This is a genomic window from Paracoccus sp. SCN 68-21, assembly GCF_001724535.1.
GTDB lineage: Bacteria > Pseudomonadota > Alphaproteobacteria > Rhodobacterales > Rhodobacteraceae > Paracoccus > Paracoccus hibiscisoli.
Map to the genome: position 1 here is coordinate 1 of NZ_MEES01000025.1, position 55747 is coordinate 55747.

General features: G+C 68.8%; 54 protein-coding genes, 1 tRNA gene and 1 pseudogene (1 of these 56 cut by a window edge). 26 read left to right on the forward strand and 30 right to left on the reverse strand.

Annotated features, from left to right (window positions below; genetic code table 11):
- Window positions 1–320: 320 nt before the first annotated feature.
- Window positions 321–1496, reverse strand: coding sequence for a GT-B fold glycosyltransferase domain-containing protein (locus ABS73_RS09380; protein WP_277024648.1), 1176 nt, complete (start codon window positions 1494–1496; stop codon window positions 321–323).
- A gap of 414 nt (window positions 1497–1910) precedes the next feature.
- Window positions 1911–1986, reverse strand: a tRNA-Ile gene (locus ABS73_RS09385).
- A 106-nt stretch (window positions 1987–2092) separates the two neighbouring features.
- Here ABS73_RS09385 and purM point away from each other — a divergent pair.
- The gene (gene purM / locus ABS73_RS09390; protein WP_277024650.1) at window positions 2093–3133 is read left to right on the forward strand and encodes a phosphoribosylformylglycinamidine cyclo-ligase; all 1041 of its coding nucleotides are present in this window, start codon (window positions 2093–2095) and stop codon (window positions 3131–3133) included.
- Window positions 3130–3717: a phosphoribosylglycinamide formyltransferase gene (gene purN, locus ABS73_RS09395; RefSeq protein WP_277024653.1), complete on the forward strand. Its 588-nt coding sequence runs from the start codon at window positions 3130–3132 to the stop codon at window positions 3715–3717. The genes purM and purN overlap by 4 nt, the downstream gene beginning before the upstream one ends.
- Here purN and ABS73_RS09400 read toward each other — a convergent pair.
- Window positions 3714–4316, reverse strand: coding sequence for a thiamine phosphate synthase (locus ABS73_RS09400; RefSeq protein ID WP_277024655.1), 603 nt, complete (start codon window positions 4314–4316; stop codon window positions 3714–3716). The genes purN and ABS73_RS09400 overlap by 4 nt on opposite strands.
- Window positions 4317–4383: 67 nt before the next feature.
- Here ABS73_RS09400 and ABS73_RS09405 point away from each other — a divergent pair, with 67 nt between their 5' ends.
- Genes ABS73_RS09405 through ABS73_RS09415 form a run of 3 tightly spaced genes read left to right on the forward strand, consistent with a single transcriptional unit; the run spans window position 4384 to window position 7749 of the window.
- A complete protein-coding gene (locus ABS73_RS09405) occupies window positions 4384–5112 on the forward strand; it encodes an RNA methyltransferase (protein WP_277024657.1) in 729 nt (242 codons plus the stop codon).
- Between the two features lie 25 nt (window positions 5113–5137).
- On the forward strand, window positions 5138–6283 hold the full coding sequence (gene ctaA, locus ABS73_RS09410; protein ID WP_277024660.1) for a heme A synthase: 1146 nt from the start codon (window positions 5138–5140) through the stop codon (window positions 6281–6283).
- Window positions 6280–7749 (forward strand): carboxypeptidase M32, encoded by a 1470-nt coding sequence (locus tag ABS73_RS09415; protein ID WP_277024661.1) that lies wholly within the window; start codon window positions 6280–6282, stop codon window positions 7747–7749. Before ctaA ends, ABS73_RS09415 begins: the two co-directional genes overlap by 4 nt.
- A 121-nt stretch (window positions 7750–7870) precedes the next feature.
- Here ABS73_RS09415 and preA read toward each other — a convergent pair whose 3' ends face one another.
- The 5 genes from preA to ABS73_RS09440 all read right to left on the reverse strand — a co-directional run bounded on the left by preA (window position 7871) and on the right by ABS73_RS09440 (window position 12969).
- Window positions 7871–9169: an NAD-dependent dihydropyrimidine dehydrogenase subunit PreA gene (gene preA, locus ABS73_RS09420; RefSeq protein ID WP_277024663.1), complete on the reverse strand. Its 1299-nt coding sequence runs from the start codon at window positions 9167–9169 to the stop codon at window positions 7871–7873.
- Window positions 9170–9179: 10 nt separating this feature from the next.
- A complete protein-coding gene (locus ABS73_RS09425) occupies window positions 9180–10535 on the reverse strand; it encodes an NAD(P)-dependent oxidoreductase (RefSeq protein ID WP_277024664.1) in 1356 nt (451 codons plus the stop codon).
- Between the two features lie 97 nt (window positions 10536–10632).
- Window positions 10633–11937, reverse strand: coding sequence for a sensor histidine kinase (locus tag ABS73_RS09430; protein ID WP_136855050.1), 1305 nt, complete (start codon window positions 11935–11937; stop codon window positions 10633–10635).
- Window positions 11934–12593, reverse strand: a complete 660-nt coding sequence (locus tag ABS73_RS09435; protein ID WP_277024666.1) for a response regulator transcription factor — start codon at window positions 12591–12593, stop codon at window positions 11934–11936. Before ABS73_RS09435 ends, ABS73_RS09430 begins: the two co-directional genes overlap by 4 nt.
- Before the next feature lie 4 nt (window positions 12594–12597).
- Window positions 12598–12969 (reverse strand): PepSY domain-containing protein, encoded by a 372-nt coding sequence (locus ABS73_RS09440; RefSeq protein ID WP_277024669.1) that lies wholly within the window; start codon window positions 12967–12969, stop codon window positions 12598–12600.
- Window positions 12970–13092: 123 nt separating this feature from the next.
- Here ABS73_RS09440 and ABS73_RS09445 point away from each other — a divergent pair, with 123 nt between their 5' ends.
- The 5 genes from ABS73_RS09445 (at window position 13093) to ABS73_RS09465 (ending at window position 18160) form a co-directional block, all read left to right on the forward strand.
- A complete protein-coding gene (locus tag ABS73_RS09445; RefSeq protein WP_277024671.1) occupies window positions 13093–14061 on the forward strand; it encodes a PepSY-like domain-containing protein in 969 nt (322 codons plus the stop codon).
- A gap of 205 nt (window positions 14062–14266) precedes the next feature.
- Entirely contained in the window at window positions 14267–15385 is a 1119-nt protein-coding gene (locus ABS73_RS09450; protein WP_277024674.1) for an extracellular solute-binding protein, read from the forward strand.
- Window positions 15386–15436: 51 nt separating this feature from the next.
- On the forward strand, window positions 15437–16501 hold the full coding sequence (locus ABS73_RS09455; protein WP_277024676.1) for an ABC transporter ATP-binding protein: 1065 nt from the start codon (window positions 15437–15439) through the stop codon (window positions 16499–16501).
- 70 nt (window positions 16502–16571) lie between these two features.
- Window positions 16572–17375 (forward strand): ABC transporter permease, encoded by an 804-nt coding sequence (locus ABS73_RS09460; protein ID WP_277024678.1) that lies wholly within the window; start codon window positions 16572–16574, stop codon window positions 17373–17375.
- The gene (locus tag ABS73_RS09465) at window positions 17372–18160 is read left to right on the forward strand and encodes an ABC transporter permease (protein ID WP_277024679.1); all 789 of its coding nucleotides are present in this window, start codon (window positions 17372–17374) and stop codon (window positions 18158–18160) included. The genes ABS73_RS09460 and ABS73_RS09465 overlap by 4 nt, the downstream gene beginning before the upstream one ends.
- On the opposite strand, the gene ABS73_RS09470 is transcribed toward ABS73_RS09465, so the two are convergent.
- Window positions 18157–18774, reverse strand: coding sequence for a nucleoside/nucleotide kinase family protein (locus tag ABS73_RS09470; protein WP_277024681.1), 618 nt, complete (start codon window positions 18772–18774; stop codon window positions 18157–18159). The genes ABS73_RS09465 and ABS73_RS09470 overlap by 4 nt on opposite strands.
- A gap of 179 nt (window positions 18775–18953) precedes the next feature.
- On the opposite strand from ABS73_RS09470, the gene ABS73_RS09475 reads away from it, so the two are divergent.
- The 7 genes from ABS73_RS09475 to ABS73_RS09505 all read left to right on the forward strand — a co-directional run bounded on the left by ABS73_RS09475 (window position 18954) and on the right by ABS73_RS09505 (window position 27846).
- A complete protein-coding gene (locus ABS73_RS09475) occupies window positions 18954–20435 on the forward strand; it encodes a sugar ABC transporter ATP-binding protein (protein ID WP_277024683.1) in 1482 nt (493 codons plus the stop codon).
- A 31-nt stretch (window positions 20436–20466) separates the two neighbouring features.
- Window positions 20467–21474, forward strand: a complete 1008-nt coding sequence (locus tag ABS73_RS09480; protein ID WP_286693440.1) for an ABC transporter permease — start codon at window positions 20467–20469, stop codon at window positions 21472–21474.
- A 45-nt stretch (window positions 21475–21519) separates the two neighbouring features.
- Window positions 21520–22512, forward strand: a complete 993-nt coding sequence (locus ABS73_RS09485) for a substrate-binding domain-containing protein (RefSeq protein WP_136855059.1) — start codon at window positions 21520–21522, stop codon at window positions 22510–22512.
- A 67-nt stretch (window positions 22513–22579) separates the two neighbouring features.
- On the forward strand, window positions 22580–23335 hold the full coding sequence (locus ABS73_RS09490; protein ID WP_277024685.1) for a GolD/DthD family dehydrogenase: 756 nt from the start codon (window positions 22580–22582) through the stop codon (window positions 23333–23335).
- An 11-nt stretch (window positions 23336–23346) separates the two neighbouring features.
- Window positions 23347–25098: a dihydroxyacetone kinase subunit DhaL gene (gene dhaL, locus ABS73_RS09495; protein WP_277024687.1), complete on the forward strand. Its 1752-nt coding sequence runs from the start codon at window positions 23347–23349 to the stop codon at window positions 25096–25098.
- A 49-nt stretch (window positions 25099–25147) separates the two neighbouring features.
- Window positions 25148–25816 carry a dihydroxyacetone kinase subunit DhaL gene (gene dhaL, locus ABS73_RS09500; RefSeq protein WP_277024690.1) on the forward strand — a complete coding sequence of 223 codons (669 nt, stop codon included), beginning with the start codon at window positions 25148–25150 and terminating at the stop codon, window positions 25814–25816.
- Window positions 25816–27846, forward strand: a complete 2031-nt coding sequence (locus ABS73_RS09505; protein WP_277024693.1) for a bifunctional sugar-binding transcriptional regulator/dihydroxyacetone kinase subunit DhaK — start codon at window positions 25816–25818, stop codon at window positions 27844–27846. Before dhaL (ABS73_RS09500) ends, ABS73_RS09505 begins: the two co-directional genes overlap by 1 nt.
- Here ABS73_RS09505 and ABS73_RS09510 read toward each other — a convergent pair.
- From ABS73_RS09510 to ABS73_RS09550, 9 genes and pseudogenes are all read right to left on the reverse strand, one after another.
- Window positions 27843–28571, reverse strand: coding sequence for an SDR family oxidoreductase (locus ABS73_RS09510; protein ID WP_277024696.1), 729 nt, complete (start codon window positions 28569–28571; stop codon window positions 27843–27845). The genes ABS73_RS09505 and ABS73_RS09510 overlap by 4 nt on opposite strands.
- Before the next feature lie 26 nt (window positions 28572–28597).
- Window positions 28598–29311 carry an SDR family oxidoreductase gene (locus tag ABS73_RS09515; protein ID WP_277024698.1) on the reverse strand — a complete coding sequence of 238 codons (714 nt, stop codon included), beginning with the start codon at window positions 29309–29311 and terminating at the stop codon, window positions 28598–28600.
- Entirely contained in the window at window positions 29295–30914 is a 1620-nt protein-coding gene (locus ABS73_RS09520) for an FGGY-family carbohydrate kinase (protein ID WP_277024701.1), read from the reverse strand. The genes ABS73_RS09515 and ABS73_RS09520 overlap by 17 nt, the downstream gene beginning before the upstream one ends.
- Window positions 30914–31261: ABC transporter permease (locus ABS73_RS09525; RefSeq protein ID WP_502686050.1), on the reverse strand; the 348-nt coding region annotated here is incomplete at its 5' end. The genes ABS73_RS09525 and ABS73_RS09520, both read right to left, overlap by 1 nt.
- A 1-nt stretch (window position 31262) precedes the next feature.
- A pseudogene (locus ABS73_RS09530) lies at window positions 31263–31853 on the reverse strand (ABC transporter permease); the annotation flags it as partial.
- A complete protein-coding gene (locus tag ABS73_RS09535) occupies window positions 31843–33345 on the reverse strand; it encodes a sugar ABC transporter ATP-binding protein (protein ID WP_277024704.1) in 1503 nt (500 codons plus the stop codon). The gene ABS73_RS09535 and the pseudogene ABS73_RS09530, both read right to left, overlap by 11 nt.
- Window positions 33346–33397: 52 nt before the next feature.
- The gene (locus tag ABS73_RS09540) at window positions 33398–34315 is read right to left on the reverse strand and encodes an ABC transporter substrate-binding protein (RefSeq protein ID WP_277024705.1); all 918 of its coding nucleotides are present in this window, start codon (window positions 34313–34315) and stop codon (window positions 33398–33400) included.
- Between the two features lie 94 nt (window positions 34316–34409).
- Window positions 34410–35291: an AraC family transcriptional regulator gene (locus ABS73_RS09545; protein ID WP_277024706.1), complete on the reverse strand. Its 882-nt coding sequence runs from the start codon at window positions 35289–35291 to the stop codon at window positions 34410–34412.
- A gap of 313 nt (window positions 35292–35604) precedes the next feature.
- The gene (locus ABS73_RS09550; protein WP_277024707.1) at window positions 35605–36648 is read right to left on the reverse strand and encodes an NAD(P)-dependent alcohol dehydrogenase; all 1044 of its coding nucleotides are present in this window, start codon (window positions 36646–36648) and stop codon (window positions 35605–35607) included.
- Window positions 36649–36858: 210 nt separating this feature from the next.
- Between ABS73_RS09550 and ABS73_RS09555 the strand changes: the two genes are divergently transcribed.
- The 5 genes from ABS73_RS09555 to ABS73_RS09575 all read left to right on the forward strand — a co-directional run bounded on the left by ABS73_RS09555 (window position 36859) and on the right by ABS73_RS09575 (window position 42178).
- Entirely contained in the window at window positions 36859–37545 is a 687-nt protein-coding gene (locus ABS73_RS09555; RefSeq protein ID WP_277024709.1) for a Crp/Fnr family transcriptional regulator, read from the forward strand.
- Window positions 37546–37606: 61 nt separating this feature from the next.
- Complete coding sequence (locus ABS73_RS09560) at window positions 37607–37807, forward strand: YgaP family membrane protein (RefSeq protein ID WP_136855072.1); 201 nt, start codon at window positions 37607–37609, stop codon at window positions 37805–37807.
- 9 nt (window positions 37808–37816) lie between these two features.
- Window positions 37817–38701 carry an MBL fold metallo-hydrolase gene (locus ABS73_RS09565; RefSeq protein WP_277024712.1) on the forward strand — a complete coding sequence of 295 codons (885 nt, stop codon included), beginning with the start codon at window positions 37817–37819 and terminating at the stop codon, window positions 38699–38701.
- 21 nt (window positions 38702–38722) lie between these two features.
- Window positions 38723–40396 (forward strand): bifunctional protein tyrosine phosphatase family protein/NAD(P)/FAD-dependent oxidoreductase, encoded by a 1674-nt coding sequence (locus ABS73_RS09570; RefSeq protein WP_277024714.1) that lies wholly within the window; start codon window positions 38723–38725, stop codon window positions 40394–40396.
- 27 nt (window positions 40397–40423) lie between these two features.
- Window positions 40424–42178 carry a SulP family inorganic anion transporter gene (locus tag ABS73_RS09575; RefSeq protein ID WP_277024717.1) on the forward strand — a complete coding sequence of 585 codons (1755 nt, stop codon included), beginning with the start codon at window positions 40424–40426 and terminating at the stop codon, window positions 42176–42178.
- Here the strand turns inward: ABS73_RS09575 and ABS73_RS09580 are convergent.
- Genes ABS73_RS09580 through dsbD form a run of 5 tightly spaced genes read right to left on the reverse strand, consistent with a single transcriptional unit; the run spans window position 42171 to window position 46767 of the window.
- On the reverse strand, window positions 42171–42719 hold the full coding sequence (locus tag ABS73_RS09580; protein ID WP_277024719.1) for a L,D-transpeptidase: 549 nt from the start codon (window positions 42717–42719) through the stop codon (window positions 42171–42173). The two genes, ABS73_RS09575 and ABS73_RS09580, sit on opposite strands and share 8 nt — an antisense overlap.
- Before the next feature lie 58 nt (window positions 42720–42777).
- A complete protein-coding gene (locus tag ABS73_RS09585) occupies window positions 42778–43401 on the reverse strand; it encodes a DsbA family protein (protein ID WP_277024720.1) in 624 nt (207 codons plus the stop codon).
- Window positions 43398–44162 (reverse strand): L,D-transpeptidase, encoded by a 765-nt coding sequence (locus tag ABS73_RS09590; protein ID WP_277024722.1) that lies wholly within the window; start codon window positions 44160–44162, stop codon window positions 43398–43400. The genes ABS73_RS09585 and ABS73_RS09590 overlap by 4 nt, the downstream gene beginning before the upstream one ends.
- A complete protein-coding gene (locus ABS73_RS09595; RefSeq protein WP_277024724.1) occupies window positions 44162–44962 on the reverse strand; it encodes a TlpA family protein disulfide reductase in 801 nt (266 codons plus the stop codon). Before ABS73_RS09595 ends, ABS73_RS09590 begins: the two co-directional genes overlap by 1 nt.
- Window positions 44959–46767: a protein-disulfide reductase DsbD gene (dsbD, locus tag ABS73_RS09600; protein WP_277024726.1), complete on the reverse strand. Its 1809-nt coding sequence runs from the start codon at window positions 46765–46767 to the stop codon at window positions 44959–44961. The genes ABS73_RS09595 and dsbD overlap by 4 nt, the downstream gene beginning before the upstream one ends.
- Window positions 46768–46854: 87 nt before the next feature.
- Here dsbD and ABS73_RS09605 point away from each other — a divergent pair, with 87 nt between their 5' ends.
- Window positions 46855–47517: a winged helix-turn-helix domain-containing protein gene (locus ABS73_RS09605; protein ID WP_277024728.1), complete on the forward strand. Its 663-nt coding sequence runs from the start codon at window positions 46855–46857 to the stop codon at window positions 47515–47517.
- A complete protein-coding gene (locus ABS73_RS09610) occupies window positions 47517–48854 on the forward strand; it encodes an ATP-binding protein (protein ID WP_277024730.1) in 1338 nt (445 codons plus the stop codon). The genes ABS73_RS09605 and ABS73_RS09610 overlap by 1 nt, the downstream gene beginning before the upstream one ends.
- A 5-nt stretch (window positions 48855–48859) precedes the next feature.
- Here ABS73_RS09610 and ABS73_RS09615 read toward each other — a convergent pair whose 3' ends face one another.
- The 7 genes from ABS73_RS09615 to ABS73_RS09645 form a co-directional block, all read right to left on the reverse strand.
- On the reverse strand, window positions 48860–49501 hold the full coding sequence (locus ABS73_RS09615; protein WP_277024732.1) for an NrsF family protein: 642 nt from the start codon (window positions 49499–49501) through the stop codon (window positions 48860–48862).
- On the reverse strand, window positions 49498–50061 hold the full coding sequence (locus tag ABS73_RS09620; protein WP_277024735.1) for a sigma-70 family RNA polymerase sigma factor: 564 nt from the start codon (window positions 50059–50061) through the stop codon (window positions 49498–49500). The genes ABS73_RS09615 and ABS73_RS09620 overlap by 4 nt, the downstream gene beginning before the upstream one ends.
- 59 nt (window positions 50062–50120) lie before the next feature.
- Window positions 50121–50549 (reverse strand): DoxX family protein, encoded by a 429-nt coding sequence (locus ABS73_RS09625; protein ID WP_277024738.1) that lies wholly within the window; start codon window positions 50547–50549, stop codon window positions 50121–50123.
- Entirely contained in the window at window positions 50546–51271 is a 726-nt protein-coding gene (locus tag ABS73_RS09630) for an HvfC/BufC N-terminal domain-containing protein (protein ID WP_277024740.1), read from the reverse strand. Before ABS73_RS09630 ends, ABS73_RS09625 begins: the two co-directional genes overlap by 4 nt.
- Window positions 51264–52103 (reverse strand): MNIO family bufferin maturase, encoded by an 840-nt coding sequence (bufB, locus tag ABS73_RS09635; RefSeq protein ID WP_277024742.1) that lies wholly within the window; start codon window positions 52101–52103, stop codon window positions 51264–51266. The genes ABS73_RS09630 and bufB overlap by 8 nt, the downstream gene beginning before the upstream one ends.
- Before the next feature lie 66 nt (window positions 52104–52169).
- The gene (locus ABS73_RS09640; protein ID WP_277024744.1) at window positions 52170–52475 is read right to left on the reverse strand and encodes a BufA1 family periplasmic bufferin-type metallophore; all 306 of its coding nucleotides are present in this window, start codon (window positions 52473–52475) and stop codon (window positions 52170–52172) included.
- Between the two features lie 132 nt (window positions 52476–52607).
- Window positions 52608–53192 carry a sulfotransferase family protein gene (locus tag ABS73_RS09645; protein ID WP_277024746.1) on the reverse strand — a complete coding sequence of 195 codons (585 nt, stop codon included), beginning with the start codon at window positions 53190–53192 and terminating at the stop codon, window positions 52608–52610.
- 238 nt (window positions 53193–53430) lie between these two features.
- On the opposite strand from ABS73_RS09645, the gene recA reads away from it, so the two are divergent.
- Both recA and alaS read left to right on the forward strand, forming a co-directional pair.
- Window positions 53431–54510 (forward strand): recombinase RecA, encoded by a 1080-nt coding sequence (gene recA, locus ABS73_RS09650; RefSeq protein WP_277024748.1) that lies wholly within the window; start codon window positions 53431–53433, stop codon window positions 54508–54510.
- Window positions 54511–54678: 168 nt separating this feature from the next.
- Window positions 54679–55747 carry the beginning of an alanine--tRNA ligase gene (gene alaS, locus ABS73_RS09655; protein WP_277024750.1) on the forward strand. Its footprint extends 1583 nt past the window's final position, so only the first 1069 of its 2652 coding nucleotides appear in the window; its start codon is at window positions 54679–54681; the stop codon falls past the right edge of the window.

Genomic DNA, 55747 nt, shown 5'->3' on the forward strand with positions numbered 1-55747 from the left:
AGCCGTCGGGCAGGTCTGTGACCTCTTTACCGATGAGGAATGCTACAATTTCTTCAAAGCTGCCGGATATGAAACCGATTAGACGCAACGCGCTCTAATAGGGCATGAACACCGGCGAGGCGACCAAACGAAGGCTGGCGGCTGCGATTGCCATCGCTGCCGACAACCCGCGGGTCATCGGGGTGGCGCTTGCGCCGGCACCCGCGCCCCGATCAAGCGCGCCACGCGCTGGAGTAGGCTGCCGGCACGCCGCTGACATCCCCGGTCCACGTAATGCTGCCCCATGTCGATGAAGGCGGCTCGCCTAAGCGCTTCGGGGATTACTCCGCTGCCTGACCTGCGGCCTCACGGTTTTCGTCGCATTTCACCAGCCAGCTCTCGTCATAGAACTGGTGCTCAAGAATGGCGCTGATTTTTTCGCGCAATTCCTTGTCCTCGACTTTCCGCTTCTGGATCTCCTGCTTGAACGGGCGGTGTTCGGCGCGGTCCTCTGCCTGCTTGATCTTCCCGGCGAAATCGCGGCGTTCGTCCGCGATCACGGCGATCCGCTTCCAGAAGACCGCCTGTTCCCGGCGTCGTTGCAGCATCGGATAAAGATGGTGTTCCAGCGACCGGAAATAGCCACTGCTGACCACGATCTCTTCCATTTCGGCAAGGTGGTTGGTGGCCTCCAGGCGCTCGATCCCATGGTAGTGATAGAGCTTGACCCCGTCATGCGGAAACCAGTCCGGCACGTCGATCGGATAGTTGAATTCGCTTTCCATCTGCACAAATTCGCAGCCGCCCCGAAAGATCGCGACGGGCAGGGACGCCTGGTCAAGCCAGGGCCGCTTTCGCGCATGATCCAGCGTCTCATCATAGTCGATGATCATCGCGGTATCCAACCATAGCTCTCCAAACCGCTCACCGCGCGCGGTGATCTCAGGAAAGGCGATGAACCCCGCGTTGAAATACGGCGGCTGCATGTTCGTCGTTCGAACCATCTTCATCCGCTCTTTGGGGGTTTCAAGCCCGAAGACGGCGTAGGTCTTGTCCCAGACCTCGATGAACCGGCCTGAATAACCGGCGATGGATTCGGGCGCTGCCGCGACCTTGTTCTCCTGGAACAGCCGGGCGTCGTCGAGGGGTTGGGCAAGATAGGTGTCGGTGTCCAGCCAGATGCAAAAGCGCGTTTCACGCTTTTCTGCGGCCGCGAGGATCTTGTGCCCGTGATAGTAGGGTTTGGAATTGTTGCGTCGGGCAAATTCCAGTTCCCGGGTCAGCTCCTGGATCGGTGCGTCGTGATCGATATGAAACTGCCGGATCCGCTCTGGCACTTCGTCGATCTTGCCCTTGGGGCAGTAGGGAATCACTTTTGCATTGGGATGGTGACGCCTGATCGACAAAAGCAGGGGAATAGACGGCGTCAGGAGATTTGGGGGATCAATCATATAGATCAGAGAAACCTCGCCATTGTCGATAAGGTCGGACCTGGGGTGTGTCGTGATCTCTGTCATCTTTACCTCAAATAAACGGAACGAAAATGGTTCTTCAAACCTGCGCGGGCATCTTGTCCCATAGCGCGAAAGCGGATGTCCAGAATTTTCATGGCCCGGCTGGACCCTGCCTCACCCTTGCCCAATTGTTCACGACAAGGCCGAAACACTGTGCCCGTTCACTGCGCGCGCGTCGACTGAGCCTGCGGCCATCATGCGCTCATCAGCCCCTCCCCAGGACCGCATTGAGACCAGCCGCCGCGCGGTGTTCGGTCTGGGAGAGGCCAGGGGCTGTCTGACATGTCACCCCATGTGATCGCGACCGGGGCGGGCAAGATCATCCGGCAGAACTGTCAGAGGTGCGGGGTATTGAGAGCTGATAGGTTGGGACAGGTTTTGGATGCAGGCCGTCAGATCAACGCTGAACAATGCCTTTGGTAGGCCCGGAGGGACTCGAACCCCCAACCAAGGCGTTATGAGCGCCCTGCTCTGACCATTGAGCTACAGGCCCCCGCAGCAGCCTGTGCGTAATCCGCGGGCGCGCGCAGGTCAAGCTTGGGCGTTGCCCCGGGGCCGGGGTTCGGCTATCGGGGGGCCGACATCAGCCGGGGGCCGCCATGACACAGAACGGGATCAGCTATCGCGATGCGGGCGTCGATATCGACGCCGGAAACGCGCTGGTCGAACGGATCAAACCTGCCGCCGCCGCCACGCAGCGGCCCGGCGTCATGGACGCGCTTGGGGGGTTCGGCGCGCTGTTCGACCTCAAGGCCGCGGGCTATGACGACCCGATCCTGGTCGCGGCCACCGATGGCGTGGGCACCAAGCTGCGCATCGGCATTGATACCGGCCATCTGGACGGCCTGGGCCAGGATCTGGTCGCGATGTGCGTGAACGATCTGGTCTGCCAGGGGGCGGAGCCGCTGTTCTTCCTGGACTATTTCGCGACCGGCAAGCTGTCGGTCGATGAGGGCGCCCGCGTGGTCGAGGGGATCGCGCGCGGCTGCAAGGCCGCCGGTTGCGCCCTGATCGGCGGAGAGACCGCCGAGATGCCGGGCATGTATCACGACGGCGATTTCGACCTGGCGGGCTTTGCCGTCGGCGCGATGAACCGCGGTGCCGCGCTGCCTGCGGGCGTGGGGCAGGGCGATGTTCTTCTGGGGCTGGCATCCGACGGGGTGCATTCCAACGGCTATTCGCTGGTCCGCAAGGTCGCGGAACGCGCAGGACTGGCCTGGTCCGACGCCGCCCCCTTTGCCGACACCACCCTGGGCGAGGCGCTGCTGACCCCCACGCGGCTTTACGTCAAGCCCGCGCTGGCCGCGATCCGCGCGGGCGGGGTGCATGCGCTGGCCCACATCACCGGCGGCGGTCTGACCGAGAACCTGCCCCGCGTCCTGTCCAAGGATATGGGCGCCGACATCGACCTGGGCAGCTGGCCGCTGCCCCCCGTCTTCGGCTGGCTGGCCGAGGCCGGTTGCATCGAGCAGGCGGAGATGCTCAAGACCTTCAACAGCGGCATCGGCATGATCCTGGTGGTCAGCGCCGACCGCGCCGATGCGCTGACCGACCTGCTGGCCCAGCAGGGAGAGACCGTGCACCGCCTTGGCACCGTCACGGCAGGTGCTGGCGTGCGCTATTCCGGCACGCTTGCGTGAAACGGGTTGCGATCCTGATCTCGGGGGGCGGGTCGAACATGATCCGCCTGCTGCAGGACATGACGGGCGATCACCCGGCGCGGCCCGTGCTGGTCGCGTCGAACGATCCGCAGGCGGGCGGGCTGGCCCGCGCAGCCCAGATGGGCGTGCCCACCGCCGCCGTCGATCACCGCGCCTTTCCGCGCGACCGCGCCGGGTTCGAAGCGGCGCTGCTGGAGCCGATTTTGGCGGCGGAACCGGACATCATCTGCTTGGCGGGCTTCATGCGCATCCTGACGCCCGGTTTCGTGCAGCGGTTTCAGGGGCGGATGCTGAACATCCACCCGTCGCTTTTGCCGAAATATCCGGGGCTGGACACGCATGCCCGCGCCATTGCCGCCGGTGACGCCGAGGCCGGCTGCACCGTGCATCTGGTCACGCCCGAGCTGGATGCCGGCCCGGCCCTGGGGCAGGCGCGCGTGCCGGTCCTGCCGGGGGACGATGCGGCAACGCTCGCCGCGCGGGTGCTGGTGCAGGAGCACCGCCTGTATCCGGCGGTGCTGCGGCGGTTCGCGTCAGGCGACCGGACGCCGCTGGTCCTTTAGCCCCACAGCAGGGCCAGCGTGGCCACCGGGTCGTCCTGGGTCCAGATCTCGGGGCCGAGGGCGATGAAATCGGTGATGGGCGACAGCTGGGTGATCAGTTCGCGCGTGATGGCGCCTTCGGCCACGACCGGAACCTCGATCATCTCGGACCACCACTGGAACAGCTCCAGCTCGACCGGCTCTCCGCGATAGAGGGCGCTGTCGGCGACCGGGCCAAAGGCCACGTAATCGGCGCCCGCCTCGGCCGCGTTCATGCCCTCGTGGCGTGAGGTGCCGCAGAACGCGCCGACGATCGCGTCGTCGCCCAGCTCCTTGCGGGCATAGCGGACGGCCTTGGCGCCGTCGGTCAGATGCACCCCGTCCAGCCCGTGGCGCAACGCCAGCTTGACGTGATCGTCGATCACCACGGCCACGTCGCGGGCATGGGCGATTTCGCGGGCCATGTCGGCCAAGCGGCCCAGCTCGTCCTCCTCGGCGCCGCCGCGGATGCGCAGGCAGGCGGGGGCCACGCGGTCCATCACCTCGGCCAGCATGGGGCCAAGGGCCGATGCCTGTGCACCGGCGGGCGTCATCAGATACAATTGCGGGGCGTCGGTCATGGCGGTCTCCTTTGTGTCGCAGATAGCGCAGCTTGCCCGCCGCCGCCAGACAGACTAGATCGCCCCCATGCAACTCGAACGCCAACCCGTCATCATCCTCGTGCGCCCGCAGATGGGCGAGAACATCGGCGCCGCCGCCCGCGCGATGCTGAATTTCGGCCTGACCGAGATGCGCATCGTGGACCCGCGCGACGGCTGGCCCAACCCCAAGGCCGTCGCCATGGCCTCGGGGGCGGCCGGTCGCGTGCTGGACACGGCCCGCATCTATCCGACCCTGGCCCTTGCCATGGAGGGCATCGACTATGCCTATGCCACCACCGCCCGCGGGCGCGAGCTGACGAAACCGGTCTTCACCCCCGCCACTGCCATGGCCCAAGCCCGCGCCCATGAGGGGCGGTCCGCAATCATCTTCGGCCCCGAACGCACGGGGCTGGAGAATGACGACATCGCGCGGGCCAATGCCATCGTGACGGTGCCGGTGAACCCCGATTTCCCGTCGCTGAACCTGGCCCAGGCCGTGCTGCTGATAGGATATGAATTCGGCCGCGACATCCTGCCGCCCGAACCCGCGCCCCATCTGCGCCGGGCGCCCGCCGAATCCCCCGCCGACCGCATCGAGATCGAGCGGTTGGGCGACCATTACGACGAACAGCTGACCCAGGCGGGGTTCTTCTTTCCCGAAACCAAGGCGGCGTCGATGCGGTTGACCATGCGCAACATGTGGTCGCGCCTGACACTGACCAAGGGCGACGTGCGCATCCTGCATGGCGTGCTGCGCCAGTTGACCCGCCGCTGACCCGCCCCAACCCAAGGAGAATGCGATGGCCAAGCGCCCCGTCTTTCAGGAGGTCTCGGACCCGCAGGCTGTCCGGCCGGCCCAGACCCCCGGCATGATCGATGCCCGCCCCCGCGGTGCGCGCCGGGCGATCCGCGCCTGGCTGGCGGTGCTGTTCCTGCTGGTCCTGGCGATGATCGTCGTGGGCGGCGCCACGCGCCTGACCGGCTCGGGCCTGTCCATCACCGAATGGAAGCCCGTGACCGGCGCCATCCCGCCCATGAACGCCGCCGACTGGCAGAGCGAATTCGACCTCTATCGCCAGATCCCCCAGTATCAGGAGCTGAACGCCGGCATGTCGCTGTCCGAGTTCCAGTTCATCTACTGGTGGGAATGGGGGCACCGCCTGCTGGGGCGGGTCGTGGGCCTGGTCTGGGCCTTGGGCTTCGTCTTTTTCTGGGCCACGTCGCGCATCCCCACCGGCTGGACGCCGCGCCTGCTGGGCCTGGGCGCGCTTGGCGGTCTGCAGGGTGCGATCGGCTGGTGGATGGTCAGCTCCGGCCTGAACGAGGGAATGCTGCGCGTCGCCTCGTACCGCCTGGCCACGCATCTGGGCATCGCCTTCCTGATCCTGGGCCTGATCACCTGGTACGTCCTGCAGCTGTCACGGACCGAGGCCGAGCTGCTGCGGTCCCGCCGCGCCGGAGAGGCCAAGCTGTTCCGAATGTCCACCGGCCTGATGCACCTGACCTTCGTGCAGATCCTGCTGGGCGCGCTGGTCGCGGGGATCGATGCGGGCCGCACCTATACCGGCTGGCCCACCATGGGCGGCGAATGGATTCCGGCCGCCATCTGGGACGGCACCCTGGGCTGGCGCAACTTTTTCGAGAACCCGGCGCTGGTGCAGTTCATCCACCGCATGACCGGCTATCTGCTGGCGATCTTTGCGGTGGTGGTCTGGCTGCGTGCGCGCCGCTCGCCCCATCCGGTGACGCGCCGGGCCTACGGTCTGATGATCGTGGCGATGGCTGCCCAGATCGCGCTTGGCATCGCCAACGTGATCTATGCCTCGCCGCTGCATCTGGCGCTGACGCATCAGTTCGGCGCGGTGGTGCTGTTCGCGGTGCTGCTGCGGGCCCGCCACCACGCCCGCTATCCCATTGAAACCTCGATCCGAGGAGTGACACGATGAGCGCCCTGACCGACCTGCTGGCCTTTCAGCGCCAGACCGAAGCCCTGTCCTCGATAGGTGAGCGCCTTGGCTGGGACCAGGAGACGGTGATGCCCCGCGGCGCCACCGACCAGCGCGCAGAGGAGATGGGCGCCATGGAGGAGGTCCTGCACGAGCGTCGCACCGATCCGCGCATCGGCGAATGGCTGGACCGCGCCGATCCGCAAAGCCCCGCCGACATCCGCGCCGTGGCCCTGATCGCGCGCGATTACGCCCGCACCAGCCGCATCCCCGCGCGTCTGGCCTCCGAGCTGGCGCGCCTGACCTCGCTGGCCCAGGGCATCTGGGCCGAGGCCCGCGCCAAGGACGCGCCCGAGGATTTCCTGCCGACCCTCGATCAGGTCCTGATGCTGAAACGCGAAGAGGCCGCCTGCCTGGCCGATGGCGGCGACCTCTATGACGCGCTGTTGGAGGACTACGAGCCCGGCATGACCGGCGCGCGCCTGGCGACGCTCTTCGATGCGATGCGCCCGCGCCTGGTCGCGCTGCGCGACGACGTGCTGGGCGCGGATCAGCCGCAGGCGCTGAAAGGTCATTTCCCGCAGGAGACCCAGCTGCGTCTGGCCCGCGCCTGCGCGACGGCCTTCGGCTATGACTGGACGCGCGGCCGGATGGACCTGGCAGTGCATCCGTTCAGCTCCGGCCGCTGGCAGGACAGCCGCATCACCACGCGGGTGGTCGAGACCGACCCCTTCAACTGCCTCTATTCGACCATCCACGAGGTCGGCCATTCCAGCTATGAGCAGGGCATCGACCCCGATTATGCCTTCACCCCCCTGGGGCGCGGCGTGTCGATGGGCGTCCACGAAAGCCAAAGCCGCATCTACGAGAACCAGATGGGCCGCGGCCGCGCCTTCACCGGCTGGCTGTTCGAGCGCATGTCCGAGGCCTTCGACGGTCTGAACATCACCGATCCCGATGCCTTCTACGCCACCGTGAACCGCGTCACGCCGGGCTATATCCGCACCGAATCCGACGAGGTCCAGTACAACCTGCATGTCATGCTGCGCTTCGACCTGGAGCGCGACCTGATCTCGGGCCGTCTCGACACCAGCGACCTGGTCGAGGCCTGGAACGCCCGCTTCCTCAAGGATTTCGGCGTGCGGGTGGATCGTCCGGCGAATGGCGTTCTGCAGGACGTCCACTGGTCCGTGGGCCTCTTCGGCTATTTCCCGACCTATGCCCTGGGCAACGTCTATGCCGGGTGCCTGAACCAGGCCCTGCGCACCGCCGTCCCCGATCTGGACACGTCCCTGGCAAGGGGCGACGCAACGCCCGGCACCGAATGGCTGCGAGAGACCGTCCAGCGCCACGGCGGCCTGATGCTCCCGACCGAGGTGATCGAGGCCGCGTCGGGCCGCACCATCAGCCCCGACCCGCTGCTGGGCTATCTGGAGCGAAAATTCGGCCAGATCTACGGCCTCTGAGGCGGGAATTGGATATTTAGATGAAGAAGAAGCCCAGGCCCCGCGTGCCCTTCTTCTTCATGAAAATATCCTGCGGGGGGTCCGGGGGGCGCAAAGCCCCCCGGCGGTCGCGGGACGCAAGTCACTCGGCGGCGCGGGCCATCGGGTTGTTCGGGTGGCTGGTCCAGTTCGCGTATTCGCCACGCGGAATGCCGGTGCGCTTGTCGATCTCGCCGATCTCCAGTTCGCGCATGGTGATGCAGTCCTCGACGGGGCAAACATCGACACACAGGTTGCAGGCGACGCATTCCTCCTCGATCACCTCGAACACGCGGCCCGGCTTCATGGCAATGGCCTGGTGGCTGGTATCCTCGCAGGCGGCATAGCAGCGGCCGCAGCTGATGCAGGCGTCCTGGTCGATCACCGCCTTGGTGACATAGTTCAGGTTCAGGTGCTGCCAGTCGGTGACGTTCGGCGTCGCGCGACCGACCAGGTCGGGCAGGGTCATCTCGTGGCTGTCCAGGTAATCGTGCAGGCCGGTGATCATCTCCTGCACGACCTTGAAGCCATAGGTCATCGCCGCTGTGCAGACCTGCACATTGCCCGCACCCAACGCCATGAACTCGGCCGCGTCCCGCCAGGTGGTGACGCCGCCGATGCCGCTGATGGGCAGGCCGGCGGTCGCAGGGTTCCGGGCGATCTCGGCCACCATGTTCAGGGCGATGGGCTTGACCGCCGGGCCGCAATAGCCGCCATGGCTGCCCTTGCCGTCGATGGTGGGCTGGGGCGCGAACAGGTCCAGATCGACCGAGGTGATCGAGTTGATCGTGTTGATCAGGCTGACCGCATCGGCCCCGCCACGCTTGGCGGCCTCGGCGGGCTTGGTCACGTCGCTGATATTGGGCGTCAGCTTGACGATGCAGGGCATGCGGCTGTGCTTTTTCACCCACCGCGTGACCATCTCGATATATTCCGGCACCTGGCCCACGGCCGATCCCATGCCGCGTTCGGCCATGCCGTGCGGGCAGCCAAAGTTCAGCTCGACCCCGTCGGCCTCGGTGTCCTCGATCCGGTGCAGGATGTCGCGCCAGCTGTCCTCGTCACAGGGCACCATCAGCGAAATGATCAGCGCGCGGTCGGGATAGTCGCGCTTGACCGACTTGATCTCGCGCAGGTTCACCTCAAGCGGTCGGTCGGTGATCAGCTCGATGTTGTTGATGCCCAGAACCCGCCTGTCGGCGCCATAGACCACGCCATAGCGGGGACCGTTCACGTTGACGACGGGCGGACCTTCGGACCCGAGGGTCTTCCACACGACGCCGCCCCAACCGGCCTGAAAGGCGCGGCGGACGTTGTATTCCTTGTCGGTCGGCGGGGCCGAGGCCAGCCAGAAGGGGTTCGGGGACTTGATCCCGATGAAGTTGCTGCGCAGGTCTGCCATGATCTCGTCCTCAGCCGGGGATTTCGACGGGACGTCCGGTCAGCCGGGCGTCGATGTCTTCTGCCGCATCGCGGCCCTGGGCCACGGCGGTCACGGTCAGGTCGTCTCCGCCCGCGGCGCAATCGCCGCCGGCCCAGACCCCGTCCAGCGAGGTTCGGCCCAGCCCGGTGACGGCGATCTTGCCGCCCGCCAGTTCCAGCCCGTCCGGCGCGCCGTCCAGACGCTGGCCAATGGCGCGGAACACCTGATCGGCCTTTAACCGGAACCGGTCCTCCGTCACGTGCAGCCCGTCAGGGCCGTCGATGGTATAGGCGAACTCGACCTCGGTCACCGCGCCGTTGCCATGGACCGCAACGGGGGCGGCGTTGCAGATGATCCGCACGCCGCTGGCCGTCGCGTGGTCCTGTTCGTGGCGGCTGGCGCCCATGCGATCCTGACCGCGGCGATAGACGATGCTGACGTTTTCCGCACCCAGCAGGCGGGCCTGCACGGCGGCGTCCACCGCGGTCATGCCGCCGCCGATCACCACCACGTCGCGACCCACGGGCAGGGTGCCCAGATCGCTGGCCTGGCGCAGATCGCGAATGAAGCTGACTGCGTCCAGCACATGCTGGCGGTCCTCGCCCGTCGCGCGCAGGGCGTTCACGCCGCCCAGGCCCATGCCCAGGAACACCGCGTCGTATTCGGCCTGCAACGCGGCCAGCGTGATGTCGCGGCCGATCACCTGATCGTGGCGCAGCTCGATCCCGCCGATGCCCATCAGCCAATCGACCTCGGCCTGGGCGAAGCCGTCCACGGCCTTGTAGCTGGCGATGCCGTATTCGTTCAGCCCGCCGGGCTTCGGACGCGCCTCAAGGATCACCACGTCATGGCCCTTGGCCGCCAGACGATGCGCGGCGGCCAGACCGGCAGGACCCGCGCCGACCACGGCCACGCGCTTGCCCGTGGGCGCGGCTCGCTTGAACGGGTGCACCGCCTGAGCCATCAGCCCGTCGGTCGCATAGCGTTGCAGGGCGCCGATCTCGACCGGCTTGCCTTCGGCGGCCTCGCGGACGCAGGCGCCCTCGCACAGCTGCTCGGTCGGGCAGACGCGGGCGCACATGCCGCCCAGAATGTTGGCGTGAAAGATCGTCATCGCCGCCGCATCCGGTGTGTCCGTCGCGATCTGACGGATGAACAGCGGGATGTCGATGCCGGTCGGACAGGCCGTGATGCAGGGCGCGTCATGGCAGAAATAACAGCGGTCCGCGGCCACGCGCGCCTCGTGGCGGTCCAGCGGCGGGGCGACGTCGACGAAATTCGCCGCCAGCTGGTCGGGGGTCAGTCGCCCGGGCACGACGCCGGGGCTTAATCTCGCTTGGGACATTTTTGTCTCCTGGCTCACCTGTTGGTGAAATCAGGCTGACACAGGTCCATTTTTTTATCAAATGGTAAAATATGCGCGGCGAAGCTTTGCGGAAATTTCAGGCAGGCAGGTCCAGAACCGCCGCCAGACCGCCCAGATCGGACCGCTCCAGCCGCAATTCGCCGCCATGCAGCGCCGCCAGATCGGCCACGATGGCCAGGCCCAGGCCGGCGCCGGGCGGGCCCAGCTCGTCCAGGCGGCTGCCGCGGATCAGGGCGCGGGGGGCCTGGGTCGCGTCCAGGCCGGGGCCGTCATCCTCGATCCGCAGGACCAGCCGGGCCGGGGCAGTCCGCACAGTGATGCGCAGGCGGGTGCGGCCCCATTTGGCGGCGTTCTCCGACAGGTTGCCGATCATCTCCTCCAGATCCTGACGTTCGCCGGAAAAGGCCGCGTCGGGGGGGCAATCGACATCGGCGGTCATGCCCCGGTCGGCCAGGGGCCAGCGCAGCACCAGCAGGATGTCGTCGATGACCGGCGCTACGGGGGTGCGGCTGCCCATCAGGCGCGGGCCCGCCTGTCGCGCGCGGCGCAGGTGCCAGCCGATCAGCCGGTCCATGCGCGTGATCAGCGCCTGGCCCTGATGGTCGGGCGGCAGTTCGTTCGACAGCGCCGACAGCGGCGTCTTCAGCGAATGGGCCAGATTGCCCAGATGCTGGCGCGAGCGGGCCAGCAGGCTGGCATTCTGGTCCAGCGCCGCGTTGATTTCGGCCGCAAGTGGGCGCAGGTCGGTGACATCGGGGCGCGCCAGCCGGTCGCGGTCACCCGCCCGCACACGGGCCAGATCGGCGCGCAGCCGGTCCAGGCTGCGCAGGCCAAGCGTCACCTGGATCACGCTGGCCGCCGCCAGCCCCAGCCCCAGCACGGCCAGCGCCACGGCCAGCGGGCGCACGACCTGCGCCAGGCTGGCGTCGATCTGGGCCTGCGGCGCGGTCACGGTCACGGCGATCAGCGCGTCGCTGTCGGGGATGCTCAGCTCGCGGCGCAGGACGCGCAGGCCCGCGCCGTCGGTGTCGCGCCCCGGGGCCCCGGTCAGCTCTCCGACCGGCCCCGACAGCCGCCCGTCCAGCAGCGAGGGAGAGCGCGCCAGCGGCACGTCATCGGCCCCCACCTGCCAGTACCATCCCGACAGCGGCAGCGAGAATCGCGCGTCCAGCGGGGTGTCGTCCAGCTCGATCCGGCCATCGTCGTCATCGACCTCCAGTTGGCCGATCAGGCTGTCGGCGATGGCCAGCGTCTCGGCGTCGAAACGGTCGGTGACGAAATTCTCCAGCAGATGCGCGATCAGCACGAACGCCGCCAGCAGCGCCGCCGTCAGCCAGACCGCCGCCAGCAGCAGAAGCCGTCCCCGGATCGAGGCGGTCACGCCGACCTCAGGACATAGCCCTCGCCGCGCCGGGTCTCGATGATGCCCTGGCCGACCTTCTTGCGCAGGCGGCCGATGACGACCTCGATCGACTTGAAGTCGCGGTCGGTCTCGGCCTCGTAGAGATGTTCGGACAGCTCGGTCCGGGTGATGACGCGGTCCTGATGCGTGATCAGATAGGTCAGGATGCGCGCCTCGAAGGCGGTCAGGCGCAGCGCCATCCCGTCCAGGGTGATGACGCCCAGCTGGCCGTCCAGCTGCAGCCGTCCGGCGGCGATCTGCGGCCGCGCATGGCCTGCGGCGCGCCGGATCAGGGTCTGCGCGCGCAGCACCACCTCGTCCAGGCGGAACGGCTTGACGGCGTAATCATCGGCCCCGGCCCGGAAGCCCGCGACCTTGTCGGTCCAGTCCCCGCGCGCGGTCAGGATCAGGACCGGCATGGCGATGCCCTGGTCGCGCCAGCGGGTCAGCACCTCGATGCCGGGCAGGCCGGGAAGGCCCAGATCCAGCACGGCGACGTCATAGCTTTCGGTGGCGCCCAGGAATTCGCCCTGGGTGCCATCGGCGGCCAGGTCGGTCACGAAGCCGGCCTGGGTCATGGCCTGGGACAGCTGCTGGGCCAGCAGGGGGTCGTCCTCGACGATCAGGGCACGCATGGGGTCATCTTTCGGCAAGGCGCCTGCGCGCCTCCAGCTGGCCGCGACCGGCCACCTCGAGGAAGCGGCCCGTCCGGGCGTCCAGACGGATGTTCAGGATCGAGCGGGTGGTCGTCAGCAGGCGGAACTCATAGACCAATTCGACACCCAGGGCACGCTCGGCGGGGTGGGGTGGGCGCGTCTCTGCCGCGACCAGTCGCCCGGCATAGCGGTCGGTGACGGCTTCGGCCATCAGGTGAAAGGGCTGCGGCTGAAAGCTGGTGGCCCAGGGGTCGGCCTCCAGATCCCGGGTCGCCTGATCCGGGGCTGGCTGCGGCACCGCCGCCAGCGGCGCCATCAGGGCCAAGGCCAGGATCAGGGGATTCGGGGCGCGCATCATGGGGACAGTATGACGGGGCCCGGGGAAATGGAAACCAAACGGCATATTGGCGATTCGTTCGGCATGACCCGATTAGAGATGATTCGCACAAGGCCGTATGGCCGACTTAAGGAGAGACCCATGACCCGCACCCATTTCGCCTCGACCGCCGCGCTGATCGCCTTCATGGCGGGCGCCACGCCCGGCCTGGCCCAGACCGCGCCGACCGAGCTGCCCACCCTGCTGCAGGGGCTGGCGCTGGACCGCGTCACCACCGAGACCAAGCGCGACGGCAAGCGCGAATACGAGGGCTATCTGTCCGACGGCACCCAGATCGAGGCCGAGTTCGACATGGCCGGCAACCTGCTCAAGATCGAGGCCGATGACGGTGCGCTGCCTGGCCCGGTGCTGCAATCGGCACTGCCTGCGGCGGTCCGCGACCATCCCGCGCTGGCGCTGTTCGCGCGGGTCGAGGAGATCAAGCTGCATCCCCGCCACCTGGAGGTGAAGGGCTGGCAGGAGAACGGCGACGAGATCGAGGTCAAGTTCGCGCCCGACAACACCCTGATCGAGGTCGAGACCGACGACACCCCCCTTCCGCAAGCGCTGATCGACGCGATCCTGCCGCAGGCGGTGCGCGGCTCCGAGGTGCTGACCCAGTTCGGCATGATCGAGGAGATCAAGGCCGAATACGGCCGCTTCGAGGTCAAGGGAGAGGATGCCGATGGCCAGGACATGCGCGCCCAGTTCGACGAGGCGGGCGCGGTCCTGCGCTTTGCCCGCGACGGAGAACGCCGGGGTGGACGCGACCGGGCCGAGCGTGGCCCCCGGGGCGATGGCCCTCGCGCAGAAGGCCCGCGTGGCGACAGGCCGCACCGTGAAGGCCCCCGTGGCGTTGGCCCCCGCGGCGATCGGGGCGGCATGGCCCCCGCGGCGCAGATCGACACGGTCGCGGCCAATCAGCGCCTGACCGAGGCGGGCTATACCCAGTTCGGCCTGATGCGCCAGCAGGGCCCCCGCCTGATGCTGGACGCGACCAATCCCGATGGCGAGGCGGTGACGCTGGAGCTGGACCTGCAGGGGCAGCTGGTGCGCGAAACCGCCCGCTGATCGCGCAGTCCGACGTCAGGTGACAGGGCCGTCCCCGCAGGGGGGCGGCCCTTTCGCATGGGGCTGTCGAACAAGACACTTTGCCTCCGCACGGCATCGGTCTAGTCTGCCCGCAAGCCAAAGCCTTTGGCGGCATGTCATTTTATCGACATGCGGGCCGGATAACGGGATACGGCTGAATGACATCGACAAGGAGGATCTACCAATGACACGGATCGACCGACGCGGCCTTCTGCGCGGGGCTGCGGCCACGGCTGGCGTGACGCTGGCCTCTCCCTTCCTCGCGCGGCGCGCGATGGCGCAGGGCGCGGGCACGGTGAACATCTTTGCCTGGGCCGGCTATCTGAACGACGAGATCCTGGGCGCCTTTCAGGAGGCCACAGGCATCACCCCGAACTTCACCCCCTATGGCACCAATGACGAGCTGCTGAACCAGCTGCGCGCCAACAACGGGGCTGGGTTCGACCTGATCTGGCCGACCGTGGACCGCGTCCCGAACTATGTCGAGTTCGGCCTGGTCCAGCCGCTGGACGAATCCCGCATCGAGGTCGACAAGGTTCTGCCCAGTGCCTGGGAGAACTCGGTAAACCTGGGCGCGGTCGTGGACGGTGCGCGCTATCAGGTGCCGACAGACTGGGGCACCGAGGCTATCGCGTTCGACCGCGATCAGAACCCCCTGGAATACGGCACCGCGTCCTATGGCGATCTGTGGGCCGAGGGCGCGCAGGCGACCGTGCGCGGGCACTCCTCGCTGATCGGTCTGGGCCTGTGGCTGGAGGCCGAGGGGCGTCTGCCGCGCCCGCTCTTGGACGCGTTCACCTCGCCCGAGGCGCAGATCGAGATCTTTGACGTGATCCTGGCCGAGGCCGTGGCCCGCAAGGCCGGCATCGTGCAGTTCTGGACCAATGAGAACGAAGCCCAGGGCGCCTTCCGCGTCAACGGCGCGACCGTCGGCCAGACCTGGGATTCGACCGCCGCGGCGCTTGCCGAGGAAGGTCTGCCCATCGGCTTCATCGCGCCCAAGGAAGGCGCGCTGGCCTGGATGGAGGGGCTGTCGATCCCGTCGGGTGCCGCGAACCTGGACAGTGCCTATGCCTTCATCAACTGGTTCCTGACCCCCGAGGCGGGCGCGATGTACACCAACGCGACCAAGATCAACTCGACCGCGGTGGGCTCGGACCAGCTGACCTCGGACGAGGCCAAGGCCTTCTTCGCCGCCGCCTATCCGGGCGACGCGCTGGAGAAGCTGTGGTGGTGGCCCATCCAGGAAAGCTGGTATATCACCAAGCGCAACGAGTATCAGGACCGCTTCCTGTCGGCCTGATCCCAACCGGGGGCGGCCCGCGCCGCCCCCCTTTTTTACGCAGGAGAGACGATGTCCCATTCGGTCGAACTCGCCGAGATCGGCATGACCTTCGGCACAACCCGCGCCGTCAGCGATGTCAGCTTCAAGGTCGAGGCCGGAGAGTTCTTTTCGATCCTGGGCCCCTCCGGCTGCGGTAAGACGACGATCCTGCGCATGATCGCGGGCTTCATCGATCCGACCGAGGGGCGCGTGCTGATCGGCGACCGCGACATGAAGGGGCTGGGCCCCAACCAGCGCCCGACCGCGATGATCTTTCAGTCGCTGGCGCTGTTCCCTCTGATGTCGGTGCGCGACAACATCGCCTTTGGCCTTGAGGCGCGCGGCGTGGGCCGTGCGGAACGCCGCGCCAAGGCCGATGACCTGCTGCGCCTGATCGCGCTGGAGGGTTACGGCGACCGGATGCCCGGCGAATTGTCCGGCGGCCAGCGCCAGCGCGTGGCCATCGCCCGCGCCCTGGCCGTGGAGCCCGGCGTCCTGCTGCTGGATGAGCCGCTGTCCGCGCTGGACCTGAAACTGCGCCAGCATATGCGGGCCGAGCTGCGCGCGCTGCAAAAGCGGACGGGGGTGACCTTCATCTACATCACCCACGACCAGTCCGAGGCGCTGGCCATGTCCGACCGCGTCGCCGTGATGTCGGCGGGCCTGCTGCAGCAGGTGGCCACCCCGCGCGCGCTGTACGACAACCCCGCCACCCCCTTCGTCGCCCGCTTCGTGGGCGAGACGAATGCCATTCCCGGCCGCATCACCGATGTTCAGGCCGGCACCGCCCGGATCGAGACCGAGCTTGGCCCGCTGCTGGGCCGCGCGGGGCAGGGTGCGGCACCGGGCGTGCAGGGCACGATCTATGTCCGCCCCGAGGCGCTGATGCCCGGCGGCGTGGAAAACCCCCTGCAGGCGCAGATTGAGCGGGTGGATTTCGAGGGCTCGTTCGCCTTGGTCCACGGGCTGTTCGACAGCGGCGCGGCGCTGACGGCCTCGGTGCCTTCCACGCGACTGGCGGATGCGCCGGTGCCGGGGCATCGCGCGGCGTTCGGGTTCCAATCGGCTCATGCAGTGGTGCTGGGCGATGGGTGATCTGAAAAACCGTTTTGGGCCAGGGCTTTCGACGATCTTCCTCATCCTGGTTCTATTCTGGCTGGCGGTCATGGTTTTGGCCCCGAACCTGATGATGATCGACTATGCCCTGCGGCCCAACCTGCCCCCCGCGGCACTTGGCGGGCCGGACGACACCTATTCGCTGTCCAACATCCTCTATCTGGCGGGCGAGCCTACGCATCGCGCGATCTTCTTCAAGACGATCTGGGCCAGCGGGCTGGTGGCGGCGGTGACCTTTCTGGTCTGCTATCCCATCGCCTTCTGGATGGCGCAGCGGGCCACGACGGGCCAGCTGGCCATCGCGCTGATGCTGATCATCATCCCCTTCTTCATCAACGAGGTCCTGCGCACGCTGGCCTGGTTCATCATCCTGGCCTATCGCGGACCGCTGAACGCGGTGCTGATGAATATTGGCCTGATCGACGCGCCGATCCGCTGGCAGGGCAATGGCGGCGTGCTGGCAGCAATGGTCTATGCCTATATCCTGTTCATGCTGCTGCCGATCTACAACGCCATCGAATCGCTGGAGAAAGCCCAGATCGAGGCCGCCCGCGACCTGGGCGCATCGCCCTGGCGCATCCATACCCGCGTGGTGATCCCGCATGCCAAGGCCGGGATCGCGACGGGGTTCGTCTTTACCTTCATGTTGGCGGCGGGCAGCTATGTCGCGCCCGCGCTGCTGGGCAGTCCCGGCAGCCGATGGTTCACCGAGATCATCTACAACTGGTTCTTTGAGGGCGGCGACTGGAACCGCGGCGCGGCCTATGCGCTGGTGCTGCTGGTGCTGTGCCTGGCGGTCGTGCTGATCACCCTGCGGCTGTTCCGCGTCAACCTGACGGATGTCGCGAAATGAGGGCGGATCGTATCTTCAACGTGATGTTTGTGCTGTATCTGGTTGTTTTCGCGGCCTATCTGTTCGCGCCGCTGATCATCATGGGTGCGGCCAGCTTCAACGAAAGCCGCTTTCCCACGGTCATCCCGTGGCAGGGCACGACGACCGACTGGTTCCGCGCGATGTGGGCCGATGCGGCCATGTGGCAGTCGCTGTGGACATCGGTGCTGGTCGCGGTCTGCGTGGTGCTGATCGTGGTGCCGGTGGGGACGGCGGCGGCGCTGGTCTTGACCTCGCTGCATGCGCGGGCGCGCAGCTTCGCCTATGCGGTGATGGTCTCTCCGCTGCTGACGCCGGGGGTGGTGATCGGGATCTCGACCCTGATCCTGTGGCGGCAGATGGGGGTGGGCGGGGGCGTGTTCCTGATCGTGCTGGCGCAATCGACCTTCATCATCTGCTATGTGATGCTGATGGTGATGGCCCGCCTGCAACGGTTCGACCGCACGCAGGAGGAGGCCGCCCTGGGCCTGGGCGCATCCCGCGTGATGGTGTTCCGGCGCGTGACCCTGCCGTTTTTGCGGCCCGCGCTGATCGCCTCTGCGGGCCTTGCGGTGCTGCAATCGATCGAGAACTACAACACGACCCTGTTCGTGCGCGGGTTCGAGACGCCGCTGACCGTGTTCATCGCCACCAAGGTCCGCACCGGCCTGACCCCGGCCGTGAACGCGCTGGCGCTGGTCATCATCGTGGCCACGGTCATCGGCGCCATCGCCTATGAGATCGCGCGCAGGCGCCGCGCGGCCTAGCCGTTAGGCAGGATCAGGTCGGGCGCCCGGCTGGCCGAGCGCACCAGGTCCATGTTGGGCAGGTCGTTGGCCTCCAGCTTCGCGCGGGCCTGATCGGGGGGCAGGTCGCGCCAACGGGCGGTCAGGCGCGCGCGCAGCACCGGCTCGGGCACGTCCAGCATCACGGTCAGCGCGAAATGGCGGGCCAGGTCGCGCCAGCCGGGCTGGTCCAGCAGCAGATAGTTCCCCTCGACCAGGATCAGCCGGGCCGAGGCCGGGATCTCGCGCGCGGCGGCACGGCTGATCTCCAGATCGCGGTCGAAGACGGGGACCAGCACCGCGCGCCCGTCATCCGCCGCCAGCCGGTCCAGCATCGCCGTGAACCCGTCCAGATCAAAGGTCCAGGGCGCGCCCTTGCGCGCCAGATCGCCCCGTGCGGACAGCAGCCGGTCGTCCAGGTGATAGCCGTCCATCGGCAACAGCGCCGCCCCCGGCAGGTCGCGCAGCAGGGCGTCGGTCACATGGCTTTTCCCCGCGCCGGGCGGTCCGGCCAGCGCGACCAGCGACCGTGCGGGCGCCTGCGCCAGCCGGCTCAGCGTCGCGCGCAGGGCGCTCAGGGTGGTCGGTTCGGACATCGGATCTCATCAGGGTATGAGGGCGGCGGGTGGGTGCCGGGCCGCCCGACTAAGCCCCGCCCGGCGGGCACCGTCAAGGGCGGCGCGGTTTGGCCTCGGCTTTTGGTATCAAATGTCAGATCATGTTTGACATCTGTATTTCGCCGCGCATATGCTGAGCCACCAAGGGGGAGGAAACCATGGCACAGCCGCTGCTGGAGGCGTCGGGCTTTCGCAAGTCGTTCAACGGCGTGGCCGCGCTGAGGCTGGGTCAGTTCACGCTGATGCCGGGGTCGGTGCATGCGCTGTGCGGCGGCAACGGGGCGGGCAAATCGACGTTCCTGAAGATCCTGATGGGCATCCATCACCGCGATGCGGGCCGGTTGCTGCGAAACGGGGCCGAGGTGACGTTCGACAACCCGTCGCAGGCGCTGGACAACGGCATCTCGATCATCGAGCAGGAGCTGAGCCCGGTCCCCGCCATGACCGTGGCCGAGAACATCTATCTGGGCCGCGAACCGGTGGGCCTGTTCGGCCGCATCGCCTTCCGCGAGATGAACAGCCGCGCCCAGGACCTGCTGGACGGATTCCATTTCGGCATCCGCGCCGACACGCTGATGATGGACCTGACCGTGGCCCAGACCCAGCTGGTCGAGATCGCCAAGGCGCTGAGCTATGACGCCGAGGTCATCATCATGGACGAGCCGACCTCGGCCCTGGGCGAGGCCGAGGCGGATCAGCTGTTCGCGGCCATCGCCATGCTGAAGGCGCGCGGCAAGGGGGTGATCTATGTCAGCCACCGCCTGTCCGAGATCTTTGGCATCTGCGACAGCTATACCGTGTTCCGCGACGGCGCCTTTGTCGAGACGGGCGCGCTGGCCGATATCGACAAGGACCGCCTGATCCAGCTGGTCGTGGGCCGCCCCCTGACCGAGGAATTCGTCAAGGACAACACCCCGGGCGACGACACGCTGCTGGCGGTGCAGGGGCTGGCCGCCGACCGGGGCGTGCGCGATGTCAGCTTTTCGGTGCGCCGCGGAGAGATCCTGGCGCTGTACGGGCTGATGGGGTCGGGCCGGACCGAGATCTTTGACCGGCTGTTCGGGCTGTCCGGCCAGACGGCGGGGCAGATCATGATCGACGGCGCGCCGGTCACCATCACGACGCCGCGCCACGCCATCGACGCGGGCCTGGCCTATGTGACCGAGGACCGCAAGCGGTCGGGCCTGGTGCTGACGGGCGACGTGCGCGACAACCTGTGCCTGGCCACGCTGGACCGCATGGGCGTCGGGCCGGTGATGAACACCCGCGCCGAAGGCCGCGCCGCCGCCCGGATGATCGACGTGCTGAACATCCGCACCGCATCCGACCGGCTGTCCGTGGCCCATCTGTCCGGCGGCAACCAGCAAAAGGTCGTGCTGGGCAAGTGGTTCCTGACCGAACCGCGCATCCTGCTGCTGGACGAGCCGACGCGCGGCGTCGACGTGGGCGCCAAGCGCGAGATCTATCGCGTCATGTCGGATTTCGCCCGGGCCGGGGGCGCGGTGGTGATGGTCTCGTCCGAGACGGACGAGGTGCTGGGCATGGCCGACCGCGCGGTCGTCATGCGCGACGGGCGCGTGGCGGGTGAACTGGACCGGGCGGCGATGTCGGCCGAACAATTGCTGCATCTGGCCGTCTGACGCGCCGGCTGCAAGGACCAAGGGGACGAGGGTGGAACAGCAGACCGACACGACCGGCACCGACCGGCGCATGGGGACCGCATCGCGGATGGCACCGGCACTGCAGCGCTATGGCATCCTGATCGCGCTGGCGGTGCTGTGCATCGTGCTGTCGGTGGTCAGCGAGAATTTCCTGACCTCGCGCAACATCATCAACGTGCTGCGCCAGACCTCGATCAACGGAATTCTGGCGGTAGGGATGACATTCGTCATCCTGACGCGCGGCATCGACCTGTCGGTGGGGTCCGTGGTGGCGCTGGTCGGGGTCGTCTCGGCCAGCTTTGCCACGACCAGCGCGGCGGGGGTCGCGGGCGCGCCCTACATGCCGCTGATCCCGGTGGCGGTCGGGCTGCTGACCGGCATGGCGGTGGGGTCGGTGTCGGGCATCGCCGTGGCGCGGTTCTCGGTGCCGGCGTTCGTGGCGACCCTGGGCATGCTGTCGGCGGCGCGCGGGCTGACGCTGATCTATGCGGGCGGGCGGCCCATTCCGGCGCTGACCGACGGATATCGCTGGATCGGGACGGGCGATATCGGCGGCATTCCGGTGCCGATCATCCTGTTCGGCCTGGTCTTTGCAATCGCGCATTTCGTGCTGACCCGGACGCGGTTCGGCCGCCACGTCTATGCCGTGGGCGGCAACCCGCATGCGGCCAAGGTGTCCGGTCTGCCGGTGCGGCGCATCCGGTTCGCGGTCTATGCGATCTCGGGGGCGCTGGCGGGGGTCGCGGGGATGATCCTGGCCGCGCGCACCGGATCGGCGCTGCCGCAGGCGGGCGTCGCCTATGAGCTGGACGCCATTGCGGCGGTTGTGATCGGCGGCACCAGCCTGGCGGGCGGCATTGGCCGCGTCAGCGGCACCGTCATCGGCGCGCTGCTGATCGGGGTGATGAACAACGGCCTCGATCTGCTTGGGGTCGAATCCTATTACCAGCAGGTGATCAAGGGCGCGCTGATCGTGGCCGCCGTCATGCTGGACCGGTCCCGCAAGACCGAAGACTGAGATCCGGCACCCGCCGGCGGACGTGTCACTGAGGGAGGAAACCAGATGACGAAGACGATGATGATGACGGCCAGCGCGCTGGCGCTTGGGTTGGGGATCGGTGCGGCGCAGGCGCAGGATGCACCGCTGAAGATCGGCATGGCGGCCTATGGCCTGAACGCCGAATTCATGCAGCTGTGGTCGGCGGCGGGGGCAAAGCACCCGGCGGTCCAGTCCGGCATGGTCGAGCTGACCGTGTTCGACGGCCGCTATGACGCGCTGGTCCAGCAGGACCAGTTCGAGACGATGATCACGCAAGGCTTTGACGCGATCGTCTTTGCGCCGATGGATGTCGAGGCGGGTGCGACTGCCGTGCAGCTGGCCGTCGATGCGGGCATCCCCGTGGTCGGGTCGAACGCGCGGGTGAACAGCGACCAGCTGACCGCCTATGTCGGTTCGAACGACGTCGAGGCCGGGTATCTGGAGGCCAAGGCGGTTCTGGACAAGATGGGCTGCCAGGGCGCGGTGGTCATCATCGAGGGCCCCATCGGCCAGTCGGGCGAAATCCAGCGCGGCGAGGGCAACGAGCAGGCCTTGGCCGAATGCCCCGACGTCCAGATCCTGGAGCGTCAGACCGGCAACTGGTCGCGCGCCGAGGCGCAGGCGCTGATGGAGAACTGGCTGACCTCGCATGGTGACGCGATCACCGGCGTGATCGGCCAGAACGACGAGATGGCCCTGGGCGCCATCGAGGCGATCAAGGCCGCCGGAATGGACGTGTCCGATTTCGCGATCGCGGGCGTGGACGGGGTGACCGACGCGCTGAACGCGGTCAAGACCGGGCAGATGGCCTCGATCCTGCAGGACGGAGAAGCGCAGGCCCTGGGCTCGATCGACGTGGCGATCAAGGCCGTGCGCCCGGATTACGAGCCGATGTCGGGCATCTGGGAGCAGTATCCCGACATGCCGTGGAACGACGGCGCGTCCAAGGAATATAACGTGCCCTGGACCCCAGTGACGCTGGAGAACGTGGACGCCCTGCTGGCCGGCCGGCAGTAGGCCCCTTGCCCTCCGGCGGCCCGTCGTCGCCGGAGGGGACCAACCGACGATCAGGAAAGGACGGCGCATGGGCACAGCTCTCGATTTCAGTCTGGCGGGCAGGACCGCCGTGGTGACCGGCGCGGGCTCGGGGATCGGGGCTGCCATCGCGCGGGCCTTTGCCGCGCAGGGCGCGCGGGTGGCGCTGCTGGACCGCGATCTGGCGGCGGCGACGGCTGCGGCCAGCGACCTGGACGGCGCGCAGGCCGTGGCCTGCGACGTGACCGACGCGGGCAGCATTGACCGCGCGGTGGCCACCGTCACGCAGGCCTTTGGCGGCATCGACATTCTGGTGAATTCCGCGGGCATCGTCGATCTGGCCCCGGCCGAGGATCTGTCCGGCGACGCCTGGACGCGGACCATCGCGGTCAATCTGACCGGCAGCTTCCTGATGGCGCAGGCCGTGGGCCGCGCGATGATCGCAAGAAGCGCGGGCGGGCGCATCATCAACCTGGCCAGCCAGGCCGGTTCCGTCGCCATCGAGGGCCATGTCGCCTATTGCGCGTCGAAATTCGGCATCATCGGCGTGACCAAGACGCTGGCCCTGGAATGGGGCGGGCATGGGATCACGGTCAATTCCATCTCTCCGACGGTGGTGATGACCGATCTGGGCCGCAAGGCCTGGGCCGGACCCAAGGGCGAGGCGATGAAGGCGCTGATCCCCGCCGGCCGCTTTGCCGAACCCGATGAGGTTGCGGCGGCGGCGGTGTTTCTGGCATCGGGCGCGGCGGCGATGATCAACGGGGCCGACCTGCTGGTCGATGGCGGATACACGGTGCGATGATGGGGGACGACATGACAGCGACCGGAATGCAGCGTTTCGTCAACGACCCCGACGACATCGTCGATGAGACGGTGGCGGGCTTCGTCAAGGCGCATGGCGATCTGGTCCGCAAGGACCCGGCCAATCCGCGCGTGGTCGTGTCGCGCTTTGCCCCCCAGCAGGGCAAGGTCGGCATCGTGACCGGCGGCGGTTCGGGGCATGAACCGGCTTTTGTCGGCTATACCGGGCGCAATCTGGTCGATGCCGTGGCCATCGGAGAGCTGTTTTCCTCGCCCACCGCCAAAAGCTTTGCCGACGCGATCCGGGCCGCTGATGGCGGGGCAGGGGTGGCGGTTCTGTATGGCAACTATGCGGGCGACAACATGAACGTGCGCATGGCCGCCGACATGGTCGCGGATGACGGGATCGCGGTGGCCACCGTCGTCGCCAATGACGACGTCTGTTCGGCCCCCGCGTCAGAGCGTGCGAAACGGCGCGGCGTCGCCGGAGAGATCTTCATGTGGAAGATCGGCGCGGCGCGCGCGGCCCAGGGCGGCACCCTGGCCGAGGTTCAGGCGGCGGCCCAGCAGGCCATCGATGCCTGCCGGTCGGTGGGCGTGGGCCTTGGCCCCTGCACGCTGCCTGCCGTGGGGCATCCGAATTTCCAGATCGCGCCCGGCACGATGGAGGTCGGCATCGGCCATCACGGCGAACCCGGCGCGCGGGTCGAGGCGCTGAAGACCGCCGATCAGGTGGCCGACGACATGCTGTCCATCGTGCTGGAGGACCACGCCCTGCCCGAGGGAACCGAGATCGCGGTGCTGGTGTCGGGCCTTGGCGCGACACCGGTGAACGAGCTTTACGTGCTGTATGACCGGATCGAGACGGGGCTTGAGGGTGCGGGCCTGCGGGTGCATCGCGCCTTCGTGGGCAATTACTTCACCTCGCTGGAGATGGTCGGCGCGACGCTGACCGTGATGGCCCTGACCGCCGAGACCAAGGCCCTGCTGGACATGGAATGCGCAGCGCCCGGCCTGATCGTGACGGGGCCTGCGGTGCCGCCGGTGGGCGCGGTGATCGCGGGGCATCGGCGCGGCGCGGCGACGGCGCGCGACGCGGGCACCCCCCGTGCGGCCGAGGCGACCGGCACCCCCCGTCTTGCGCTGACCGATGCGGCGGGCGTGGTGCAGGACCTGGCCGCCGTGATCGTCGCCAACAAGGCGCATCTCTCCGAGATCGACGGCCTGATTGGCGACGGCGATCACGGGATCAACATGGCCAAGGGCTTTGGCCGCGCCGCCGAACGGCTGTCGGCGCAATCGCTGGATCAGGCGTTCCTGGTCCTGTCCGACGTGCTGATGTCCGAGATCGGCGGGTCCATGGGGCCGCTCTATGGGTTCATGTTCCGGGATATGGGCCGGGCTGTGCAGGGGCGCGCGGCCATTGATGCGGAGGGGTTTTCGGTAATGCTGCGCGCCGGGCTGGCGGGCGTCACGGCGACCGGCGGGGCACAGCCGGGCGACAAGACGCTGATCGATTGCCTTGTCCCGGCGGTCGAGGCGTTCGACGCGGCCCTCCCCCAGGGGTTCCCCGCAGCGCTGGCCGCGATGGCGCAGGCCGCCCAGCAGGGGTGCGACAGCACCGTGGACATGGTCGCGAAACTGGGCCGGGCGGCGCGGTTGGGCGAGCGGTCGCGGGGCGTGCCCGATGCGGGCGCGACCTCCTGCGCGTTGATCCTGACGGCCCTGGGCGACAGCGTCGCGCGCAGGCTGTCCGCGCCATGACCCCCTGCGGGCCGCGACGCGGCTTGCACCGGGCCGGGGGGTCGTGGCAATGACGACCCCGATGCAGAGCTTTTCGCGCCACGATCTGACCGACCTGTTCCGCAGCCTGGCCGAGCGCATGGCCGCAGAGCAATCCTATCTGGCCGAACTGGACGGAGAGATCGGCGATGCCGATCACGGCGTCGCCATGGCCGGGGGCTTTGGCGCGGCGGCCCGCGCGCTGTTCGAGGCCGATGGCGGCGGGCAGACGTTGGCGCAGGGCCTGTCGCTGGCGGCCTCGACGCTGCTGAACGCGGTGGGGGCCACGACCGGGCCGCTTTATGCCAGCGCGCTGCTGCGGGCAGGGCAGGCCCTGGGCGATGAGGACCGCGTGCCGTTCGACCGCCTGCCCGGCGTGGTCATCGCCATGGCCGAGGGGATCGCCGCGCGCGGCCATGGCCGGCCCGGCGACAAGACCATGGTCGATGCCTGGTCGCCCGCCGCCCATGCCGCCCGCGCCGGACTGGCCGCCGGCATGGCGCCCGCGCAGATCCTGCGACAGGCCGCCCACGCCGCGTCCGAGGGCGCGCAGGCCACCCGCGCCATGATGGCCGCCCGCGGGCGCGCCGCGCGTCTGGGGCCGCGCAGCATCGGCCATCTGGACCCCGGCGCGGTGTCGGCGGCGGCGCTGCTGGACTGCCTGGCCAGCTGGGCCGAGGGCCAGGGGCGCGCGCCCTGATGCCCCATTCCGATGCGCCCCCCCTGCGCTTTGGCGACGATCCGCTGCTGTGGGCCGCCTGGCTTTATTATCAGGACGGCCTGACCCAGGCCGAGATCGCGACGCGGATGGGCGTGTCGCGGCCTTCGGTCAACTCCTATCTGGCGGATGCGCGGACCCGGGGCATCGTCTCGATCGAGATCGACCCCCAGCGGTTTCGCGCCCTCAGCATCGCCAAGGCCATGCAGGATCATTTCGGCCTGGACGACTGCCTGGTCATCCCATCGGGCGGCACGGGCAGCCCGCTGATCGACCGGCTTGGCGCGGCGGGCGCGCAGGTTCTGTCGCGGCTGGCGCGGTCGGGGGACACCATCGCGGTGACCTGGGGGCGGACGATGCTGTCGCTGGCCAACCGCATCGGGCGGGGCGGGTTGCAGGACCTGCGCGTGGTGCAGGCGACCGGCGGCACCACCGCCAAGATCCCCTGGACCCCCGAGGCCTGCGCCACCCGCCTGGCCGAGGCCCTGGGCGCGCGGTCGATCCCCATCTCGGCCCCCGCCATCGTGTCCTCGCCCGACATGCGGGCGCTGCTGATGCGCGAACCGGTGGTGGCCGAACAGATGGCGATCCTGGCGCAGGCGAACCGGATCGTGCTGGGCATATCCTCGCTGCGCCCCGAAAGCACGATCCACACCAGCGGCTTTTTCGACGGGCCGGGCGTGCATGGGCAGTATCACGCGGCGGTGGGCAGCATCGCGGGGCGGCTGATCGCGGCGCGCGGCGAGCCGGTCGACGGGCCGCTGGAGGGGCGCACCATCGGCGTCGATCTGGCCGCGCTTAGGACGGTGCCCTGCCGCATCGGCGTCGCGGGCGGCATGGACAAGGTGCAGGCGATCCTGGCGGCGCTGCGCGGCGGCTATGTCAACGTGATGGTGACCGATGCCGACACGGCCCGCGCGATCCTGACCGCCGAGGGGCACGAGGATGGCCCCGCGCGCCCTGTGGCGGCGGCCCCCGCCGCGCTGCCCGAACGGGTGCGAATCAAGAAATTCCTCAACCGCCCGCAGGACGCCGTGAACGAGACGGTCGAGGGCGCGCTGCTGGCGCATCAGGGCCTGCTGGCCCCGATCACCGGCGCTCCGCGTGCCCTGCGCGCGGTGGATGGCGCGCGACCGGGCAAGGTCGGGCTGGTCATCGGCGGCGGTTCGGGGCACGAGCCGGGGTTCTTCGGCTATCTGGGGCGCGGGCTGGCGGATGCGGTGGCCATCGGCAATGTCTTTGCCGCGCCGCCGCCCGACCCGATATTGGCCGCGACGCTGGCCGCCGATGGGGGCGCGGGGGTGCTGCATATCTTTGGCAACTTCTCGGGCGACGTGATGAATTTCGAGACCGCGGCCGAGATGGCGACCGCGCGGGGCATCCGCGTGCGCACCGTGGTCACGACCGACGACATCGCCTCGGCCCCCGTTGATGCGCGCGCGGCCCGGCGCGGGGTGGCGGGCAACGTCTTCGTCTTCAAGATCGCCGGGGCGGCCTGCGACCGGATGCTGCCGTTGGAGACCTGCGCGGCGCTGGCGCTGCGGGCCAATGCGCGCTGTCACACGATGGGCATCGCGCTGGAGCCCGGCGCCTCGCTGGAAAGCGGCAAGCCCAGCTTTCGCCTTGGCCCCGACGACATGGAGATCGGCGTCGGCGTGCATGGCGAACGCGGCATCGCACGCGCCCGCCTGACCACCGCGGATCAGGCCACCGACCTGATCGTCGACCGCATCCTGGACGAGATGCGCCCGGCCGAGGGCGACCGGGTCGCGCTGCTGGTCAATTCGCTTGGCGCGACGCCGCAGATGGAGCTGTACATCCTGAACCGCCGCCTGCGGCAGCGCCTGCGCGCGCGGGGCGTGGGGGTGCACCGGACGCTGATCGGGCATTACTATACCTCGTTGGACATGGCGGGGGTGTCGATCACCGCGCTGCATCTGGACGATGAGCTGACCGCGCTGCTGGATCACCCCTGCAGCGCGCCCGCCTGGACCCAGGGGTCGCGCCCCTAGACGTCGAAATTGCTGGGCAGCACAATCATGTCGCGGATGGTCACGTTGCGCGGCCGCGTCAGCATGTACATCAGCGCGTCCGCCACCTCGACCGGCTCCATCAGCGCGCCCGCATCCTTCATGCGCTGCAGGCGATCCGGCTCCCAATCCGCCAGCAGGGCCGAGACGACCGGCCCCGGAGAGACCTGCGCCACCCGGACGCCATGCCCCATCAGCTGGCGCCGCATGGTCTGGACAAAACAGGTGACCGCCCATTTCGACGCGGAATAGACCGGCTCCACATGGATCGGCGCGTGCCCCGCGATGGAACTGGTGACGATGATGTCGCCCGACCCGCGCGCGGTCATGTGGGGGGCCACCGCATGGACGTTCTTCATCACCGCATTGACGTTCAGGTTCAGCATCCGGTCGATCGCGGCCGGGTCGGTGTCGACCAGATCGCCGCCGATATAGCTGCCCGCGTTGCACAGCATGATGTCGATCTGGCCGACCTTGTTCAGGATCTGGGGCACCATCGCGTTGCAGCTGTCGGCATCCAGCAGGTCGGTGACTTGCGCGATTGCATCGCCGCCCAGCTCGCGCGTCAGCGCGTCCAGCGCGTCGGCATTGCGGTCGACCAGCACCACGCGGGCGCCCGCCTCCAGCAGCGCGCGCGTGGTTGCCAGCCCGATGCCCGATGCGGCCCCGGTGATCGCGGCAACCTTGCCGTGCAGGTCTTGGGACATGGTATTCTCCTTGGGATGGTGTTCGGTCAGACGGCCAGAAAGCCGCCGTCAAGGGGCAGGACCGCCCCAGTGATCAGGCCGGCGTCGTCCGACAGCAGCAGGGCGATGGCGCGGGCGACGTCTTCGGCTTCGGCAAAGCGGCCCATCGGGTGGCGGGCCATCATCGGGTCGCGCTTGGCCGGCGCGCTCCAGGCGGCGGCGGCCAGTTCGGTCAGGGTGACGGTGGGGGCGATGGCCACGGCGCGGATGCCGTGGGGGCCCAACTCGCGCGCCATGACGCGGGTCGCGCCCTCCAGCCCGGCCTTGGAGGCGGCATAGGCGACGTGGTCGGGAAAGCCGCGATGGCCCGCGATGCTGGTGACGTTGACGATGGCGCCGCCGCCGCCCGCAGCGATGCGCGCGCGCGCGAATTCCTGCGCGCAGATCAGCGCGCTGCGCAGGTTGATGTTCATCACTGCGTCATAGCCCGCATCGGTCAGGTCCAGCAGGCCCTCCAGCACATTGGTGCCCGCGCAGTTGACCAGGAAATCGCAGGTCCCGGCCTGGGCCATCGCGTCGCGCGCGGCCGCCGGGTCGGACAGATCCGCGACGATGGCGCGTGCGTCCAGGCTGTCCAGGTCGGATTGCGTGCGGCTGATGGCCGTGACCCGCGCGCCGCGTTGGGCCAGCAGGATGGCGGTGGCCCGGCCGATGCCCTTGCCCGCGCCGGTGATGATGACGGATTTATCCGTGAAGGGCATCGTGGTCTCCTCTCAATGCGGCATCGATGTCGCCGCGCAGGTCGCGGGCGGTGGCCTGAAGCGTCAGGAACGCCCGATAGCGCGCGGCGTGCAGCCGCTGGCTGTCGGGGTCGGGGTGGTGGGTGGTCAGGACGCGCGACATGGCGGGCATGGCCGATGCCAGGTCGGGAAACACCCCGCCCGCAACCGCGCCCAGCATCGCCGCGCCCAGCAGGACGGGTTCGTCCGCCGCCGCGGCATCGACGGGCAGGCCGGTCGCATCGGCCAGCAGCTGGCGGATGCGCGGATGGCGGCCTGCGCCGCCGCTGATGGCGATGCGCGCGACCGGGGCCCCGTGGGTGGCCTGGGTCGCGATGATCTGGCGCAGGCCGTAACCCAGCCCGCAGATCCCCGCGACGTACAGCGCGACCAGCGAGGCCAGGTCCGTCTCCATCCCCTGGCCGCTGATGATGGCGCGGGCATGGGGGTTGGCAAAGGGCGCGCGGTTGCCCAGGAATTCTGGCACCACATGCAGGTGGGCGGCCTGCCGCACGGCGTCGGGGGCCGCTTGGCCGGCCAGCCATTCGGGCAGGGACTGGCCCTGCGCGCGGGCGGCCTCGACCGCCCGGTCATGAGCGGGGTGCAGGCGCAGCAGGTGGTCGATGGCGGCGCCCGCGACCGACTGCCCGCCCTCGTTCAGCCACATGCCGGGCACCATGGCCGAGAAATACGGCCCCCACACGCCCGGCACGAATGCCGGTTCCCGCGTCGTGGTCATGGTGCAGGAAGACGTGCCGAACACATAGCCCACCGTGCCCACCGCATCGCCCATGGCGGCAACGGTGCCGACCCCGCCCGCATGCGCGTCGATCAGCCCGGCGCCGACCGCGATGCCCGCGCGCAGGCCCATGGCGCGCGCCGCATCGGCGGTCAGGCCCGCGCCCAGGGGTGTGGCGGGCGGCACCACCTGCGTGCCGATCCGGGCGAACCCTTCGTCGGTCAGCACGTCCAGACCGATGGCGCGGAAATAGTCGGCGTCCCACCGGCCCTCATGCGCCAGATAGGTCCATTTGCAGGTCACCGTGCAGGTCGACCGCGCGGTGCTGTCCGTGGCCTTCCAGGTTAGGAAGTCGGTCAGGTCGAAGAAATGGCGTGCCGCGTCAAAGACCTGGGGCCGATTCTCGCGCAGCCACAGCAGCTTGGGCGTCTCCATCTCGGGGGAAATGCGGCCGCCGACATAGCGCAGGACATCGTGCCCGCCCGCATTGATGCGGGCCGCCTGATCGACCGCGCGGTGGTCCATCCAGACGATGATGTCGCGGTCGGGATGGGCGGGGTCGCCCACGCCCAAAGGCGTATCGCCCACCACCACCAGCGAACAGGTCGCGTCGAACCCGATGCCCACCACATGGGCCGGGTCGATGCCGGCCTGCGCCACGGCGGCGCGGGTGGCGGTGCAGACCGCGTCCCAGACCTGCGCGCTGGACTGTTCGGCGATCACCCCGTCGGGTCGGTGCATGGCGATGTCGCATTTTCCGGTGCCAAGCGCCGCGCCGGTGGCGTCAAAGACCCCCGCCCGCGCCGATCCGGTGCCGACGTCGATGCCGATCAGATACCGGCCCATCAGCGCCACTCCCGCCCGATATAGATCGCCAGCAGGATGATCAGGCCCTTGATCACATCCTGCATGTAGGGGTTGATGCCCATCAGGTTCAGGCCGTTGTTCAGGATGCCCAGCAGCACCGCGCCGATCAGCGTGCCCAGGATCAGCCCGCGCCCGCCCGCGATGGCGGTACCGCCCAGGACCACGGCGGCGATGGCGTCCAGCTCGAAGCCCACACCGGCGTTGGGCTGGCCGCTCATCAGGCGGCCGGTCAGCACGATGGCGGCCAGCGACGCGGTCAGCCCGGAGATGGCATAGACCGCCAGCTTGACCCGCCGCGTGCGCACGCCCGACAGGCGGGGGGGGGGNGTGGCGGCCAAAGGGCGTGCGCTGCAGCAGCACCCAGGCCAGCGCATAGACGATGACCATGATGATGACCGGGACCGGGATGATGCCCACGCGGCCCACGCCGAACCACGACACCCAGCCCGGCAGCCCGCTGATCGGATAGCCGCCCGAATAGATCAGCCCCAACCCCCGCGCGATGCCCATCGTGGCCAGCGTCACGATGATCGCCGGCATCTTGCCCCAGGCGACCATCACGCCGTTGAAGACGCCCAGGCCGGTGCCGACCAGCAGGGCTGCGGCGATGCCCAGGCCCCCGTGCAGGCCCATGTTCACCATCAGACCCGCCGCGACCGTGCCCGCCAGCGCCATGACCGCGCCGACCGACAGATCGATCCCACCGGTCAGGATGACAAAGGTCATGCCGACGGCCAGGATGCCCACGACCGACACCTGCCGCAGCACGTTCAGGATGTTGTTCACGGTAAAGAAATTGTCGCTGGCAAAGGCCATCATGACCGATACGACGATCAGCCCGACCAAAGGCAGGGCCAGCGGCGAATGCAGCAGCCAGTCCAGGGCGCGGTGTCTTGCGGTGTTTGCGTCATGCGACATGGTGGACCTTTCCGGTGGTGGCGTGTGTCATGATCTGTTCCGAGGTGATAGCGTCCCCCTCGACCGTGGCCACGATGCCGCCGGATCGAAAGACGCAGACCCGGTCGGCCATGCCGATGATTTCCGGCAGCTCAGAGGAGATCATGATGATGGCGTATCCCTGCGCCGTGAACTGGCGCATCAGCTGATAGATCTCGGCCTTGGCGCCGACATCGATGCCGCGGGTGGGTTCGTCAAAGATCAGCACCCGCATGTCGTGGTTCAGCCAGCGGGCGATGACGACCTTTTGCTGATTGCCGCCCGACAGGGTGTCGACGCGGGCGCGGGCGCCTTGGGCCTTGACGCGAACCTGCTCCATCGCGGTGCGGGTGCAGGCCAGCTCCTTCTTGAAGTCGATGAACCAGTGGCCCTGGCGGTATTTGCCGTAATTGTTCAGCGACACGTTCTGCAGGATGGAAAACGGCGTGATCAGCCCCTGTTCCTTGCGGCTTTCGGGCAAAAGACCGATGCCGTGGGCCACCCCGTCGGCGGCGTCATGCAGGCGCTTTTCCACGCCCTCGACCCGCAGGGTGCAGCGCGCGGCGCCGTATTCGCCCAGGATCGACAGGACGGTTTCCGTGCGCCCCGATCCCACCAGCCCGGCAAAGCCCAGGATCTCTCCGGCGCGCAGCTGGAAGGACGAGACCGGGCCGCCGCGCCGCAGCTGCACCGCGACCGCCTCCAGCACGATGCGGGCATCGGGGTCGGGCGCGGGCTTGGGGGGAAAGCTGTTCTCGATGCGGCGACCGACCATCATCTCGACCAGGCGGTCGATGGTGACGTCGGCGACATCGGTGCTGCCGACGAATTCGCCGTCGCGCAGGACGGTGATGCGGTCGCAGATCTCGAAGATCTCGTCCAGGTGATGAGAGATGAAGACGATCGCCACGCCCGCCGCGCGCAATTCGCGCATGACCTTGAACAGGTGCTCGGTCTCGGACGGGGTCAGGGTGGCGGTGGGTTCGTCCAGGACCAGGATGCGGGCGTCCAGCGACAGCGCCTTGGCGATCTCCACGAATTGCTGTTCGGCGACCGACAGGCGCGCGATGGGCACGTCCAGCGGCAGATCGACCTCCAGCGTCCGCAGGATCGCCTGCGCGCGGGCGCGCATTGCCTTGCGGTCCAGAAGGCCCAGGGGGCCGCGCAGCTCCCGGCCCAGGAACATGTTCTCGACCGCGGTCAGGCCGGGGATCAGGCTGAATTCCTGGAACACGATGCCCACGCCCGCCGCAATCGCCGCGTCATAGGTGGCAAAGCTGCGGACCCCTCCGTCGATCAGGATCTGCCCGTCGGAGGGCTGGATGATGCCGCTGACGATCTTCATCAGCGTCGATTTGCCCGCGCCGTTCTCGCCCAGCAGGGCGTGCACCTCTCCGGCGCGGACATGCAGGTCCACCCCGTGCAGGACCTCGATCCGGCCAAAGCTTTTGCGTATTCCCCTGAGTTCCAGCATCCTGCCCGCCTTTCGTTTGGCCGCGCCCCGACAGGGGGCACGGCCGGGTTCATCACCAGCTGAAATCAGCGGCGTTTTCGGCGTCGACCGTGCGCACGTCGATCGGCACCTCGGTGGGCACCACGCGGGCGCCCCAGTACTGCGCCAGCGCCATGCCCAGGCCCACGCGGACCTGATCGCGCGGGAACTGCGCGGTGGTCTGGATGAACGGGCCGCCATCGGCGATGGCCTGCACCGCCTCGGGGGCGCCGTCGACCGAGGTCAGCTTGATGTCGCGGCCCGACCCCTGGATCGCGGCCAGCGCACCCATCGCGCCGCCATCGTTGACCGAGAAGATGCCCGCCAGGTTCGGATGCGACTGGATCATGTTCTCGACCACGCCCAGGGCGACCGAGCGGTCCTGGCGGCCGTTCTGGGTGGTGACCAGGGTGATGCCCTCATGTTCGGACAGCGCCTCCTGGCAGCCCTCGACGCGCTGCAGGATCGGCACGACCGGGATGCCGTCCAGAATGGCGACCTCGCCCTGGCCGCCCAGGGCCTCGGCCAGATAGGCGCAGGACTGATAGCCGGCATCGCGGTTCTTGGAGCCGACAAAGGTGTCGACGGGGCCGTTCGCGTTGGCATCGACCGCGACCACGATCACGCCCTGATCCTTGGCCATGCGCACGGCCGATTCCACGCCCGCGCTGTCGGTGGGGTTCAGCAGCAGGATGTCGATGCCCTGCTGCAGCATGTCCTCCACGTCCGAGATCTGCTTGGCCACGTCATGGCCCGCGTCGGTGACGATGACGCGGGCGCCGATCTGGGCCGCGGCCTCGTTCAGGGCCTCCTGCATGGAGACGAAATAAGGGTTGTTCATCTCCTGGAACGTCATGCCGATGGTCAGCTGATCGTCCTGGGCCGCGGCGATCCCGCCGCTGGCGGCCAGCGCCAGGGCTGCGGCGGATGCGGTCTTGAGCAAGGTGTTCATGATAGTCCTCCCGTTTTTTGGTCAGTGGGCAGTCCCCCTCCGGCCGCGGGCCTCAGGGGGCCGCGTTCGCAGGGTATGGGGTGATGGGCGTGTCTCAGCCGGCCATGCGGATCGTCTGCTGGGCCGCGAAGGTCGCGCGGAATTCCGATGGCGCCATGCCCTTCAGCTTGAGGAAATGGCGGTTGAAGTTCGACAGGTTCGAAAAGCCCACGTCAAAGCAGATGTCGGCGACCCTGGCATCGGGGTCCGACAGCAGCATGTGGCAGGCCAGGTCGATCCGCATCTGGTTGCGATAGCGCACCAGCGTCGTCCCGGTATGGCGCTTGAACGAGCGTGAGAACGCGCTCACGCTCTGGCCGGTCAGGCGGGCCAGCTCGGTCTCGCTGACCGGGTCCAGCAGGTTCCGGCGCAGATGGGCCAGCGCGCGGTTCATGTCGGATTCCCCGGCCCGCTGCATGTCCAGCACAAAGCTGAGGCTGGCCAGCACCTGCGATTTCGGCGCATGGGCCAGCAGGTCCAGGATCTGGAAGAACAGCCCCAGCCTGCGCACGCCCCGCGCCTCGATCAGGGCGCGCATCAGCGGGCGGACCGCGCGCGATGTCGCGTCGTCGAACAGCAGGCCGCGGCGGCTGCGCTCCAGCAGGGTCTGGACGCCGTCCATCTCGGGGAAGGCGCGGGCCTGTTCGACAAAGCTTTCGGGGAACTGGATCACCTCGGTCCGGCAGGGAATGATCTCTCCGGGGCGGATGTCGCTGAGCCAGTTCTGGGGCAGGTTCGGGCCGGTCATGATCAGCTGTCCGGGGCCGAAATCGCCGATGTGATCGCCGATATAGAACCGCCCCGAGGTCGCCACGACCAGATGGATCTCGTATTCGGGGTGAAAATGCCAGCGCACCGTGCGGAACGGATAGCCGTGCTTCCACGCGGCAAAGGATTCACCCTTGCGGATATGAACCAGCTCCAGATCAGGCTGCATCGACCTCCTCCCTTCCGCGCCAGCACCGGTCGCCGTGACGATCCGTGCCCCTCCAGGCGCTGCATCACGACTAGCACGCATCGCCTGCGGGCAGCCACGACCTCACGGGAAAACTTCTGATACTTTTTTGACATGCCGCGCCGGAATTTCATCGGCGTGCGGGCGCGACGCCGTCATTTCCCTGCGCGGCGATGCTGCCCCGCAGCATTTCCAGCACGCACTGCGCCTGATCGGACGCAAATGGCCGCGTCCCGGGGGATGCGGCCATGCGGATCGGTCCAGTGCGGACCTATACTTTTCGGCAGGTCGGCGGTCAGGGGGCGGGCATTTCGATCTGGATCTTGACGTCGGTGTCGCGCGCCTCGACCGCGCGGTCAAAGGCCGCGATGCTGTCGGCAAACGGCAGGGTGGCCGAGATCAGCGGCGTCAGGTCGACCTTGCCCGCCGCGATCAGCGCGATGGCGCGGTCATACATGTTGGCATAGCGGAACACGGTCTCCACCCGCAACTCGCGGGCCTGCAGGCCGACGATGTCGATCGGCACCGGATCGACCGGCATGCCGACCAGCACGACCGTGCCGCCCGGACGCGCCAGCTGGGGCAGGCCCAGGATCGCCGGAGCCGCGCCCGAGCATTCGAACACCACATCCGCGCCCCAGCCGTTCGTGGCCTGGGCGATGGCCTGCGCCGTGGGGGTGGTGCGGATGTTGATTGTCTCGATGCCCGGATAGGCGCCGATGATGTCCAGCTTGGGCTGCGCCAGATCCGAGACATAGACCTTGGCGCATCCCCCGGCCAGGGCGGCCAGCGCGGTCATCATCCCGATGGGCCCCGCGCCGGTCACCAGCGCGATGTCGCCCGGCTGGATGCGCGCGCGTGACGCCGCCTGCATGCCGATGGCAAAGGGTTCGACCATCGCGCCCTGGGCAAAGGACACGCTGTCGGGCAGGGCATAGGTATAGGCCGCCGGGTGCACGACCTGCGGCGTCAGGCAGCCATGAACCGGCGGCGTGGCCCAGAACTGCACCGCCGGATCGACGTTGTAGATCCCCAGCTTGGCCGCGCGCGATGTGGGGTCGGGGATGCCCGGCTCCATGCAGACGCGGTCGCCGACCTTCAGGTGGGTGACCGCCTCTCCGACCTCGATCACCGTGCCGGAGGCCTCGTGGCCCAGCACCATCGGCTGTTCGACGACGAAGGGGCCGATCTTGCCGTGGGTATAGTAATGCACGTCCGACCCGCAGATGCCCACGGTATGGACCGCGATGCGCACATCATTGGGCGTCATCGGCCGACCCGCATCGATGGGGCGCAGCGACAGGCGGCCCCTTTCCTCAAGCACCAGTGAGTTGTCCATCGTCATTCCCCCCGCATCTGCGATCCGACCCCGATCAAGCGTGCGTGGCGGGCAAATGTAAATTGGCGCCGGGGCGTTGGGCGCAAAAATTTGCGCAGGCGGCAAAATCCTACCGATGCGGGGCGGGGATCTGCGCAGGGGACGCCTCCTTTGGCGTTGTATGACCCGCGCGCAGGCCCCAGGATACAGGCCGAACCAGGGAGTGCCGCGATGATCGAGGATTGGACCGACCGCTTTCCCGGCCTGTCGCGGCTGGAGGACAGCGTGCGCGCCACCCTGCGCGACAAAAGCACCGTGGTAAGCGTTCCCCAGGGCACCGTGATCTTTGGGCCGGGCAAGGCGCCCGACAGCCTGCTTTTGCTGCTGGAGGGGCGGGTGCGCGTCCAGCAGGTATCCGAGCAGGGCCGCGAGATCGTGCTGTACCGGGTCGAGGCGGGCGAAAGCTGCGTGATGACCACGGCCTGCCTACTGGCCTATGACGATTATTCCGCCGAGGGCATCGCCGAGACGGCGATCCGCGCCGCCGCCATCCCGCGCGGGGTGTTCGACGATCTGGTGGCGTCGTCGGTGGCGTTCCGCACCTTCATCTTCACCGCCTATGCCCGGCGCATCACCGACCTGTTCCAGGTGATCGAGGAGATCGCCTTTCAGCGCATGGACATCCGCCTGGCGCAGAAGCTGGTCGATCTGTCGCGGGGCGCGGATCAGCTGCGCGTGACGCATCAGCAGCTGGCATCCGAGCTGGGCACCGCCCGCGAGGTCGTCTCGCGCCAGCTGGCCGAATTCCAGCGCCGCGGCTGGATCGCCCTGACGCGCGGCGCGATCGAGCTGTCCGACCGCGCCGGCCTCAGCGCGCTGGCGGCCCAGGACGCGAATTGGCGCGCCAGCGTGACATAGTCACCGACAGGGCCGCCCGCGCCATGCCATCACGGGGAAACCCATTGGCAGGAGGCCCATCATGCGACCCAATATCGGCACCACCGACCGCGCCCTGCGCCTGGCCCTGGGCGTCATCCTGATCGCGCTGGCCTTGCTGGCCGGCCTGGACGGCGCGCTGCGCGTGGCGGCACTGGTCGCGGGCATCGTGATGGCTGGGACCGCCGCCATCCGGTTCTGCCCCCTCTACACGCTGTTCGGTCTGCGCACCTGCCGCCGCTGAGGACCTGTCATGACCCCATACCCCGTGAACATGGATATCCGCCCCGAGGTCACCGGCTTTTTCGACCCGGCCACCAACACGATCAGCTATGTCGTCCAGGACCCGGCCTCGGACGCCTGCGCGGTGGTCGATTCCGTGATGGACATCGACTATGCCGCCGGGCGCATCACCTATGACCATGCCGACGCGATCATCGCCTTCATCCGGGATCGCGGGCTGCGGCTGGACTGGATCATCGAGACCCATGTCCATGCCGACCACCTGTCCGCCGCGCCCTATATCCAGCAGGCCCTGGGCGGCAAGATCGGCATCGGCGACAAGATCATGGTCGTGCAGGACACCTTCGGCAAGATCTTCAACGAAGGGACCGAGTTCCAGCGCGACGGCAGCCAGTTCGACGCGCTGTTCAAGGATGGCGACGTCTATCACGTGGGTACCATGCCCGTGGTGGCGATCGCCACGCCCGGCCACACGCCCGCCTGCATGGTCCATGTGATGGGCGACGCGGCCTTTGTGGGCGACACGCTGTTCATGCCCGATGGCGGATCGGCCCGTGCCGATTTCCCCGGCGGCGATGCCGGAGAGCTGTATGACAGCATCCAGAAGGTGCTGGCCCTGCCCGATGAGACGCGCCTGTTCATGTGCCACGACTACGGCCCGAACGGCCGCGACATCCAGTGGGAGACGACTGTCGCCGACGAACGCGCCCACAACATCCATGTGGGTCAGGGCGCCACGCGCGACGATTTCATCCGCTTTCGCACCGAACGCGACGCGACCCTGGCCATGCCGCGGCTGATCATCCCGTCCCTGCAGGTGAACATGCGCGCGGGCGAGATGCCCGTCGATCGCGACGGGCGCCCGATGCTGAAAGTGCCGGTCAACGGCCTCTAATTTGTCGAAAGGGAGGATGGGATGGAGCCGAAATACCTGACGCGGGCGCTGGCCGTCGCGCCGCAGATCACCGCCGCCGACCTGCCCCAGATCCGGGCCATGGGCTTTCGCGCGATCATCGTGAACCGCCCCGACGGAGAGGGTCCCGACCAGCCCGGCCATGCCGAGATCGAGGCCGCCGCCCGCGCCGAGGGGCTGGCGCTGCGCCATGTGCCCGTCACCGGCGGCATGATCGGGGATGAGGACGTGGCGGCCTTTGACGCCGCCTTGCGGGAACTGCCGGGGCCGGTTCTGGCCTATTGCCGGTCCGGCATGCGCTCCGCCACGCTTTGGGCACTGTCGCAGGCGGGCCAGCACCCGCTGCCGCAGATCCTGCAGGCGGCGCGGGCGGCGGGGTACGATCTGTCGGGCGTGGCGCGGCGGATCGCCAATGGGGGGCGCGTGCCGACCGCCGGGGCGGATGTCAGCCATGACGTGGTGATCGTGGGGGCGGGGGCCGCGGGCATCTCGGTCGCGGCCAGCCTGCTGGCGCGCAAGCCCGGGCTGGACATCGCCATCATCGACCCGGCCGAGGCGCATTACTATCAGCCTAGCTGGACGCTGGTGGGCGCGGGCGTTTTTCAGCCGCAGGATACCGCGCGCACCACCGCATCCCTGATCCCCAAGGGGGTGTCCTGGATCAAAGCCGCCGTCGCGGGTTTTGATCCCGCCGCCAATGCGGTGATCCTGGAGGGGTGCCGCGTCATCGGCTATCGCCGGCTGGTCGTCTGTCCGGGGCTGAAGCTGGACTGGGACGGCGTCGAGGGCCTGTCGGAAACCCTGGGCTTGAACGGGGTCACGTCAAATTACCGCTATGATCTGGCGCCCTATACCTGGCGGCTGGTGCAGTCGATGCGCGGCGGGCGGGCGGTCTTTACCCAGCCCCCCATGCCCATCAAATGCGCGGGCGCGCCGCAGAAGGCCGTGTATCTGTCGGGCGACGCCTGGCACCGGGCGGGCGTCCTCAAGGACATCGACATCCAGTTCATGAATGCTGGCGGCGTGCTGTTCGGGGTCAAGGATTACATCCCCGCGCTGATGGAATACGTGCGCAAATACGACGCGACGCTGAATTTCCACCACAATCTGACCCGCATCGACGGTCCGGCCCGCAAGGCCTGGTTCACTGTCACCGAACCCGACCAGTCGGCGCGCGAGGTTCAGGTCGATTTCGACATGATCCACGTCACGCCGCCCCAGAGCGCGCCGGATTTCATCCGCGTGTCTCCGCTGGCGGATGCGGCGGGCTGGATCGATGTGGACCCGGCCACCCTGCGCCACAAGGCGCATGAGAACATCTGGTCGCTTGGCGACGTGATGAACGCGCCCAATGCCAAGACCGCCGCCGCCGCGCGGGTCCAGGCGCCGGTGGTGGCCGACAACATCGCCGCCGATATCGACGGGCGCCTGGCCGTGTCGCAATATGACGGCTATGGCTCGTGCCCGCTGACGGTGGAGCGGGGCAAGATCGTCCTGGCCGAGTTCGGCTATGGCGGCAAGCTGCTGCCCAGCTTTCCGCGCGCGCTGCTGGACGGCACCAAGCCCACGCGCCGCGCCTGGTGGCTCAAGGAGCGCATCCTGCCGCCGGTCTATTGGCGGGGCATGCTGCGCGGGCGGGAATGGCTGGCCAAGCCCGACCCCATCGCGGCAGAGTAGAACACCTCCTTTGAACGGACCCCTGAATTGAAGACCCTGCGCGACTATTTCCCGATCCTGACCTGGGGCCGTCACTACGACCGCCAGACCCTGTCCGACGACCTGCTGGCCGCGGTGATCGTGACGATCATGCTGATCCCGCAATCGCTGGCCTATGCGCTGCTGGCGGGGCTGCCGCCGCAGGCGGGGCTTTACGCCTCGATCGCGCCGATCATCCTTTATGCGGTGTTCGGGACCAGCCGGGCGCTGGCGGTCGGGCCGGTCGCGGTCGTGTCGCTGATGACCGCCGCCGCCATCGGGGCCATCGCCGAACAGGGCAGCATGGGTTACGGCGTCGCGGCGCTGACGCTGGCATTTCTGTCGGGCGCGATCCTGGTGCTGATGGGCGTGCTGAGGCTGGGTTTCCTGGCCAATTTCCTGTCCCATCCGGTCATCGCGGGGTTCATCACCGCATCGGGCATCCTGATCGCGGTCAGCCAGACCAGCCATATCCTGGGCGTCAGCGCGGGCGGCCATACCCTGCCCGAGATGGTGATGGCCCTGATCGGCGCGCTGCCGCAGACAAACCCGGTCACGCTGATCATCGGGGTGGCGGCCACGGGGTTCCTGTTCTGGGTGCGGCGGGGGCTGAAGCCGCTGTTGCGCCGCGCGGGGCTGGGGCCGCGGGCCGCCGATATCGTGACCAAGGCAGGGCCGGTGCTGGCGGTCGTGGCCAGCACGCTGGCGGTCAGCCTGCTGGACCTGCAGGCGCAGGGCGTGCACGTCGTGGGCGTGGTGCCGCAGGGCCTGCCGCCGCTGACCCTGCCGTCGCTGTCGCCGGACCTGATCGGCCTGCTGCTGGTTCCGGCGCTGCTGATCTCGGTCATCGGGTTCGTAGAATCCGTCTCGGTCGCGCAGACGCTGGCGGCGCGGCGCCGCCAACGCATCGACCCGGATCAGGAGCTGATCGGCCTGGGCGCCGCCAATCTGGGTGCGGCCTTTACCGGGGGGATGCCCGTCACCGGCGGTTTTGCCCGGTCGGTGGTGAATTTCGATGCGGGCGCGGCGACCGCGGCGGCGGGCGCCTTCACCGCCATCGGACTGGCCATCGCCGCGCTGGCGCTGACGCCGCTGATCCACGATCTGCCCATCGCCACGCTGGCCGCGACGATCATCGTGGCGGTGCTGTCGCTGGTCGATCTGGGGATCCTGCGCCGGGCCTGGGCCTATTCGCGCACCGATTTCCTGGCCGTGGCCGCGACGATCCTGCTGACCCTGACCCTGGGGGTCGAGGTGGGCGTGTCGGCGGGCGTGCTGCTGTCGGTGGCGCTGCACCTGTACAAATCGTCGCGCCCGCATGTGGCCGAGGTGGGGCTGGTCCCCGGCACCCAGCATTTCCGCAACATCCTGCGCCACGAGGTCCAGACCGACGACGCCGTCCTGACGCTGCGGATCGACGAAAGCCTGTATTTCGCCAATGCCCGGTTCCTGGAGGATCACGTGGCCGACCGGGTGACGCCCGACTGTTCGCTGCGCCATGTCGTGCTGATGTGTTCGGCCGTGAACGAGATCGACCTCAGCGCGCTGGAGAGCCTGGAGGCGATCGCCCATCGCCTGCACACCATGGGCATCACCCTGCACCTGTCCGAGGTCAAGGGCCCGGTGATGGACCGTCTGAAATCGACCGATTTCCTGGCCCATCTGACCGGCCGGGTGTTCCTGTCGCAATACGAGGCCTGGGAGGCGCTGCGGGGGCAGGGGGTCATCGTGCGACAGCCCCCGCCCCCCGCCCCGGTCAGATGATGCGGACCTGGGTGCCGATCGGGCTCATGGCGAACAGCTCCTCGATCTTTTCGTTGTAGAGACCGATGCAGCCGTCCGACGACAGCCGCCCGATCTTGCGCGTGTCATGCGTGCCGTGGATCAGATAGGCGGGCCAGGACAGATACATCGCATGCGTGCCAAGCGGGTTGTCCGGTCCCGGTCCCATGGGGCGGTAATGGGGGAACCGCTCCATCATCGAGGCGGTGGGGGTCCAGCTGGGCCCCTCGACCTTGCGCACGATCTCGGTGCGGCCGCGCTTGGTCAGCTCTTCCGACAGGGGGACCGAGGTCGGATAGATCCGGTGCGTCTGCCCGTCGCCCGACCAGAAATGCAGCGCGCGCGACCGGGTGTCGCAGACGATCACCCCTTGGCCCAGGCTGTCGAAATGGTCCTGCCAGCGCTGCATGGTAAAGCCGCTGGCATTGCGGTCGGGGCTTGCCTGCGCGCGGGCCAGCGCCGGGGCGACCAGCCCCGTCGCAATCATCAGGCCAAGCGTGCGGCGTCGGGTCAATGCTGTCATCTGTTGTTCCTTGTCATGGTTGGTTTGGTTTTCCTGGCGCGACCTTGGCCGCGCCGGTTCAGGCCGCGTGGCGGGCGGCTGCGATGGCCCCGCGCAGGGCGGTGCGGTCCAGCGCGCCCGCATGGATCGTGCGCCCGACGATGAAGGCCGGCGTGCCCTGCAGCCCCAGCCCCGCCGCATGCTGCGCGTTGCGCCCGATCAGCCCGTCCCACCGCGCCCGGTCGCGCCCATAGGCGGCCAGCATCGCCTGGGGGTCGAACCCTGCCGCACTGAGCGTGCGGCGCAGGTCGTCCTCGGACAGGCGGGCGGGGGTGGCCATCAGCGCGCCCTGCGCATCCGCATAGCGGTCCGCGCCCAGCACCATCTGCGCCGCCAGGACCGAGGTTGCACCCAGGATCGGCCAGTCCTTCATGATCAGTCGCACGTTTCCATCCGCCGCGATCTCGGCCATCAGGTCGTCATGGCCGCGCTTGCAGAAGGGGCACTGATAATCAAAGAACTCGGCCACGGTGACGTCGCCCTGCGGGTTGCCCAGCACCGGCTGATCTGGGTCGAACAGCACCTCCTGCGTATCCGCATCCAAGGCCGAGGTGCCAAGGAACCGGGACAGGCCGACCGCGCCCAGTGCCGCGACCCCAAGGCCCGCGCCTCCGGCCAGGACGGCGCGTCGGGTGGCGGTCATGGCGTGCCTCCGGTGATGTCTGTGGTGTCATATGCGGCGGCGGTGGCGACGGGGGCGGCTGTGGTGCCGGGCGGCGTGGTGCCCATGCCCGTCTGCGCCTGGCTGAGGACGACGACCTTGGCCATGCTGCGGGTGTTCTCCGCCAGATGGATGATGTCCTGGTTGAACAGCCGGATGCAGCCCGCCGACGAGGCCGTGCCGATCGACTGCGGGTCGGGCGTGCCATGGATGCGATAGAACGTGTCGCCCCCCGAATTGTGGATATACAGCGCGCGCGCGCCCATCGGGTTTTCCAGCCCGCCCTCGATGCCGTCGGCCGAGGGTCCGTAATGGTCGGGGTTCTCGGCCAGCATATTGTCGGTGGGGGTCCAGCGTGGCCAGTCGCGCTGATAGGGGGTGTGCGCCTCTCCGGCAAAGCCGTATCCGGCGGCGCCGACCCCCACGGAATAGCGCATGGCGGTATCGTCGGCCTGCACATGGTACAGCCGCTTGGCATAGGGGTCGACGATGATCGTGCCGACCGGATGGTCGGTCCAGTAGGGGACGATCTGGCGGGCCTTGTCCTCGGTCAGCAGCGAGGGCGGGATGGCGGGCGCGGTCAGGTCGCCGTCGGGCTGGGCCGCATACATCGCCGCCGTGCTGGGGCTGACGGGGGTGGCCGCGGGCACTGCAGGGGCAGGGTCCGGTGCGGTCGCAGGTTCGCAGGCGGCCAGCGCCAGCAGGTCGGTCCCGGCCAGCAGGGACTTGAGGGTTCGGGTCATCATGGCTCCTTCGCCGTCTCGATCAGGGTGCGCAGGGCGGCGCGCGACATCTCTCCGGTATGGGCACGTATCAGGGCGCCCTCCGCGTCGAACACCAGCGTGGTGGGCAGGCCGACCGCGTTCAGGCGGCCCATCAGGTGGCTGCCGGGGTCGCGCAGCATGCCCTGCGCGGGCAGGGCCTGGGCGGCCAGAAAGGCGGTGATGCGGGCGGCATCCTCGCCCTGGTTGGCAAAGAGGAAATCGACCTCGGGCATCTGGGCGGCCAGGTCGGTCATCATCGGCATCTCGCGCCGGCAGGGCGGGCACCAGGTGGCCCAGAGGTTAAGCACCATCACCCGGTCGCGCCCCGCCAGCTGCACCGGGGTGCCGTCTATTGCCATCAGCGTCATCACCGGCAGGTCCATCACCGGGCGCGGCATCAGCCACAGCGCCGCCCGATGCGCGCCGCCGGTCAGCACGGCGGCGATCAGCAGCGGGTGCAGCACCGCCCGGCGGCCCCGCAGCGCCGCCACCAGCAGCACCGCGCCGCCCCCGATCCAGCCCGCCAGCGGCGCAAAGCCGCCCTGCCAGACCGCCAGCGCGTCCAGCGGCCTTGCCGCGAAATCGCCCGGGTGGGCGGCGACGAACCCGATCCGCGCGCCGATGATCCAACCCAGCACGGCCCACATCGCCCAGCTTTCCGCGCCCTTGGGGCCGCGGCGGGTCAACAGCCCCGCGATCACGGTGAACAGGATGATCGCCAGCACGGCGGCCAGCCGACCGGTCTCGAAGACGACCGGTCCCAGGGCGATGGCGTTCATGGCGCCACCTGCCGGACCGAGGCCAGCAGCCTATCGGCGCTGATGTCGCCGATCAGGCGGCTGCCCTGCGGCTCGGACCGGGCGGCATCGACAAAGATCAACGTGGGCGGGCCGGCGGCGGCCAGATCGGCCATGATGGCCTGCGCCTCGGTGCCGAAATCGGTGACATCGACCTTGATGCGGACCATGTCCTGCATCGCGGCCACGACCTGCGGGTCGGCCATCGGGCCGCGTTCTATCGCGCGGCAGATCACGCACCAATCGGCGGTGACATAGATCAGCGCCGGGCCGGGGGCCTGCAACGCCTGCGCCAGCCCGGCCTGCGTGGTCACGGTCTGATAGGTCAGATCATCGGACGGTGCCTGCGCCACCAGGGGCGCCAGCGGGCGTGTCGGATCATCGCCGCCCAGGGCTGCGCCCAGGCCCTGCACCAGCCCCGCAAAGATCAGCAGCACGCCCGCCGCCGCCGTCATCCGCGCGCCCCGTCCGGCGTCGGGCGACAGCCGGTCCAGCGCCCCGAGCGCCACCCCGCAGCCGGTCAGCAGCGCCGCCCACAGCGCCAGCACGACAGGTCCGGGCAGGATGCGCCCCGCCAGCCAGAGGGCCAGTCCCAGAAAGACCACGCCAAAGGCCAGTCTGACCCGCTCCATCCATGCACCGCGCCGGGGCAGGATCGCGGGGCCAAAGGCGCCGACCGCCAGCAGCGGCACCCCCTGTCCCAGCCCCAACGCGAACAGCGCCGCAGCCCCCAGCATCACGTCGCCGGTCTGCGCGGTATAGATCAGCGCCCCGGCCAGCGGGGCGGTCACGCAGGGCCCCACGATCAGCGCCGACCCAAAGCCAAGCGCCGCCGCCCCGCCCAGAGAGCGCGCGCCGCCGCCCTGGCGCGCGGCAATCCGCGCCTGCCAGGCGGCGGGCATCTGCATCTGGAACAGCCCGAACATCGACAGCGCCAGCACGACGAAGATCGCGGCGATCACCCCGATCGCGACGGGCGATTGCAGCGCCGCCTGCAGGTTCGCGCCCGACCATGCGGCCACCACGCCCAGCAGGCCGAACGCCCCGGCCATCGCCATGACATAGGCCGCGGTCAGCCCCAGCCCCCGCCCCGCGGTCAGCCCCGCCCCCTGCCGGGTCAGCATGCCCGCGACGATGGGCACCATCGGCAGCACGCAGGGCGTCAGCGACAGCAGCAGGCCAAAGCCGAAGAACCCGGCAATGACCAGCACCGCGCCGCCGCGCCCCGCCAGCCCCGCGACGATGCCCTGATCCGGCGCCAGGGTCAGCCCGGAGGAGGCGTCGGTCGCGGGCGCGGCGCCGACCGACGACGACTGCAAGGTGCCCGCATTACCGCCAGACAGGGCGCTCCAGCCCGGAAAGGCGCTGTCGCGGGCGGGTTCGGCGATGACCCGGCCATCCGCGTCCAACATCACCTGCTGGGGCGCATAGCAGATGCCGTCCTGCTGACAGCCCTGCCAATGCAGGGTCACCGGGCCCTGGGGCGCGGGGATGACGGTGGCCAGGGCGGTGCGATAGATCTGATCCTCGCCCATCCAGGGGTCGTCATAGACCTCGCCCGCGGGCAGGGTCAGGGGGATCGGCCCGGCCTCTCCCTCGGCCCGGATCTGGCTGCGATAGAGGTAATAGCCCGGCTGCACGTCCCACGCGACCGCCAGATCGCCCCGGGCGTCAGGCGTCACCGTCAGCGCAAAGGCCAGCGCGGGGTCCAGCGGCGCGGCCCGCGCCGTGACGGCGGCGGGCAGGATCATCAGCGCGGTCAGCACCGCCATAAGAATTCGTGTCATCATGGCGCTGCTACTGGAAAGCCCAGCTTAAGTCAGCCTTAAGGTGGATGCACGAAACCGTCAGCGCGACATCGTGAAAGGACCGCCATGCGTTTGCTGATCGTCGAGGATGACCCGGTCCTGTCGGACGGGCTGCGCGTGGGGCTGGGCCTGTCGGGCTTCACCGCCGATGCGGTGGGCACGCTGGCCGATGCCCGCGCGGCGCTGCGCGACAACGATTTCGCGGGGGTCGTGCTGGACGTCATGCTGCCCGATGGGCTGGGCACGACCCTGCTGGCCGAGATGCGGGCCGCGGGCCAGACCCTGCCCGTGCTGCTGCTGACCGCCCGCGACCGGGTGCGCGACCGGGTCGAGGGGCTGGACGCGGGCGCGGACGATCACTTGGGCAAGCCATTCGATCTGGACGAGCTGGCCGCCCGGCTGCGCGCCATGCTGCGCCGCCATCAGGGCCGGGCGCGCCCGCTGCTGCACTGGAACGGCATCGATCTGGACCCCGCCGCCCTGACCGCCACCCGCGACGGCGCGGCCCTGCGCCTGTCGCGGCGCGAATTCGCCATCCTGCATGCGCTGATCGACCAGCCGGGGCGCATCCTGTCGCGCGCCCAGTTGGAGGAGCGTCTGTATGGCTGGCAGGAGGATGTCGAAAGCAACACGGTCGAGGTCCATGTCCACCACCTGCGCGCCAAGCTGGGCCGTGACGTGATCCAGACGGTGCGCGGCGTGGGATACCGCGTGGCGGGGGCGGGGTGATGTCGATCCGCCTGCGCCTGATCGTCGTGCTGACCCTGGTGACGGGGGTGCTGTGGATGTCGGCGGTGCTGTGGATCGCCGGATCGACGCGCGCGCAGGTCGAACGCGTGCTGGACGCGCGGCTGGCGGAATCGGCCAATATGGTCAGCTCGCTGATCTCGGACCGGCGGATCGCGGTCGAGGCCGAGGGTCCGGCCCGGGTGCCCATGCCCGCCACGGCCGATCTGTCGCGCCAGCTGTCCTGCCAGATCTGGTCGCTGCGCGGCGACCTGATCGGCGCATCCCAGGGCGCCCCCGATGCGCGCATGGCCCTGACCGAGGGGTTTTCGACCACCGTCATCGACGGCGTGCCCTGGCGAGTCTATGCGGTGCGCAACCAGCAGCTGGGGGTGCGGGTGATAGTGGGCGACCGGGTCGACATGCGCGACGGGCTGGTCGCGGGGGTGGTCTCGCGGCTGCTGTGGCCCGCGGCGGTGCTGTTCCCGCTGTTGGCGGGGTTGATTTGGCTGTCGGTGGGGCGGGGCCTGGCGCCGCTGGCGCAGCTGGAGGCCGCGTTGCGCGCGCGGCGTCCCGACGATCTGCGCCCCCTGCCGGATGCCCGCGACCCGCGCGAGATCCGCCCCGTGCGCCGCGCGCTGAACCGTCTGTTCCAGCAACTGGACCAGATCCGGCGGACGGAGCGCGACTTTACCGCCTTTGCCGCGCATGAGCTGAAGACCCCGCTGGCCGGCCTGCGCATCCAGGCGCAGGTGGCGCGCCGGGCCGCCGACGCGGCCACCCGCGACCGCGCGCTGGACGCCATCGCCGTGTCGGTCGATCGCAGCGACCGGATGGTGCGCCAGCTGCTGGAGCTGGCCGCGATCGACCACGAATCCGCCCCGTCAGGCCCGCTGGACCCCGCCGCCCTGATCGCCGAGATCGTGCAGGACGCCCAGGCCCAGGCCAGCGCCGCGCAGGTGCGGCTGGTGGTCCGCGCAGAGCCGCTGGACCCGATTCACGCGCCCCGCGTCCTGATGCACAGCGCGCTGCGCAACCTGGTCGAGAACGCGATCCAGCATTCCCCGCCCGGAGGGCAGGTCACCGTCATGGCCAGTCGTGGGGCGTCGGGGCTGTGCCTGGCGGTGACCGATCAGGGGCCGGGCATCGCGCCGGAGGACCGCCACCGGGTGACGCGCCGCTTTTGGCGGGGGCGGGCGGCAACGGGGCAGGGCAGCGGCCTGGGGCTGGCCATCGTCGCGGCGGCGGTCGCGCATCTGGGCGCCCGGCTGGATCTGGACGCGCCCGATGGCGGGCAGACGGTGCGGATCACCCTGCCGGACCCTGCGCGGCGGTCCTAGACCCGCTACCAGCGCAGCAGGCGTTGCCCGGCCAGGGCACCGATGCCGGTGCCGATCAGGATCGCCAGCCCGTACCAGGTGGTGAAGAACAGCGGCGAATCCTCGGTGCAGTGCAGGGCATAGCCCGCCGCCGTCCCGGCCGCGGCCGCCATGCCGATCAGTGCCCCGGTCCGCGCCGGGCGCAGCGAGGCACCGCGCCGCAGCACGATCAGCCCGGCCAGCGTGGCCGGGGCCGACAGCGCGGTGATGGACAGAAGGCAGGCCGCCGCGCTGTGGCCCAGCAGTTCGGGCAGGATCTGGCCCGACGGCACCTGCACGCCGCGCGCCAGAAACAGCGCCAGCGCCGCCGCCGCGGGCAGGATCAGCAGGCCGGGCCGCACCACCCGCCCCGGCCTGGCCGATCGCAGCGCCAGCACCAGCGCCGGCACCGCCAGCGCCAGGGGCAGCAGCGACTTGGCCAGGATGGCCGGGTCCGCCAGCGCCTGCCCCAGATTGGCGCGCAGGCCGATCAGCCACAGGAACACCCCAAGGCTGATCGTCAGGGCCGCCACGACCGGTCCCGCCAGGCCCCGGGCGGTCAGGGGCGGCGGCGGCGGGCTGGCCGCCAGGCTGCGGATCAGCGCTTCGGTGGAGGGGCGGTGGGTCATTTCATCCTCTCGGCCAGCTCGGCCAGACGTTTCATTGCGCGATGCAGCACGACGCGGGCCGTGCCGGGTGTCACGCCGATACGCGCGGCGGCATCCTCGGTGCTCTGGCCCTCCAGCCGGACGGCGCGGACCAGCGCGGCCGAACGCGCGTCGATCATGCCCAGCATACGGTCGGCATCGCGCGCGGCCAGAGGGGCAGGGCCGGGATCGGCGGCCAGCATCTCTGCCACATCATCCAGCGGCAGATGCAGGCGCCGCCCCCGCCTGCGGAACGCATCGACGACCTTGTGGCGCGCCACCGCATACAGCCAGAACCGCACCGGCCCCGTGCCGTCCCAGGTGCCGCGCTTCAGGTGAATGGCCAGCAGAACCTCCTGCAGGATGTCCTCGTGCAGATCGGGGGGCAGGCCGCGGCCCCGCACGCGGATCAGCCCGCGCAGCCGCGGCGTGACCTGGGTCAGGAACTGCAGAAAGGCCGCGCCGTCCCCCTGGTTGGCGCGGTGCATCAGATCATCCCAGATGCGGTCCTGATCCAGCGCCCCCTCCGTCCGTGATCGCATCACATTAGCCTGCTGGGCCGGGCCAGGGCAATGCCAGGCAAGGGTCTGCGCATCGGGCGTCATCGTGCCCGCGCCTCCAGCCGCAGCATGTGATCCAGCGCCCATCGGCCCGGCCCGTGCACCGCCACCGCCAGCAGCGTGGCCGCCCACAGCCCATGCGTGACCCAGGCCCCCGGATAGACGAAGATCTGGATCACCGCCGTCATCGCCACCAGTCCCATCGCCGTCAGCCGCGTCATCAGCCCCAGCACCAGCAGCACGGGCAGCAGATGTTCCGCCACCGTCGCCATCACCGCCGCCCAATCGGACGGGATCAGCGGCAGCGCGTATTCATGTTCGAACAGGAACCAGGTGGAATCCCGGATGGTCAGCCCGTCGACCTTGGTGCGGCCCGACTGCCAGAAGACGGCAGCCGGGAACAGCCGCAGCATCAGCGCCACGGGGTCGGACGGGATGCGCGCGGGCAGGGCGTTCAGGCGGGCGATCATGGTGCGTGCACTCCGATGATGGCGCCCTGACGCGTCAGCGCGACCAGACGCGGGGTGGGGTCGTGGCCGGGCGGGACGGCGCGGGCCAGGGGGGCGCCCTGCTGCAACGCCTCGATCAGGGCGGCGTCGGCGGGGGGGATCGCCTCGACCGGCACGTCAAAGGCGGGGTCGCGCAGGATCAGTGCGATCTGGGCGCCCTGCGGCAGGGGGGCGGGGGCCGCGCCGGGCTGGTTCATGGCCCAGATTGCCACCGCCGGATGATCCAGCCGCAGCACCGTGACCGAGGGGTGCAGGATCAGCCGCAGGCGGTCCGGATCGGCGCCCGCCAGCGCGGCGGGCGGCAGGGGCGCCGCGTCGGGGGCATGAAAGGCGCGCCCCCGCGCCTGTTCGATGCGCGCGACATCGGCCATGTAGGGCCAGCCCGCCAGCGGCGGGAACCCGGCCAGAAAGGCTGCGAAACCCGCGCCCCATTCGGCCAGCACGGGGCTGCGCGGCGGGTCCACGGCCAGATAGGCCCGCGCCAGCGCGGCGAAGAAGGCCGGTCCCACCAGCCGCGCGATCACCGGGAACCGGGCGGCCAGCGCCTGCCCCAGGCTGACCGCGACGTTGTTGCGATAGACCGCCATGCGCCGCGCCGCGTCGGGCTGATCGGCGATCAGACCCGGCGGCAGGGGCGCGCCCCGCAGGGCTGCGTGAAAGGCCGATTGGGTCGCGTCACGCATGGGTATGCGCCCCGGTCAGGATGCGGTCGGCGCGCGCGGCCTCGGCCGCGAGGACCGGCCAGTCGGGCAGGTCGTTGTCCCATTCCACCAGCGTGGGGCAGGGGCCGATGCGGGCGATCACCTCGGCATAGAGGGACCAGACCGGGTCGGCCACCGCCGCGCCATGGCTGTCGATCAGCAGCGGCCCGCCCGGCAGATCCTCGGCGGCGTGGCCGCCCAGATGGATCTCGGCCACGGCCTGCATCGGGAAATCGGCCAGATAGGCGCGCGGATCGGCGCGGTGATTGGTGCAGGAGACAAAGACGTTGTTCACGTCCAGCAGCAGCCCGCAACCGGTGCGCGCGGCGATGCGGGCCAGAAACTCGGTCTCGGGCAGGGTGGAGGCCGCGAACAGCAGATAGGTCGAGGGGTTCTCCAGCAGCATTTGGCGGCCCAGGGCCTCCTGCACGCGGTCGATATGGTCGCAGACGCGGTCCAGAGTGGCGGGCGTATAGGGCAGCGGCAGCAGGTCGTTGAGGTATTCGGCGCCATGGCTGGACCAGGCCAGGTGTTCGGAAAAGCTCTCGGGCTGATAGCGGTCGCACAGCGCCCGGAGGCGGGCCAGATGCGCACCGTCCAGCGGGCCCTCTCCGCCGATCGACAGGCCCACCCCGTGGACCGAGATCGCGTGATCGGCCCGCAGAGCCGTCAGCTGCGCATGGGGCAGGCCGCCCGCGCCCATATAGTTCTCGGCATGGACCTCGAAAAAGGCGGGCGGGTTCGGATCGCGGCGGATGGCGGCGAAATGCTGGGGCTTGAACCCCAAACCGGCGCGGGCGGGCAGGCGGGTCATGGCATCCTCCGGGGGATGGGGATGGGCGCGACCAGGGCCGCGCCCGTTCGGGACGTGGCGATGGCGTCAGGCGGGCAGGTCGCGCGACAGCGGCTCCAGCGCGGCTTCGCGGGCGGTGCCGTCGGCGGCTGCCGGCAGTTCGGTCGACAGGCAGGTGCCGGTCGGCACCAGCGTCCAGGCGTTGCCCTGATAGTCCACGGTCGAGGTGCCCGCGCAGGTCGTGCCGGGGCCGGCGGCGCAGTCGTTCTGCCCGGCCATCGCGACGCCATAGCATTTCTCCATCTCCTGCGCCTGCGCGGAGGTGGCGGCCATGGCACCCAGGGCGCAGGCCAGAGAGGCCCCGAAGGCCAGGCGGGACGTGAATGCGGTCATGATGTGATCTCCCTGTCGGGGAAGGCCCAATGCCTTCCTGTCTGCCGGATCGCGGCAGGACGGGGATGCGTTACGGCGGGCCCGCGATTTTTTCCGCAGGCCCGGTTTTTTCCGCCAATCCGGCCCGGGCGGTCAGATCGCGCGATACAACGCCAGATCGGGGGCCATCGCCTGACGCAGCGCGGCCTCGGCCGGGTCGGCCAGATGCACGTCGACGCTGGGGGGGACGTTGATGCGCGGCAGTTCGATCGCGCAATCCAGGCGGCCCTCCAGGAAATCGACGAAGCTGTCGATCTGTTCATAGCGGAAGATGCGGTCGACCTGCGCCGCGCCGTTGGTCAGAAACGCGTGCTGGCTGCCGATGCCCAGATCGCGTGGGCCGCCATCCCCGGCATAGCGCGCCGCGAAATCGGCAAAGCTGACGCCGTGCATCGCGTGGTGCGGGTCGTCCTCATCGTCGCGCAGCTTGAACCGGTACCAGCTGCGCAGCCAGTCCACCGGTTCGCGCATCAGGGCCACCGTGGTAAAGTCGTGGCCGGTCTGCGCGGCCAGCCACGGACCCACAAAGCGGCGATAGGTGCCGATATCGGTATGCTTGAGCGCGCCGGGCCGCTGCAGCGCGGCCGAGGCCAGCGATTCCAGGGCCATCTCGATCGCCGTGGACCCGGCTTTGGGCGTCGCCAGAAAGACCAGCCGCTGTTCCCAGAATATCAGCATGACGGTTGCCCGATCCTTGTTGTCGCTGCCCGGGGGGCTGGATAGCGGCCCGACCAGGGCCTGTAAACGCTTTGTTAACCCCTGGCGGGCGATGCTGAGCGTGGCGAATCGTCTATTAACCACAACGTCCTTGAAAACTGGCCAGCGATGGCGCATCTAGTGGTGAACAAGACAAGAACATCCGGTCGGTCGAATGGATTGCCCCGCCCGGAGGGCTGTGAAATAACGTGGGGATCACATGGCACAGGCGAGCATCTTCGACATGACGGACAAACGCGCAGCGGATAAGCAAAAGGCGCTGGACAGCGCCCTGGCCCAGATCGAACGGCAGTTCGGCAAGGGCTCGATCATGAAGCTGGGCAAGGACAATCCCGTGGCCGAGATCGAGTCGACCTCGACCGGTTCTCTGGGTCTGGACATCGCGTTGGGGATCGGCGGCCTGCCGAAAGGTCGCATCATCGAGATCTTCGGGCCGGAAAGCTCGGGCAAGACCACGCTGACCCTGCATGTCGTGGCCGAGGAGCAGAAAAAGGGCGGCGTTTGCGCCTTTGTCGACGCGGAACACGCGCTGGACCCCTTGTACGCGCGCAAGCTGGGCGTGAACCTGGACGAGCTGCTGATCAGCCAGCCCGACACAGGCGAGCAGGCGCTGGAGATCGTCGACACGCTGGTGCGGTCGGGCGCAGTCAGCCTGGTCGTCATCGACTCGGTCGCGGCGCTGACGCCCAAATCCGAGATTGAGGGCGATATGGGCGACATGCAGATGGGCAGCCAGGCCCGCCTGATGAGCCAGGCGATGCGCAAGCTGACCGCCAGCATCGGTCGGTCGAACTGCATGGTGATCTTCATCAACCAGATCCGCATGAAGATCGGCGTCATGTTCGGTAACCCGGAAACCACCACGGGCGGCAACGCGCTGAAATTCTATGCCTCGGTCCGCCTGGACATCCGCCGCACCGGCGCCGTCAAGGACCGCGACGAGGTCGTGGGCAACGCGACCCGCGTCAAGGTGGTCAAGAACAAGGTCGCGCCGCCCTTCCGCCAGGTTGAGTTTGACATCATGTATGGCGAGGGTATCAGCAAGGTCGGAGAGCTGATCGACCTTGGCGTCAAGGCCGGCGTGGTCGAGAAATCGGGCGCCTGGTATTCCTACGGCGATGAGCGCATCGGCCAGGGCCGCGAGAACGCCAAGCAGTTCCTGCGCGACCGCCCCGAGGTGGCCTTTGCCATCGAGGACAAGATCCGCGCCAGCCACGGCCTGGAATTCGGCGTGGCCGAAGGCTCGGAAACCCCCGAGGACGATTCCCTGACGGAATGAGGTCTGCGGCGTCACGCTGACCGAACGGCGCGGGAGCGATCCCGCGCCGTTTTTCGTGGCGATGCGGGCTGTCGCGTGCAGGGGGTTGCTGGACAGGGCTGCGGGCGGGGGATAGACCAAGACCCAAGCCCGGCTTGGCCGGAAACACCCCTGCGATGAAGGCCCGCCATGCCCAGTCTGAATGACATCCGCTCGACTTTCCTTGGTTATTTCGAGAAGAACGGCCACCGCGTCGTGGACAGCAGCCCGCTGGTGCCGCGCAACGACCCCACGCTGATGTTCGCCAATTCCGGCATGGTGCAGTTCAAGAACCTGTTCACCGGGGTCGAGACGCGGGACTATAACCGCGCCACAACCGCGCAGAAATGCGTGCGCGCGGGCGGCAAGCACAACGATCTGGACAATGTCGGCTATACCGCGCGGCACCATACGTTCTTTGAGATGCTGGGGAATTTCAGCTTTGGTGATTATTTCAAGGACCAAGCGATCGCGCATGCCTGGGAGCTGCTGACCAAGGAATTCGGCATTCCCAAGGACCGGCTTCTGGTCACCGTCTATCACACCGATGACGAGGCGGCCGAGATCTGGAAGAAGGTCGCGGGCCTGTCCGACGACCGCATCATCCGCATCCCCACGGCGGACAATTTCTGGCAGATGGGGCCGACCGGCCCCTGCGGCCCCTGCACCGAGATCTTCTTCGATCACGGCGACAAGATCTGGGGCGGCCCTCCGGGTTCGGCCGATGAGGATGGCGACCGCTTCATCGAGATCTGGAACCTGGTCTTCATGCAGAACGAGCAGTTCGAGGACGGGTCCATGCGTGCGCTGGACATGCAGTCCATCGACACCGGCATGGGGTTGGAGCGGATCGGCGCGCTGTTGCAGGGCAAGCACGACAATTATGACACCGACCTGATGCGGTCGCTGATCGAGGCGTCGGCGCAGGCGACCAGCGCGGACCCGGACGGGCCGGGCAAGGTGCATCACCGGGTGATCGCGGATCACCTGCGCTCGACCAGCTTCCTGATCGCGGACGGGGTGATGCCCAGCAATGAGGGGCGCGGCTATGTGCTGCGCCGGATCATGCGCCGCGCGATGCGTCATGCGCATATGCTGGGCGCCCAGGATCCGGTGATGCACAAGCTGGTCCCGGCGCTGGTGCGCCAGATGGGCGCGGCCTACCCCGAGCTGACCCGCGCGCAGGCGATGATCGAGGAGACGCTGCGCTCCGAGGAGA

Excerpts from the sequence above, each read along its gene's own strand:
- ABS73_RS09380 (WP_277024648.1), bottom strand. The coding sequence starts at position 1,496 with ATGACAGAGATCACGACACACCCCAGGTCCGACCTTATCGACAATGGC.
- purM (WP_277024650.1), top strand. The coding sequence starts at position 2,093 with ATGACACAGAACGGGATCAGCTATCGCGATGCGGGCGTCGATATCGAC.
- ABS73_RS09400 (WP_277024655.1), bottom strand. The coding sequence starts at position 4,316 with ATGACCGACGCCCCGCAATTGTATCTGATGACGCCCGCCGGTGCACAG.
- ABS73_RS09405 (WP_277024657.1), top strand. The coding sequence starts at position 4,384 with ATGCAACTCGAACGCCAACCCGTCATCATCCTCGTGCGCCCGCAGATG.
- ctaA (WP_277024660.1), top strand. The coding sequence starts at position 5,138 with ATGGCCAAGCGCCCCGTCTTTCAGGAGGTCTCGGACCCGCAGGCTGTC.
- ABS73_RS09415 (WP_277024661.1), top strand. The coding sequence starts at position 6,280 with ATGAGCGCCCTGACCGACCTGCTGGCCTTTCAGCGCCAGACCGAAGCC.
- preA (WP_277024663.1), bottom strand. The coding sequence starts at position 9,169 with ATGGCAGACCTGCGCAGCAACTTCATCGGGATCAAGTCCCCGAACCCC.
- ABS73_RS09425 (WP_277024664.1), bottom strand. The coding sequence starts at position 10,535 with ATGTCCCAAGCGAGATTAAGCCCCGGCGTCGTGCCCGGGCGACTGACC.
- ABS73_RS09435 (WP_277024666.1), bottom strand. The coding sequence starts at position 12,593 with ATGCGTGCCCTGATCGTCGAGGACGACCCCCTGCTGGCCCAGCAGCTG.
- ABS73_RS09440 (WP_277024669.1), bottom strand. The coding sequence starts at position 12,969 with ATGCGCGCCCCGAATCCCCTGATCCTGGCCTTGGCCCTGATGGCGCCG.
- ABS73_RS09445 (WP_277024671.1), top strand. The coding sequence starts at position 13,093 with ATGACCCGCACCCATTTCGCCTCGACCGCCGCGCTGATCGCCTTCATG.
- ABS73_RS09450 (WP_277024674.1), top strand. The coding sequence starts at position 14,267 with ATGACACGGATCGACCGACGCGGCCTTCTGCGCGGGGCTGCGGCCACG.
- ABS73_RS09455 (WP_277024676.1), top strand. The coding sequence starts at position 15,437 with ATGTCCCATTCGGTCGAACTCGCCGAGATCGGCATGACCTTCGGCACA.
- ABS73_RS09460 (WP_277024678.1), top strand. The coding sequence starts at position 16,572 with ATGGTTTTGGCCCCGAACCTGATGATGATCGACTATGCCCTGCGGCCC.
- ABS73_RS09465 (WP_277024679.1), top strand. The coding sequence starts at position 17,372 with ATGAGGGCGGATCGTATCTTCAACGTGATGTTTGTGCTGTATCTGGTT.
- ABS73_RS09470 (WP_277024681.1), bottom strand. The coding sequence starts at position 18,774 with ATGTCCGAACCGACCACCCTGAGCGCCCTGCGCGCGACGCTGAGCCGG.
- ABS73_RS09475 (WP_277024683.1), top strand. The coding sequence starts at position 18,954 with ATGGCACAGCCGCTGCTGGAGGCGTCGGGCTTTCGCAAGTCGTTCAAC.
- ABS73_RS09485 (WP_136855059.1), top strand. The coding sequence starts at position 21,520 with ATGACGAAGACGATGATGATGACGGCCAGCGCGCTGGCGCTTGGGTTG.
- ABS73_RS09490 (WP_277024685.1), top strand. The coding sequence starts at position 22,580 with ATGGGCACAGCTCTCGATTTCAGTCTGGCGGGCAGGACCGCCGTGGTG.
- dhaL (WP_277024687.1), top strand. The coding sequence starts at position 23,347 with ATGACAGCGACCGGAATGCAGCGTTTCGTCAACGACCCCGACGACATC.
- dhaL (WP_277024690.1), top strand. The coding sequence starts at position 25,148 with ATGACGACCCCGATGCAGAGCTTTTCGCGCCACGATCTGACCGACCTG.
- ABS73_RS09505 (WP_277024693.1), top strand. The coding sequence starts at position 25,816 with ATGCCCCATTCCGATGCGCCCCCCCTGCGCTTTGGCGACGATCCGCTG.
- ABS73_RS09510 (WP_277024696.1), bottom strand. The coding sequence starts at position 28,571 with ATGTCCCAAGACCTGCACGGCAAGGTTGCCGCGATCACCGGGGCCGCA.
- ABS73_RS09515 (WP_277024698.1), bottom strand. The coding sequence starts at position 29,311 with ATGCCCTTCACGGATAAATCCGTCATCATCACCGGCGCGGGCAAGGGC.
- ABS73_RS09520 (WP_277024701.1), bottom strand. The coding sequence starts at position 30,914 with ATGGGCCGGTATCTGATCGGCATCGACGTCGGCACCGGATCGGCGCGG.
- ABS73_RS09535 (WP_277024704.1), bottom strand. The coding sequence starts at position 33,345 with ATGCTGGAACTCAGGGGAATACGCAAAAGCTTTGGCCGGATCGAGGTC.
- ABS73_RS09540 (WP_277024705.1), bottom strand. The coding sequence starts at position 34,315 with ATGAACACCTTGCTCAAGACCGCATCCGCCGCAGCCCTGGCGCTGGCC.
- ABS73_RS09545 (WP_277024706.1), bottom strand. The coding sequence starts at position 35,291 with ATGCAGCCTGATCTGGAGCTGGTTCATATCCGCAAGGGTGAATCCTTT.
- ABS73_RS09550 (WP_277024707.1), bottom strand. The coding sequence starts at position 36,648 with ATGGACAACTCACTGGTGCTTGAGGAAAGGGGCCGCCTGTCGCTGCGC.
- ABS73_RS09555 (WP_277024709.1), top strand. The coding sequence starts at position 36,859 with ATGATCGAGGATTGGACCGACCGCTTTCCCGGCCTGTCGCGGCTGGAG.
- ABS73_RS09560 (WP_136855072.1), top strand. The coding sequence starts at position 37,607 with ATGCGACCCAATATCGGCACCACCGACCGCGCCCTGCGCCTGGCCCTG.
- ABS73_RS09565 (WP_277024712.1), top strand. The coding sequence starts at position 37,817 with ATGACCCCATACCCCGTGAACATGGATATCCGCCCCGAGGTCACCGGC.
- ABS73_RS09570 (WP_277024714.1), top strand. The coding sequence starts at position 38,723 with ATGGAGCCGAAATACCTGACGCGGGCGCTGGCCGTCGCGCCGCAGATC.
- ABS73_RS09580 (WP_277024719.1), bottom strand. The coding sequence starts at position 42,719 with ATGACAGCATTGACCCGACGCCGCACGCTTGGCCTGATGATTGCGACG.
- ABS73_RS09585 (WP_277024720.1), bottom strand. The coding sequence starts at position 43,401 with ATGACCGCCACCCGACGCGCCGTCCTGGCCGGAGGCGCGGGCCTTGGG.
- ABS73_RS09590 (WP_277024722.1), bottom strand. The coding sequence starts at position 44,162 with ATGACCCGAACCCTCAAGTCCCTGCTGGCCGGGACCGACCTGCTGGCG.
- ABS73_RS09595 (WP_277024724.1), bottom strand. The coding sequence starts at position 44,962 with ATGAACGCCATCGCCCTGGGACCGGTCGTCTTCGAGACCGGTCGGCTG.
- dsbD (WP_277024726.1), bottom strand. The coding sequence starts at position 46,767 with ATGACACGAATTCTTATGGCGGTGCTGACCGCGCTGATGATCCTGCCC.
- ABS73_RS09605 (WP_277024728.1), top strand. The coding sequence starts at position 46,855 with ATGCGTTTGCTGATCGTCGAGGATGACCCGGTCCTGTCGGACGGGCTG.
- ABS73_RS09610 (WP_277024730.1), top strand. The coding sequence starts at position 47,517 with ATGTCGATCCGCCTGCGCCTGATCGTCGTGCTGACCCTGGTGACGGGG.
- ABS73_RS09615 (WP_277024732.1), bottom strand. The coding sequence starts at position 49,501 with ATGACCCACCGCCCCTCCACCGAAGCGCTGATCCGCAGCCTGGCGGCC.
- ABS73_RS09620 (WP_277024735.1), bottom strand. The coding sequence starts at position 50,061 with ATGCGATCACGGACGGAGGGGGCGCTGGATCAGGACCGCATCTGGGAT.
- ABS73_RS09625 (WP_277024738.1), bottom strand. The coding sequence starts at position 50,549 with ATGATCGCCCGCCTGAACGCCCTGCCCGCGCGCATCCCGTCCGACCCC.
- ABS73_RS09630 (WP_277024740.1), bottom strand. The coding sequence starts at position 51,271 with ATGCGTGACGCGACCCAATCGGCCTTTCACGCAGCCCTGCGGGGCGCG.
- bufB (WP_277024742.1), bottom strand. The coding sequence starts at position 52,103 with ATGACCCGCCTGCCCGCCCGCGCCGGTTTGGGGTTCAAGCCCCAGCAT.
- ABS73_RS09640 (WP_277024744.1), bottom strand. The coding sequence starts at position 52,475 with ATGACCGCATTCACGTCCCGCCTGGCCTTCGGGGCCTCTCTGGCCTGC.
- ABS73_RS09645 (WP_277024746.1), bottom strand. The coding sequence starts at position 53,192 with ATGCTGATATTCTGGGAACAGCGGCTGGTCTTTCTGGCGACGCCCAAA.
- recA (WP_277024748.1), top strand. The coding sequence starts at position 53,431 with ATGGCACAGGCGAGCATCTTCGACATGACGGACAAACGCGCAGCGGAT.